This window comes from Pedobacter duraquae (genome assembly GCF_004362245.1).
GTDB classification, from domain to species: domain Bacteria; phylum Bacteroidota; class Bacteroidia; order Sphingobacteriales; family Sphingobacteriaceae; genus Pedobacter; species Pedobacter duraquae.
Genome location: NZ_SNWM01000003.1, coordinates 172,410 through 230,080, shown reverse-complemented (window position 1 = coordinate 230,080; position 57,671 = coordinate 172,410). Strand labels below are relative to the sequence as shown.

Here is a 57,671-nt window from a genome sequence, read left to right as displayed (position 1 = left end):
GAATTGAAAATCCGGGACAACATCGGAGCACGTTCTACTACGTTGTTGCAAAAAGTGTTCGGTTATGCAGATAAGAAAAAATAACAGGTAACATCTTAACAGGTAATAAACTACATTTTAATAAAAATTAGCATTACTTTTATAGAGAATACATATTTATCACAACAAGTATATTGGATTTTAAAGATTTTAATTTCAACCCTGACTTACTAGAAGGGTTATTAGCGATGGGGTTTAGAAATGCTACACCCATACAGGAACAGGCCATTCCTTTAATACTGGCAAAAAAAGATTTGATTGCATGTGCACAGACTGGTACCGGAAAAACCGGTGCATATCTGTTGCCTATTATGAATCGGATCAGCAATACAGCAGAACGTCACAACAACACGCTTATATTAGCACCTACCCGTGAACTTGCCCAGCAAATTGACCTTCAGGTAGAGGCCCTATCCTATTTTACCAATATCAGTTCACTGACGGTTTATGGCGGTGGCGATGGCATTGCCTATGAGCAACAGAAAAGATCTATGCGTGAAGGTGTAGATATGATTATTGCCACTCCAGGAAGATTAATATCTCACCTGTCATCGGGATTGCTTAAACTCGATCAGCTGGAACACCTGGTATTGGATGAGGCCGACCGCATGCTCGACATGGGTTTTTATGATGATATCATGAAGATAATCAGCTTCCTGCCGCATAAAAGACAGACTGTACTTTTCTCAGCAACGATGCCGCCAAAAATCAGAACGTTGGCAGCTAAGCTGCTGCACAACCCTGAGCAGATCAGCATATCTATTTCTCAACCGGCGGAGGGCATTAACCAACAGGCATATTTCATCCAGGATAGCCAAAAGATTAAATTGCTCAGCAAGATTCTTGATCCTGTTGTCTACCCTACAGCGCTAATCTTCGCTTCTACAAAAGATAAAGTTAAAGCATTAGGTAAAGTACTTCGTGGATTGGGATTCAAAGCTGAGGCATTTCACTCAGATCTGGGGCAGAAGGAACGCGAAGCGATCTTACTGGAATTCAAAAATAAACGTGTTCCGGTTCTTATTGGAACAGATGTGTTATCAAGGGGTATTGATGTAGAAGGCATCTCGCTGGTCATCAATTTCGATGTGCCTCACGATCCTGAAGACTATGTACACAGGATTGGAAGAACAGCAAGAGCAGCAACAAAAGGAACCGCCATTACACTGGTTAACGATAAGGATAAACGCAAGTTTGCCAATATCGAGAAACTGATTGATAAGCCAATCCCACGGATGGCCGTTCCCGAAGAACTGGGTGAATCTCCCGAAGGACAGATCATTCAGGACAAACCTAAGAAACCCCATAACGGAAAACCAAAACGCAGAATCTGGAAAAAGAAAGCGGAATAATTCGTTAACTTTACTGTTATGCAAAACTTACCACCTTTGGCTGAACGTATGCGACCACAAAACCTGGACGAGTACGTTGGTCAAAAACACCTGGTAGGTCCGGATGCCGTTTTGCGGAAAGCCATTCTAAGCGGGCAGCTGCCCTCCATGATATTTTGGGGGCCGCCCGGTGTTGGAAAAACCACCCTCGCCTATATTATTTCCCAAACCCTGGATCGGCCATTTTTTAACCTAAGCGCCATTAATTCCGGAGTTAAGGATATCAGGGATGTTATCGAAAGAGCAGCAGCACTTAAAGATAGCCTGATGGGGCTACCTATTCTTTTCATTGACGAGATTCACCGGTTCAGCAAATCGCAACAAGACAGTCTTCTTGGCGCCGTGGAGCGTGGACTCGTTACACTGATCGGGGCAACTACAGAAAATCCCTCTTTCGAAGTAATATCCGCATTATTATCCAGATCGCAGGTATATATATTAAAGTCATTAGATGAAGACGAACTGTCTGGTTTGCTCCAAACGGCGATCACGCAGGACATCGTCTTGAAAGAAAAAAAGATTACGATCAAAGAGCACGAGGCGCTGATCCGGTTATCTGGCGGTGATGCACGCAAATTGCTTAATGTACTTGAAATTGCAGTTACAGGTATTGGCGGTAAAACAATTGTACTTACCAACGAAAACGTACTGGCCCATGCACAGCAAAACCTGGCACTCTATGATAAAGCCGGGGAGCAGCATTATGATATTATCTCCGCTTTTATCAAATCCATCAGAGGCAGCGATCCCAATGCAGCAGTTTACTGGCTGGCCCGGATGATAGAAGGTGGTGAAGATCCACTTTTTATCGCGCGCAGGTTGCTCATCCTTGCCTCTGAAGATATTGGAAATGCAAATCCTAACGCTTTATTACTTGCAAATAATTGTTTTCAGGCAGTTAATGTTATCGGTTATCCTGAAGCCAGAATCATTCTGGCACAAGCCGTTACGTATATGGCTTCCTCCGCTAAAAGCAATGCTTCATACGAAGCCATAAATAAAGCACAACAACTGGTGAAACAATCAGGCAACTTGCCAGTCCCATTACATATTAGAAACGCACCAACTAAACTGATGAAGAATATTGGTTATGGAAAAGACTACCAATATGCGCACAGCTATGAAGGGAACTTCGTTGAACAGGAATTTTTGCCTGATTTGATCAGTGGAACAAAATTATATGACCCAGGGAAAAATCCGGCAGAAGAAAAGCTCAGGGAAAAACTCAAACAGAATTGGAAAAACAAATACAACTATTAATATGCTCCTAACCTTTCTAAACCACCAATGGATCGCTTTCCGCAGATCCAGAGGCAAAAACACGAACATAGCTGTTCAGATAATTATGGGCATCGCAATCCTATATTTACTTGCCTGCGCTATAGCCGCAGGGGTGCTGATGGGGCGTATTATTCCAGGCATCTTTCCTAACAAGGACATTATAGTAGTCTTCAACGGGTTAATTTTGTACTATTTCGCACTGGAATTTATTTCCAGACTCCAGCTACAGGAACTACCAACACTAAGTATTGTGCCTTATCTACACCTCAATATCCCCAAAAAAAAGATCGTAAGTTTTCTAAATATCAGAGCCCTGTTCTCTGCATTCAACATCATCCCGATGTTCATCTTTTTTCCATTCTGCCTAATGAACATTAGCAATACCCTGGGTGTAACGGCAGCGTTGATGTATATGCTGTCCATCGTTTCCCTGTCAGTATTCAATAACTATCTGGCATTATACGTTAAGCGGCTATCTATGGTCAACATCGCTTTCGTAGCTACAGGTCTACTGCTTTTAATTGCCTTGGCTTTGCTAGAATATTTCCAGCTCTTTTCTATTGCGGCAATATCAAATATTATTTTTAGCAAAGTAGCCCTCTGGCCTCCCCTGGCATTAGTTTTTACCCTTCTCGCTGTGTTGATCTTCACCATCAATTCCAGATATCTCAGAAATAATCTATATGCAGAAGAACTCAGTTATGGAGAAGAAAAAAAATCAAGCACTGACTACCCCTTTCTGGATCGTTTCGGTGAAGTCGGAACGCTTGCTGCTGTAGAAATCAAGTTAATTCTTAGAAACAAAAGAAGCAAATCAACTGTATCAAAAGGACTGCTGTTTATATTTTACGGGTTCCTATTTTACAAAACACAGTTTCTAGATAAGAATCAATTCTTCATGATGATTTTTGCCGCGGTTTTTATGACCGGCAATATGGTGATGCTCTATGGACAGTTTATGTTTGGATGGCAGAGTGCTGAGTTTGATGGAATCCTGACCAGCAGAGTAAGTATTAAGAATTTCATTAAAGCAAAGTTCCTGCTGTTTACCATATCATCTACAGTACTGACCTTAGTAGTTAGCCTGTACGGACTGATCAGCTGGAAGATTCTGCTGATCCAGTTTGCAGCCTATTTCTACAGCATTGGAATCGCTACTGTTATGGTTCTCTACATGGCTACAAGGAACTATAAGGCAATAGATTTAAGCAAGGGCTCCAGCTTCAACTTTCAGGGTGTAGGGGGCACTTCCATGATTATGGGCTTACCTGTCTTGTTAACACCTATTGGAGTTTACGCACTCGTTAACTACCTAACCAATCCATACTGGGGGCTGGCTGTATTGGGTGTATTAGGTCTCGCCGGGCTTTTTACCAGGAACTTCTGGGTGGAATTTTTAGTGAAAGAATTTAATAAAAGAAAATATAAAATCGCCGAAGGCTTCAGAGAAAAATAATGATCGTAGAAATAAAAAACCTAAAAAAAGTTTACGCGGGCCGCACCGTAGTAGACATTGCAGATCTGCACTTTAATGCAGGCGAGACCATAGGTCTGGTGGGTAACAACGGTGCTGGTAAAACAACGCTCTTCAGGATGCTACTGGATCTGATCAGACCAGATGGTGGAGAAATCCTTTCGAAATCTTTAAATGTCGCCTCAACTGATCAATGGAAAGCATATACAGCTTCTTATCTCGATGAAGGCTTTCTGATTGATTACCTGACACCCGAAGAATATTTCATCTTTATAGGTAGCCTGCATAACATGAGCATCGCCCATGTTACCGACTACCTCAAACAATATCAGGAATTTTTTAATGGTGAAATTCTGAACAGCGGTAAATATGTCAGGGATTTCTCTAAGGGTAACCAGAACAAAATTGGGATCGCCGCAGCATTGATGCAAAACCCGGAATTGCTCGTTCTTGATGAGCCGTTTGCTAATCTGGACCCCACAACGCAGATTCGATTGAAGGCATTGGTTAAGAAACTCAAAGTAACACATAGCGTAACTACTTTGATTTCCAGTCATGATCTGAACCATGTTACAGATGTCTGTGATCGCATTATACTCATGGAAAAAGGAAAAATCATCAAAGACATCCATACCACGGAAAACACCCTTCAGGAGCTTGAAGCCTATTTTTCGGAATAATACTGTCCAGTAAACAAGTCATATATCAAATCTTAATGGTAGATAACTCTGTCATATTCTTGTTGTACAACAATAAAGCACAAAAAAACCGACTTGGCATCAGGTTTGATTTAGTGAATCTATAATAACAATTGATTTATGATGACTTCAAAATTTAAAATAGCAGCATTTAGCATCGCATTAGCGATCAGTGCAATGGCTTTCCAAGGGTGTGACAGCTTAACAAAAACACAAAAAGGTGCCGGCATAGGTGCTGCTGCAGGCGGTGTAATCGGTGCTATCATAGGTAAGAAAGCTGGTAATACTGCTGTAGGTGCAATTATTGGCGGTGCTGTTGGTGGAACTGCAGGTGGATTCATTGGTAGAAGAATGGATAAACAGGCAGCGGAGATCAAGACCGCAATTCCTAACGCCGAAGTAATACGTGAAGGTGAAGGTATCATTGTAAAATTTGATAGCGGTATTCTTTTTGATTTTGATAGCAACACACTTAAAGATGCTGCAAAAGGGAATATCCAAACATTGGCAAGTTCGTTAAATCAGTATCCTGGAACCGACGTTAAAATTATCGGTCATACTGATAATAAAGGTACAGAGGCATACAATATGAGCTTATCGGAAAGAAGAGCTGCTGCCGTTAAAGCTTATGCTGTGGCGCAAGGTGTTCCTTCTGCAAGACTGGTAACAGTGGGTAAAGGATTTAGTGAGCCTATTGGTGATAACACTACTGATGCAGGCCGTGCGGCTAACCGTCGTGTAGAAATCGTGATTGTAGCGAACGATCAATTAAAAAACCAAGCTAAAACAGAAGGATAATACCTTCGTTATAAATAAGAAGGGCTGTTACTTTTACAAGTAGCAGCCCTTTTTTTGTATCCTGATCTAGGTATCCAGCTCTTCGCCGTAGATGTCCTGAAAGTAATGTATAGCAAGTGATTTCAATAACATCTCCTGCTCCATCATCGCGAAAGAAGGTACAGGTTTGACAAGTTTCCAATGTGGCCATCCATCCTGATCCAGGCCTTCCAGCTCGTAAAAACCCATCTCGCTCATTAATCTACATGTTGCGATGTGCATCAGCTCTTCTTTCTGGCGCTTACTATATTTGCCAGGCCCTTTTCCAAGTTCCTGCACACCAATTAAAAAAAGCATCACCTTTAAATCAGGGATATCGGAATCGAACTCCTTTGCAATTCTTTGTTGCAGGAGCTTCCACTTCGCATTAATCTCTGAAGGTTTCATAGCGCAAATATAAGGTAATATGGTTCTTTTATGGCAATATAGTTTAGGCTTAGAAAATCCATTTTTGTAGTTTTATCAAATGGACAAAATGATCAACACCGGCCTTTTGGCCTACGGCATGTCAGGAAAAGTATTTCATGCTCCTTTTGTATCTGCACACCAAGGCTTTAACCTTGTGGCCGTAGCAGAACGTCATACCAAACAGGCAAGCACAGATTATCCCGGAGTGATCAGCTATGATAGTCCAGAAGCATTGCTGGATGACGAAAACATCAGTCTTGTCGTTATAAATACCCCAAACTACACACATTATGACTATGCAAAAAAAGCATTGTTAAAAGGAAAAGATATCCTTGTAGAGAAACCATTTACGGCAACGGTGGAAGAAGCAGAAGAATTATTTGCCCTTGCCGAAAAGCAAAACAAAACCATTCTTTTTTATCAAAACAGAAGATGGGACAGTGATTTTATTTCCGTTAAGGAAGTTCTTGCCAGCAATAAACTGGGGAAGTTAAATGAAGTAACCATTAGATATGATCGCTACAGGGCGGTAATAGGACCAAAAAGTTTCAAGGAAGAGCCGGTGCCAGCGAGCGGGTTGTTGTTCGACTTAGCTCCCCATTTGTTGGATCAGGTGATCAGTGTCTTTGGAGAGCCATCCAGCTACACTAAAGTTCTAGCAAAAAACCGCAAAAAAACCCAGGTGGACGATTACTTCCAGATCCATCTGCAGTACGAAAACGGGCTCCAGATTTATGTAATCTCTAATATGCTCGTTGCTGGCACGCAACCTGCATTTGTAATCCATGGCGAGACAGGAACGTTCAGCAAGGCCAGAGCCGATGTACAGGAAGAGCAGCTATTAAAAGGAATTCGTCCTGGCATGGACAGCTATGGCGTAGAGGCGCCAGAAAATGCCGGCCTATTGACCGTAGTTCAGGAAGATGGGACGATGAAAAGTGAAAAGATCATAGCGAATCCGGGAAATTACCTTCAGCTATTTGATGCAGTATACAACACCCTCATCCATAATGCCGAATATCCTGTAAGTACAGACCAGGTGCTTACCCAACTCCGTATTATTACAGGTTTATAAACTGCCCAATAGCGCAATAGTAAATTCTTCTGGAACCTCCAGGTGCGGAATATGTCCGCAGTTTGCAAACTCAATTAGTTTCGCACCGGGAATTTTAGACGCAGTCTGTTTACCTAACACCTTGTATTGTCCATGTGCCGACTGCTGCTCTGGTGTTAGTAAACCTTTGCCCACAATTGTTTTATCCTCCAGCCCAATAAACAAAACTGTAGGCACTTTGATATTTGCAAACTCGTAAACAACCGGCTGTTCATAAATCATGGTGAAAGTCATAGCCGCAACCCTGGCGGTGCGCGGAAAGTCTGCACTGTAACCTACTCCAGCAGCTATCCGAACCAGCTCCTCGTAATCAGGCTTCCATTGTACAAAATAGGAACTCTGGTAATACTTACGAACGCTTTCAGCGGTTGCTTTAAGTTCCGTTTGGTATTGCTTCTCTGTATTCGTGTAAGGAACAAATGTACGGTAGTCCTCCAAGCCTATCGGATCTTCCAATAGTAACTTTACTGTGTTTTCAGGATATAACAATGCATAACGTGTTGCCAGCATGCCACCCATAGAATGACCAAGTACCACACTTTGCCTGATCCCGAGGCTATCCAGCAATGCCCTGTTCCAGGCAGCCATCTGATGAAAACTATAATGAATAAACGGTTTTGATGATTTGCCAAATCCAATCTGATCTGGAACTACCACCCTGTATCCACGATCCGTAAGTGCCTTAATAACATTTGTCCAATAGTAACCACCAAAATTTTTACCGTGGAATAGCACTACCGTTCCGCCATTCGGCGACTTCGTTGCAGCAATATCCATGTACGCCATGCGAATATCCTGTCCTTCTGTTTTTATAGGAAAAAACTTAACTGCATATGGATACTTTACATTTTCAAGGGTTATAGACAATGTATCAGCCTTTTGTCCAAGCGCATGCCCTGCGTAAACGAGCAGAGATAACAAAGCAATAGTGTATTTTTTACGCATATCATTAGTTTCTAAAACCAACAAAAGTGAGCTGATAAAGTTCGCGCCTAGCACATTTTTTATACATTTGACCGAAAATATAAACAATGGGTATGTATCAGATTGGCGGGGAAACGCTTTCCCTAAATATCATTTCAAACATCATCAATGACAACCTCAAGCTGGAACTTTCAGGCGTTGTTATTGAGCGGGTAAACAATTGCCGGGCTTATCTGGATGAAAAATTAAAAAGAGAAACCCAACCCATTTACGGAATCAACACCGGTTTTGGCTATCTTCAGCATATCAAAATTGCTGCTAACGAGCTCTCTCAGCTACAGCATAACTTGTTATTATCACATGCCTGCGGAACCGGAGCACATGTACCAACAGATATTGTAAAGATTATGCTGTTCCTCAAAATCCAATCCCTGAGTTACGGTAATTCGGGAATCCGACTGGAAACTTTGAACCGACTGGTGCTCATGTACAATAGCGATGCACTTCCAACGATTTACACCCAGGGCTCCTTAGGTGCCTCAGGTGATCTGGCGCCGCTGGCACATCTCGCCCTTCCACTAATCGGTGAAGGATACTTAAGCTATAACAACGAACTCATTCATGCAAAGGATTGGCTGAATGTCATGAATCTGGAACCTTTGCACCTTCAGCCCAAGGAGGGACTGGCACTAATTAACGGAACCCAGTTTATGGCCGCTTATGGCATGTATATCTTGATCAATGCACACCGCCTTTCGGCGTTTAGCGATACAATAGGTGCTTTATCTGCTGATGCGTTTAACTGCAGGATAGATCCTTTTAAAGCGCTTAGTCACCAGATCAGACCGCATATAGGACAGTTGGCCACTGCAGACAGGATATACAGCTTATTGATTACAAGTGAAATGGCGGGAATGGACAATAAGCAAACACAGGATCCTTATTCATTCAGATGCATGCCACAGGTACATGGCGCCAGCAAAGATGCGCTTGACTACGCAACAAAGGTGTTTGAAGTAGAGATTAATTCCGTCACAGACAATCCTAATATTTTTCCCGAGGAAGATGAGATCATTTCCGCTGGAAACTTCCACGGACAACCGCTGGCGCTGGCGCTTGATTTCTTAAGTATTGCCCTGGCTGAACTGGGATCAATATCTGAAAGAAGAACCTTCCAGCTGATCTCCGGACAACGTGGATTGCCAAATTTTCTAGTTAAGAATGCCGGATTAAATTCAGGCTTGATGATCCCCCAATATACCGCCGCATCAATTGCCAGTGAAAATAAACAATTGGCAACCCCTTCGTCAGTAGACTCTATTGTTTCGAGCAACGGACAGGAAGACCATGTAAGCATGGGTGCTAACGGAGCCACTAAGTGTTTCCGAATTTTGAACAATCTGGAAAGAATTCTTGCTATAGAGTTACTTACCGCTGCTCAGGCTATCGAATTTAGAAGACCCCTAAAAACCTCTGCAGAGCTGGAAGAATTGCTACTCGCCTACCGCAAGGATGTGGCAGCACACGAAGAAGACAGATTGTTATCTGACGATATCCACACCTCAATTCGCTTTCTAAATAACTTCAAAAAAGCCTAGAAACAAAAAATGCCGCAAACTCATCGTCTGCGGCATTTTTATGTTCTATAATTAACGTTTTAAAGTAAAAGGAAGCGTGATGCCAAAGGTCACATTTCTTCCTGCATTATAGATCCCTAACGTCGGATCTTCATCACTTAATCGTCCAGGCTTGAACCTGCTTAAGTGATCATAATATGCTTTATTCAATAGGTTTTTGCCAGCAACATATACAATCAGATCCTGGTTTTTGCCCAATTTCAAGGTCGTCCCAACAGATGCATTTAATAAGGTATAGCCGCTGGTTGCAGACTCAAAGCTGTCTATCTTATCCTGTTTGAAGAAATTATCGATTCCGACAGACACATACGATTTAGATGTTCCGCCGATCTTCGGTTCAAAACGCAATTCGTTCCGCAAAGCCGCAGCGGGAATAAATGGAAGAGATTGCTCCGTTGTGCGGTTAGTGGCTCTGGTATACGAGAAACTATTTTCAAAGTGGATATAACTTACCGGATGTAAAGTTAAAGATGCTTCAAGACCTCGAAGAAATGCATTGTCCTGTACAAAATTGTAAACTGGATATTCCTTTGTGCTGCCGTCCTCAGCTTCAACATCCTTCGTACTTCCATCAGTGTCGTAATAGATGTATTTGTTGATGTAATTAGCAAATCCACCGAGACTGGCACTTAAATATTGATTCTGATAGTCAAAAGAGGCATCAAACTGATAACTCTGTTCTGGTTTTAAATTAGCGTTACCTATTTCATACCTAAATACACCTTCGTGCACACCATTTGAGGCAAGCTCAGCAATATTTGGTGCACGGAAGGCACTTCCGGCATTTGCTTTAAAGCTAAAGGCATCGTTAAACTCATGCGTATAACCCAATGCACCGGTAACGTGCGAAAATTTATTGTCGAACGCATTAAATTCAGAAGCCCCACTGAAGGCTTTTCCAGTCATCTTTCTATAATCAAAACGGGCACCTATGTTAAAGGTGTTTTTCTCCCAGGCTTTTTTGACAAAAACAAAACCGCCAAAAGCCTGGCTGTCATAATCAGGGATTAACTGCTCTTCGCCAGTCGTATTCAGACTATGCATAAACTCGCCAGATAATCCGATTACCGGAGACCAACCGTTTGATTCTTTAAAAGAATATTTAAGATCATAGCTGTAACTATAGCTGTTCAAAAATAAGGCGGGATCCTCTCCCGCAGTTTCCAGTTCGCGACGGAGATTATGCTGATAACCAAGGATAGCTTTCAAGCTTCCATCTCCCAAAAGAATATTACTATTCAGGGCAATTTTATAATGGCGCACATCCTGCTTAGGAAAAGCAAGTGATCTGTCTTTGTTCTGAGCATCAGTAAATGGATTACCATCATCGTCTGCGAGCTGACCTGCATCGTTTCTGACAGGCTCGTAAAAACCAAGATTTGTACGGAAGCTGGATGCGTCCAAATGTGCATAACCCCATTTTTTATTTAAGCCAATCTGTCCTTCAAAATTAGTCTCGTTGAAGCCAGAATTTGGTACATATTCAGTCGGCGTACGATAAGAATAAGCACTTTTATACGATCCACGAACTTTATAGACAAAGCCCTGATCATTACCCTGAAGCATCAACGAGTTTCCTGTTAAGCCATTGTTTGTAGAATAGTTTGTTAAAAACTCTCCGCGTATGGTCCCCTGGGGTGCGGGAAGGGCATCTAAAATATTAATTACCCCACCAAGTGCATCTGATCCATACATTAAGCTGGCAGGCCCTTTTAACACCTCAACACGATCCGCACTGTACTGATCAATCTCGATGCCGTGCTCATCTCCCCACTGTTGCCCTTGCTGTTTTACACCATTATTGACCGTCACAACACGATTGTAACCCAATCCCCGGATAACAGGCTTTGAAATGCCAGCACCGGTGGTGATCTGTGCCACACCAGGTACACGTGATATCGCGTCGATAAGGTTTGTTGACGGACGATATAACAAATCAGACTTGCTTACCGTAGAGATCGTTGTGCTGTTGCTGCGGTTGTCTGAGCTAGATGCAGAACCGGTAATCACAACTTCGTGTGCTTCAATTACACTGGCCTGCAACGTGAAATTATTGTTCACAGGATTGGCAAAATCAATATATTGACTTGCCGATCGGTATCCTACGTAACTGATCAATACAAGGAACCGACCGCGGGCTGGGACATTGTTAAAAGTGAATGCACCCGAAGCATTCGTTACTGCAGATATACGCAGATCTGGGATGGTCACTGTAGCACCCGGTAAACCGGCTTTGCTTTGGGCATCAATTACGGTGCCATTATAAACTCCTGTTTCGGCAGCCTTTGCACCGAAAGAAAATATAGAAATAACGAGTACAACCAAATAAAGGTGTAATGTTTTCATAGTAATAATATGATAAGTATGAGTAATACGACATGGCCTAAGCCATTAAAGAAAAATTAATACCGAAAAGCTAGACAGCTGGGGGGCCTCGCAAAGAGGTGCTGATCAACGCAGTATACGCATCTATCGTTACTACGTGGCTTTTTAGAAAAACAACTTTTGTAAGGCAAAAATGCGTCAACTGAGTTGTATGGGTAAAATTCTTTTCAAAATGAGCTGCACATACCAAACACTGTTCCGCGTGACTGCTTATGTGGAGCTTATGCCCGCATACCGGTTCGTTTTTACAGGTGTATTCTACTTCCTCATGGTGGTGAAATGATGCCCATGGCGTAAGCGCAATGAAAAACACGCCCAACAAAAGGAATGATAAAAATTTATTGATATGTAAGTTCTTTTTTCTCAACTTGACCCAAAAGTAAGTAAATCTAAACGAACACCCCGCATCATTAAGTAACATTGCCTTTATATGACCTCAAAAACCGAGAACTTAGACCTTAGCAAAAGACAAACACCTACAGGAAATATATTAACCTGCAAAGGTTGGGTGCAGGAAGCAGCACTACGGATGTTATTAAATAACCTGGATCCTGATGTAGCCGAAAAGCCGGAGGAACTGATCGTTTATGGGGGAAGGGGTAAAGCAGCAAGAAATAAAGAAGCACTGTTACTCATTGTAAAAGCCTTGAGGAACCTGGAGAATGATGAAACATTATTGATTCAATCGGGTAAACCCGTAGGTATCATGCCCACACACCAAGATGCCCCGCGAGTACTTATCTCCAATTCTCAGCTGGTGCCGAAATGGGCCACGCAGCAACATTTTGACGATCTAGAGGATAAAGGACTGATGATGTATGGGCAGATGACTGCGGGTTCCTGGATTTATATCGGATCACAGGGGATTGTCCAGGGCACCTACGAAACCTACGCCGCGTTAGCTAGAAAACATTTTGATGGTAGTTTAAAGGGGAAACTGAATGTGACAGCTGGCCTTGGTGGTATGGGCGGTGCACAGCCCCTTGCCATCACCATGAATGAAGGCGTTTGCCTTGCTGCAGAAGTAGAGGAGTGGAGAATAAAAAAAAGATTGGAAACTCGTTATATTGATGAAATCGCCTACGACATCGATCAGGCAATCGACAAGGCCGTACAATATGCCGCAGAAAATAAAGCGCTTTCCATAGGCATAGTCTGTAATGCCGTAACCTTACTCAATCGTTTAATTGAACGCGGAATCACACCAGACACCTTAACTGATCAGACATCGGCACATGATCCCCTGATTGGATATTTTCCAGAAGGCCTCAGCGTTGCCGAAGCAGCTGAACTTCGAATAAATGACGCAAAAAAATACAGAGAGCTCTCTTATGCTACAATGGCTAAACACGTTGTTCAAATGCTGGAACTGCAGAAAAGAGGAGCGATTACTTTTGATTATGGAAACAATCTTCGCGGTCGTGCACTCGAAGCTGGCATCACTAATGCCTTTGATTTCCCCGGCTTTGTGCCTGCCTATATCCGCCCACTATTTTGTGAAGGAAAGGGCCCTTTTCGCTGGGCAGCACTTAGCGGTGATCCAGAAGATATATATACTACAGACCAGGTGATCATGGACTTGTTTCCTGAAAACAGCAGTCTGCACCGATGGATTAAAATGGCCAGGGAACGTATCGCGTTTCAGGGGCTACCAGCAAGAATCTGCTGGCTCGGACAGGGCGAAAGGGAGCTGGCAGGCCTTGCTTTCAACAAACTCGTTGCCGAAGGCAGGGTAACTGCTCCTATCGTAATCGGCCGGGATCACCTGGATACAGGATCCGTAGCATCGCCCAACAGAGAAACTGAGGCTATGCTTGACGGTTCGGATGCGGTTGCAGACTGGCCTGTATTAAACGCACTCGTCAACACTGCCGGAGGCGCAAGCTGGGTATCGTTACATCACGGGGGTGGAGTAGGCATCGGATATTCGATACACGCAGGTATGGTGATCGTTGCTGACGGCACCGATGAAGCAGCTGTAAGAATAAAAAGGGTATTACGCAATGACCCGGCTATGGGCGTGATCCGACATGCAGATGCCGGCTATGACATCGCAAACGATACACTTAGAAAACATAGATTAGGACTCGATCAATTAGACAATAAGTAATTATTACTTAATGGTGATCATTAAAAGGCTATTTTCCATGTAGTTTATAAACCTTTACGCCGACTTTTACGTTATTAAATAAAAAAGAATGGCTACAGCTGATCAAATCAAAAAAGGGTATATCGATTACGTCCTCACGCATGGCGAAAAACCGAAATCTGTTTACAGCTTTGTAAAAAAACTGAAGACTACTGAGACTAATTTCTATGAGTTTTATGCTGCTTTTGAAAGTATTGAAAAGAGTATCTGGGTAGAACTTACCGTAGAAACCATCAATACCATACAACAGCAGGAGGTTTGGCAGCAATATTCGTCCAGAGACCGTATGTTATCCTTCTTCTATAGTTTTACAGAGTTGCTGAAACAGCACCGGAGTTTTATCATCTACACATTGAAGGAGCAACGTATGGGGTTATCCACTCCTCAGATCCTGTCAGGCGTAAAACCGATCTTTGAAAACTTCGCTGATGAAATTATCAATGAAGGACTGGAAAGTGGAGAACTTGCCAACAGGAAATTTTTTAGCAAACGCTATAAAGACGCACTTTGGGCACAGTTCCTGTTTATCACCAGGTTCTGGGCAAATGATGACAGTGCCGGTTTTGAGAAAACTGATGAAGCCATAGAAAAAGGCATTCAGGTTACATTCGACCTCTTCCAACGATCACCTATCGACAATCTGTTCGAATACGGCAAGTTCCTTTCGAGAAATGGCGGATTTAAAGAAATGCGATTCTAGCCCGGATGAAAGAACAGAACGGTATTCCAACGACAAAAACACAGCGATCAGCAAAATTTGTGAAGACAGGTTTTCAGATTGGCGGTAATTATATTAAGCACTATTCAAAAAAACTCTTTAATCCGGAGCTGGACAACAGTCAGCTGAACGAAGATAATGCAACCGACATTTACAATTCTTTAAGTGAACTTAAAGGTAGTGCACTTAAGATTGCACAGATGTTGAGTATGGATAAGAACATCCTGCCCAAATCTTATGTAGATAAGTTCACTCAATCGCAGTACAATGCCCCTCCCCTTTCTGGGCCCCTGATTGTAAGGACGTTTACCAAGCTTTTCGGAAAAACACCGGAGCAAATGTATGACAGCTTCAATCTGGTGTCAAAAAATGCAGCCTCTATCGGGCAGGTTCATGAAGCAAACCTGAACGGAAAGAAACTGGCAGTTAAAATTCAATACCCCGGTGTTGCAGACAGCATATCCTCTGATCTAAAACTCGTAAAGCCCTTTGCTTTCCGCCTACTAGGTATGAGCGAGAAAGAATTGAATATTTACGTCAAAGAAGTTGAAGAGCGACTGTTAGAGGAAACGGACTATGAGCTCGAAGTAAGGCGCTCTATTGAGTTCTCTGAAGCTTGCAAAATTCTGGACAACATTATATTCCCGACCTATTATCCAAATCTTTCCAGTAAACGGATCATTACGATGGACTGGATTGAAGGTCTGCACCTGAAAGAGTTTCTAAAAACAAACCCATCGCAGGAACTAAGAAATAAGATAGGCCAGGCACTGTGGGATTTTTATAATTTCCAACAACACGAACTACGCGCTGTACATGCAGATCCACATCCAGGCAACTTTTTAATCACTCCTGATGAAAAACTCGGTGTAATTGACTTCGGATGCATCAAAGAACTTCCGAACGACTTCTATATCCCGTTCTTCTCTTTAATCTCTGCAGATATCACTAAGGACAAAGCAAAAACGATAGCCGCATTCCGTGAGTTGGAAATGATCCACCCAACTGATACCCCCGCCCAAGTCGAATTCTACTACAAGGCCTACAAAGAGATGATCGAACTTTTCGCCAGACCTTATTTAAGTGAGATCTTCGACTTTAGCAAGCCTGAATTTTTTGAAGGCCTATACCATTACGGGGAAAAAATCGCGAAAATGCCTGAATTTAAACAAGCTAGGGGCGTTAAGCATTTTATCTATGTCAACAGAACGAACTTCGGCCTGTATACCATTCTACACGAACTGCAGGCAACTGTCCACACGGGAACATTTAAACCTCAGGTATAATGAAGGTGCTGCTCACAGGCGCGAATGGTTATATCGGCACACGGCTGCTTCCTGTGCTTCTGGAGCAAGGTCACGAAGTGGTATGCATGGTGCGAGATCCCCGCAGATTTGCGTTGGAATCAGATTTTGGCGATCAGGTAACGATTATTACCGGCGACCTGTTAAATCGGGCAACATTGAACGCAATACCTCAGGACATCACTGCAGCCTATTATCTGGTTCACTCGATGTCGTCAAGCAAAGCAGGCTTTTCAGATCTGGAACAGGAATCGGCCAACAATTTTGCCGATGCGGTAAAGAACACCAAATGTGGACAAATCATTTACCTCACAGGAATTGTAAATGATGATAACCTTTCAGACCACCTCAACTCCAGACTTGCTGTAGAAACAACATTAAAAAAAGCACTCATACCGTTAACAGTATTGCGTGCAGCCATTATCATTGGTTCCGGCAGTGCATCTTTTGAAATCATACGTGATCTAGCCGAAAAACTACCTGTAATGGTGGCGCCGAAATGGGTAAATACACGCTGCCAGCCAATTGCTATCAGAGATGTTTTGGCTTACCTCACAGGAGTGCTTTATAATGAATCCGCATTAAATAAAACTTTCGATATCGGTGGACCGGACATCCTAACCTATAAACAAATGATCCTGCAATACGGTAGCTCGAGGGGGCTAAAACGCTGGATCATTACCGTTCCTGTTCTTACACCAAGATTATCATCGTTATGGCTTAACCTAGTTACTTCGGTGCCTTATTCGCTCGCACGAAGCCTTGTGGATAGCATGAAGAACGAAGTGGTTTGTCAGGATGACAAAATTAAAAGTGTAGTACCAAGAGCTTGCTTTAGCTATAAAGAAGCCTTAAGCATGGCCTTTGAAAAGATCGAACAAAATTCAATCGTATCAAGCTGGAAAGATGCCCTGAACAGGGGTTATCTGGATACTTCTTTTATGGACCAGGTTAAGGTACCTGCAAAAGGAACCCTAGAGTATAAGGTAAAAATGAAATTTAACAGAGACGAAGACGAAGTGTTTAATAACATCTGGAGCATCGGTGGTAACACAGGTTGGTATTACCTGGACTGGCTTTGGAGTTTGCGTGGGCTGTTAGACAAAGTATTTGGTGGCGTTGGTGCAAGGCGCGGACGTACAAGTAGCCTAAATCTACAGGCTGGAGATGTGCTTGACTTTTGGCGCGTATTGCTGGCAGATAAAAAGAGCAAACGCCTGTTGTTATATGCTGAGATGAAAATTCCTGGCGAAGCCTGGCTTGAATTTAAAATAGTATCTTTTCATGGCTCATCCTACCTATCTCAGATTGCCACATTCAGGCCTTCGGGATTGTGGGGCAGGATGTATTGGTATGCGATGCTACCTTTCCATCTTGTACTTTTCAATGGAATGGCAAAACGGATCACTGAATACAAGCGTCCGGAACCAAAATAAAACAGAAAAAGGCACAATCGCCACAATTGTACCTTTTTCCTAACCCTTAAACTAACAATAAGACGCTTGAGAAGCAAAAAGGTTTCAAATAAAATTTATTGTTTATTTAATGGCAAAAAAATATAAACATATGTAATCAGTTAATATATTTGTATCAAGAATTACTACCATTGGCAAAACGTTCAACAGCATTCAAAAACATCTTAGTCATTGAAGACAATCATGCTATTTTAGACGTGATTACGCTGATATTGCAAAGTGAAGCTTACAAGGTTAATGGGCTAAGCAAAAGCGCCGATTTCATGAATCACATCGATGCCTTTAAGCCTGACCTGCTTATCCTTGATATCATGCTTCCCGACGCAGACGGTCGTATGTTGCTGCAGCAGCTCCGCCAGAACGAAAGTACCATGCATATCCCTGTACTGATGATCTCAGCAAGATATACCCAGGAAAATATTCAGCATGGAGAATTTAAGCCAAATGGTTTCCTCGCCAAACCGTTCGACATAGATGAATTACTCGACAGAATCGAGGGTATTCTCGCAGGAAAAAACTATTTATAGTTAAGCACCCTTTTTGGATAAGCTCTGCATCAGCTGCTCGTAAAGATCCGTTCCTGATTCTTCTCTTGGCTTTAATTTCTTTACAGGCGTACGCTTTCCTTTTGCTTTTGCCTTTATGATCTTTAATAATTCGCCAGTATACTCATCCTTGAACTGATCTATTTTGAATGGAGATGTGTATTGTTTAATTAGCGCCAGTCCCACGTCCAACTCCTTCTTGCTAATCGTATCTAATGCCGGCGTCTTAATATCTTCTGCAGAACGGACTTCTTCAGCAAACCGAATTTTGGTCACAACAAGTACGTGATCCATTGGATGGATTACACAAAGATTTTCTGAACTCCTCAGCACAAAACGGGCTACTCCAGCTTTGTTCGACTTCTGTAGTGCTTTTAACAATAATGCATATGCCTTTTTCCCTTGTGTTTCTGGCTCCGCATAATAAGATGTCTCATAATAAATCGGATTGATTTCAGAAATATCAACAAAGTTCTCCAACTCAATCATCTTGGTCTTCTCCGGACTTGCATCTTCAAAATCCTGCTGTTCCAGGATTACATACTGTTCGTTCAGCATATACCCTTTCACAATTTTATTGTAAGGAACTTCTTTATGTGTCTGTTCGTTAACCCGCTGAAACTTGATTCGCGAATGATCTTTTCCATCAAGCATGTCAAGATCCAGTCCGCTGTTCTGCACGGCCGAATATAACTTAACCGGAATGTTGACCAGTCCAAAACCTATCGAGCCTTTCCAAATTGATCTCATGATTTATTATTATATCAGAATAACAGTTCGCCGCATACTATTGTTCATACCATTGCTATATTTCCTATCTTTAGCATAGGCAAGGCTAATAAGGTATAAATATGAATGAAAATGAAAAATTAATCAACTATTTCTACTCAAGCTTCCAACGGAAAGATATAGCAGCCATGCAGGCTTGTTATGCCGATGATGCGACTTTTAACGACGCTGTATTCAGTAACCTGACTGCAGACAAGGTAAAGGCCATGTGGGCCATGCTGATTGAGAAAGGTAAGGATATGACGCTTACCTTCGACGGCGTACAGGCAAACTCAACTTCCGGAAGTGCCAGATGGATCGCAACTTATACATTCTCTTTAACGGGCAATAAAGTGGTCAATGTGATCGATGCAAAGTTCACATTCAATAACGGAAAGATCCTGACGCATACAGATTCTTTTAGCTTCTACAGATGGGCGAGCCAGGCTTTGGGCATCACAGGTAAACTCCTGGGCTGGACGCCACTGCTAAAGAATAAAATCCGCAAAACCGCCGCCCGTAATCTGGATATATATATGGCCGCCAAGGCACAAACTTTGTAATTCAATTCTTGTTATATTAAACATCATGAAAAGATCAATAACAATTATCTTAAGCCTGGTAGTAAGCACTGCGTTTGCACAACTCAAACCTGTATCCTACACTGATGGCTCACAAAAGCTCAACGGACTCTCTATTTCCCCGGCTAAAGGAAATATGAAAAAAGCAGGCGTCCTTATTCTCCCTGCCTGGAAAGGTATAGACAAACATGCTAAAGATGCTGCCGAAGATCTTTCAAAACTAGGTTACTATGCTTTCGTAGCAGATATTTATGGGGAAGGTAATTATCCCACCGACAATAAAAGCGCGGGGGAAAAATCCGGATATTACAAAACAAACTTCAAAGAATACCAGAGAAGAATCGACCTCGCTCTGCAGCAATTGATCAAAGCCGGTGCAGATCCTGCAAGAGTTGTTGTGATCGGCTACTGCTTTGGTGGTACAGGTGCTATAGAGGTGGCGAGAGCGGTTTTTCCAGTTAGAGGAGTTGTATCATTTCACGGCGGACTTGGGAAAGATGCTACGCGTGTAACGGATCCAATAAAAACTAAGGTTCTGGTACTGCATGGAGCCGACGACCCTTCCGTTCCACCAGCACAAGTTGCGGCATTTCAACAAGAGATGAGAACGGCTAAGGCTGACTGGCAAATGATTTATTATGCCAATTCAGTACATGCTTTTACAGATCCAGATGCCGGAAATGATAATTCCAAAGGAGCAGCTTATAATGAACTGGCAGCCAAAAGATCATGGGAACACATGAAAATGTTTTTCAATGAAATCCTGGCGAACTAATTTATTCGCCTGTTAAAAATGAAATAATACCATCGGGACTTAGCTTTTGCTGAGTTCCGCTCTGCATATCTTTTAACGTTAATAAACCGCTGTCCATCTCATCGCTACCTATTAGTACGACATATGGAATAGCTTTAGCATCCGCATAACCCATCTGTTTCTTCAGTTTTGCCGACGAAGGATAGAGTTCTGATGCAATATCCGCCTCCCGTAGCTTTTGCAACAGCGGAAGTGCATATCGCGCCGCAGCATCGTCAAAGTTACTGATCAGCACCCGGGTGCCTGCAGCAGTAGTCTCAGGAAACAAATTCAGTTCGTGCATCACGTCGTAAATGCGGTCGGCTCCAAAAGATATTCCTACCCCCGTTAATCCCTTCAAGCCAAACATCCCCGTCAGGTCATCATAACGGCCACCACCACCGATGCTTCCCATGGCAGCTTCATTTGTTTTTACCTCAAAAATACAACCGGTATAGTAATTTAATCCTCTGGCTAATGTGATGTCCAGCTCCAGATCAGGGTGTTTAACGCTACTTGCGGATAACAGCGCCTTTACGTATTCAAAAACCGTTTCGATCTCAGCAATACCTTTTAAACCGGTTTCAGATTGCGCAAGTACCTGCTTCAGGCTACTTAGCTTACTGTCATTGTTTCCTTCAAGCAAAATGACAGGTTTGAGCAATTCAATATCCTGCGCAGTAAAACCGCGTTCTATTAATTCCTTTGTAACACCATCAAAACCGATCTTATCCAGTTTGTCGATCGCAACGGTCATGTCAATAATTAACTCAGGCTTACCGATCACTTCGGCTATGCCCGATAAAATCTTTCTATTGTTGATCTTTATGGTGAAGTCAGTCATGCCCAGATTGCTCAATGCCTCCTGGTAGATCAATACAAATTCAGCTTCATTTAGTAGACTGTCCGAACCTACCACATCCACATCACATTGATAAAACTCTCTATATCTTCCCTTCTGCGGCCTGTCTGCACGCCATACAGGCTGAACTTGAAATCTTTTAAAAGGAAGCGCAATATCATTTTGATGCATAACCACGTATCGCGCAAAGGGGACAGTTAGATCATAGCGTAAAGCTTTCTCACTGATAGAAGAAATCAGCCCATTCGAATCTTTGGCATCTAAATGCGTGGTATTTGCCTTGCTCAGGTAATCTCCAGAATTCAGAATCTTAAAGATAAGTTTGTCACCTTCGTCACCATACTTTCCAGTGAGGGTCGACAGGTTTTCCATTGCAGGGGTTTGAATTTCCGCGTAACCATATTTCCTGAATACCGTTTTAATAGTATCAAAGATATGATTGCGTTTCACCATTTCTGAAGGGGAAAAATCCCGGGTTCCTTTTGCTAAAGACGGTTTGATCGTAGACATGCGGCAAAAGTACAAAAACTAACAAGCATAAAAAAGGTTGCCTGTATGATACAGGCAACCTAATATAACATATACTTTAAAAACTATTAGATCAACAATCTAACCGGCTCTTCAAGCAATGACTTCACAGTTTGCAGGAACGCAGAACCCGTTGCACCATCAACAACACGGTGGTCGCAGCTCAATGTAACTTTCATTACATTTCCTGGAACTACAGCGCCGTTTTTAACAACAGGTACTTGAGAGATACCTCCAACAGCAAGAATACATGCATCAGGTGGATTGATAATCGCAGTAAACTCATCGATACCGAACATACCTAAGTTGGAAATGGTGAAAGTAGATCCTTCCCAGTCCGACGGCTGTAATTTTTTTGCTTTAGCACGTTGTGCGAAATCTTTAACCTCTGCAGAGATGCGTGACAGTGATTTACCATCAGCAAAACGTACAACAGGTACTAAAAGACCATCTTCAACAGCCACAGCAACGCCGATGTTAACGTGCTCATTGTAACGGATCTTATCACCTAACCATGAAGAGTTCACGTTTGGATGTTGTTTTAAAGCAATGGCAACTGCTTTTAATACAAGATCGTTGAAAGAGATTTTAACCGGTGCAATTTCGTTCATTTTGTTACGGGCAGCAATAGCGCCATCCATATCAATGCTCATGGTTAAATAGAAATGCGGTGCAGTAAACAAGCTTTCAGAGAGGCGTTTTGCAATCACTTTACGCATTTGCGTAACAGGCTTCTCGGTAAACTTCTCTTCGCCAACATAAGCCGGTAAAGCAGCTGGTGCTTTTTCTGCCGGAGCAGCCGAAGTTGAAGCCGCAGGAGCTGCAGCAGCAGGCTTAAAGTTCTCTATGTCTTTTTTGATGATCCTTCCGCCATCAGCACTACCTGATACCTGCGAAAGGTCAATTCCTTTTTCTTTAGCAATTTTCTTAGCTAGCGGAGATGCTTTAACACGTCCACCGTCAGCAGCAACAGCTTCTTTTTCTTCAGGAGCACTTTCTGCAGCTTTCTCGGCAACAGGTGCGTCAGACTTTTTATCTGAAACAGCTTTTGCCGGAGCATCGCCCTGACTTAATATACCACTGATGTCTGTTCCTTCCGGGCCAACAATAGCAATAATGCCATTTACTTTAGCCGCCTGGCCTTTCTCAACACCGATATGTAATAAAGTACCTTCAGCATATCCCATAACTTCCATAGTCGCCTTATCGGTTTCTACATCTGCAAGAATATCATCGTCTTTTACTTTATCGCCAACCTTTTTATGCCATTCAGCAATAACACCTTCAGTCATGGTATCACTCAAAAGTGGCATGCGTACTACTGTAACACCCATCTTCTCGATATCCGCATCAGATAATGCAGCACCGCCGGCAGGAGCCTCAGTTTTTGATTCAGCAGCAGGCGCTTCTTCCGTTTTAGCAGCAGGAGCATCCGCAGGCTTCGCAGCACCACCTTCAGCTTCAAGAACCGCTTTATAGTCTTCGCCTTCTTTACCAACAACGGCAATAACAGCATCAACAGGAACAGCTTTACCTTCTTCTACACCAATATATAATACGATGCCATCCCAGTAGGATTCCAGATCCATGGTCGCCTTATCGGTTTCCACTTCAGCCATAACATCACCGCTTTTAATTTTATCGCCAACTTTGACATGCCATTTAGCCATAACCCCTTCGGTCATGGTATCGCTCATCTTGGGCATTTTAACTACTTCAGCCATTCTATAATATCAATTGAAATATTTTGAATTAATCTTGTACGTAAGGATAGTCTGTTTGAACATAAACATCGGTATATAATTCCGAAGCTTCAGGGAAAGGAGATTCTTCAGCAAATTTAACTGACTCATCAACAATCTGCTTCACTTTGTTCTCAATCTCTTCGATCCAGGCCTGATCAGCATATTTCTCTTTCAAAATTACTTCTCTAACCAGTTCAATCGGATCTTTAGCTTTATACTCTTCCAATTCGTCTTTAGTACGGTATTTAGCTGGATCAGACATTGAATGTCCTCTGTAACGGTAAGTACGCATTTCTAAGAAGGTTGGTCCTTCACCGTTTCTTGCACGTTGCGCAGCTTCGTCCATTGCATTATGAACAGCAACCGGATCCATACCATCAACAGGTGCACATGGCATATCAAATCCTAAACCGATTTTGTAGATGTCAGTCATGTTTGTAGTACGCTCTACAGAAGTTCCCATCGCATAACCATTGTTTTCACAAACAAAAATTACCGGCAATTTCCACAACATAGCCATGTTGAATGCCTCGTTCAAAGCACCCTGACGAACGGCACCGTCACCCATATAACAAACGTTCAGGTTTTTTGTACCCTTAAATTTTTCTGCAAAGGCTATACCAGCTCCTAAAGGAATCTGTCCACCAACAATACCATGGCCACCATAAAAGTTATGTTCTTTACTGAACATATGCATAGAACCACCCTTGCCTTTAGAGCATCCGGTTACTTTTCCATACATCTCAGCCATAATTGCATTTGCACTAACACCTTTTGCCAAGGCATGAGCGTGGTCGCGGTAAGCGGTAATCATGGAATCTTCAGGCTGCAGGGCAGAAATTGCACCGGCAACAACAGCTTCCTGACCAATATATAAATGACAAAATCCACGAATTTTTTGTTGTCCGTATAGTTGTCCCGTTTTCTCTTCGAACTTGCGCATCAGCAACATCGACTCAAACCACTTCAGATAGGTATCTTTATTAATTTCTACTGCACTCATTTTTGGGGTGTTGATTTTTTTTTACGAGAGCAAATCTACTTTATTATTGCAACAAATCGAAGAAATGTCTGTAAAATACACACTAAGGTTACACATAAGTGATTATGGATAAAAAAATCAGATGACATTTGGATAACAAAAAGAAATTACATAGTTTTGGTAGTCGAACAATAAGCCAAAATGGTGTACGTTTAAGTGTAAGTGCATTTTACCCAAACTTAATAGGATAACATGATCAAAAAATTTTTGTTTTCTTCTCTAATCGCTTTGTGCAGCATAACATCCCTACATGCGCAAACAAAAACAAAAGATACCAATAACACTGCCGATCCAGACAACTTAGCTTCCCAATATTTATCCCAGGTGATGGGCGTTGCAGTAGATGCAACATCTAACCTGAAGTTGTATAAATTCATCTACGAATGGATAGGTACTCCTTACAGATACGGAGGAAACACAAAAAAAGGAATCGATTGCTCAGCTTTTACCAAAGCTATCTACGATAAAGTATTTAACACAACCATACTCCGTAACTCCAGAGATATTTTTAGCATGGTAAACCCATTGCCTAAAGATGAACTGAAAGAAGGAGATCTGGTATTTTTCAAAATTAAAAGTGCTAAGATTTCACATATCGGTATCTTCCTTGGAAACGGCCGCTTTGCACACGCCTCTAACAGAGGTGTCGTAATCAGTAACCTTAATGATCCATATTATGCACGCTACTTTTATAAAGGCGGAAGAATACTGGATTCAATGAAAGATAATTTAATAGAGGAATAGCCTTTATACCTTAAAAGATCTTAAATCCCCCTGATAACCTGGGGGATTTTTTTATGACCTCATATGATGAAATTACATATCCTGAGTTTTTTTTGTGTTGCCTTGCTCCTTACCTCGTTAAGCTGTATCAATAAAGCGCAACCTGTACTACAAGAGGTTCATAGTGCGCCGGTTCTTTCAGACAGTACACTAAAAGATACGCTCACTATCACCGCTGTAGGAGACATGATGCTTGGCTCTGCATATCCGTCTGCAAGCAACCTCCCTAAAGATGATGCAGTGAACAGTTTTAAAGCTGTTAAGGAATACTTGAAAGGTGATATTGTATTCGGCAATCTGGAGGGTTGCTTTCTTAACTCCGGAAAATCCACAAAATGTAAAGACACCATCGGCAACAGTTGCTTCGCTTTCAGGATGCCAGAGCGTTATGCTGGAATTTACAAAGACGCCGGGTTCAACTTACTAAGCGTCGCCAATAACCACGTAGGCGATTTTGGTATTGCTGGCAGAAAGAAAACAAGTACCATCCTTGATTCATTGGGCATTAACTACGCCGGCCTCAACAGCAAACCCTATAGCCTATTTGAAAAAAATGAGATAACCTATGCTTTTTGTGCTTTCTCCCCAAACGACAATACGTTACAGATTACAGAAATTGATAGCGCCAAAGCATTAGTAGCCCAGCTAAAAGCCAAAGCAAACATCGTTATTGTTTCTTTTCATGGAGGTGGAGAAGGATCAAAGTTTGAACATGTAACCCGAAAAACCGAAGTGTTTTATAAAGAAGACCGGGGAAATGTGTATGCCTTTGCACATGCTGTAATTGATGCCGGAGCAGATGTGGTTCTTGGCCATGGACCACATGTTACCCGGGCTGCAGAATGTTACAAAGGTAAATTTATTGCTTACAGCATGGGCAACTTCTGTACCTACGGAATGTTTAACCTAAGCGGGCCAAACGGTATCGCACCTCTGATCCAGATAAAGATAAACGGAAAAGGCGATTTCCTGATGGCCGATGTTATCTCCGTGCGACAAGACAAAATAAATCACCTAACGGTGGATAAAACACATGCTGCTTTCCAAAAAATGAAAATGCTTACACAAATGGATATTCCGGAAAACAAACTCGTGTTTACCCCCGATCAGCAGATTAAGATCAGCCTTAACTAAGCCTCATCTTTTGTATTGCGCACCAGGCTTATGCCTGTGAAAAAGAATATTGCACCAATTACACCAAATACGATTAACTGACGCGTTGCGGCATCATGCTTAGTGAAGCCATAACCGGCATAGATCAGGCCGATAATACCCAGAATAGTCAGGATAGTTCCGAAAGTACGTTTTACATTCATAGTAGTTTTGTTTAGTGCTGCAGATACAATATCTATGCCGCATTCGGAAAACAAAAAAAGCTGCCCGGAGGCAGCTTTTAACGCATAAATTATATTTTAACTACCACACACCTACACGGTTTGCAGGCGCAACGTACATTTTTGCAGAAGTTGGTATATTGAAAGCCTTGTAAAATGCCTCCATACTATATACTGGTCCATTAACCCTAAACATTTCTGGCGAATGCGGATCTGTTTTCAAACGAACACGTGCAGTCTCGTCTCTCGTTTTAATCCGCCATACTTGCGCAAAGCTTAGAAAGAAACGCTGATCAGGCGTAAATCCATCGATCTTTTCATTGCCTTGCCCTTGTTTGGTTAATTTAAAAGCATCATAAGCAATGGCAAGTCCGCCGATGTCAGCAAGATTCTCTCCCATCGTAAGATCACCATTCACATGCTGCTTATCAAGAAGCACGAAGCTGTTATATAGGTCAGCAACTTTTTTTGCCTTCTCTTTAAATTTAGTTGCATCAGCGGCAACCCACCAATCCTTAAGATTTCCATCTTTATCATACTGCCTTCCCTGATCATCAAAACCATGGGTCATTTCGTGACCGATTACAGCGCCGATAGCACCATAATTTATCGCATCATCAGCATTGTAATCAAAGAAAGGGAATTGTAAAATACCCGCCGGAAAAACGATCTCATTATAAGAAGGGTTATAGTAAGCATTAACGGTAGGCGGAGTCATACCCCACTCTTTACGATCTACAGGCTTACCAAGGTGATCAGCCATTTCTTTATAAGCATGTTTTGAGGCGGATTGCAGATTGGCGTAATACGTATCTTTAGAGATCTCTACGTCATCATACTTTTTCCACTGATCAGGATAACCAATTTTTTTGATAAAAGCTTCCAGTTTTTCTACAGCCTTTTGTTTAGTGCCGGCACTCATCCAGTCCAGTTTCTCAATTCTCGAACGATATACCTTCTGCAGGTTATTTACCAACGACAGCATACGTTCCTTAGATTCCGGTTTAAAATATTGCTCAGCATACAACTGCCCAAGCAGTTCCCCAAGGTTTGCATCTGTTGCATTTACAACAGTCTTCCAACGCTCAGTCGGTGATTGCTGTCCGCTCAGTGTTTTACCGTAAAAAGCAAACCTGGCCTCTCTAAAACCTTTGCTTAAAGCTGCGGACGCCGAATTCAGGGCATCAAACTTTAGCTTCTGTTTCCACACCGTAATTGGCTGTGATTTGATCAATGTACTTAAAGCCTGATAATATTTTGGCTGAGATACTAAGATCGTATCCGTTTTCAAACCCAATTTATTCAATACATCTTTCCAGTCAATATTGGGAGTTTGTTTCTGAAAATCAGCTACCAAAAACTTATTGTAGTTTTTTTGCGGATCCCTCAATTCTACCGGGGTGGAGTGCGAAGCCGCAATAGCGGTCTCTAACTTAAGCACCTGATCAGCGTAAGCGGCCGCACTTACAGTATCAATACCTGCAAGATGGAACAGCGAAGCACCATACTTCAAAAACGCTGTCCGGATTTTTTTGGTCTGATCATCATTATTAAAGTAATAACTTTTCTCAGGTAAGGTAAGTCCAGATTGTGAAAATACTACAGCATTTTTCATGCTGATCTTATCGTCTGGTCCCACGTAAAACCCGAACAGATCACCATCGCCTTCCTTAAAGCCATTGGCGGCAAAATCGATCAGTTCTTTATAATTTGTAATCGCGTCAATTTTCTTTAACAATGGTAAAATAGGCGCTGCTCCTAATTTTTCAATCGTTACTGTATCCATGCCGCTCGTATAAAAATCGGCAACCTTTTGTGCAGCACTTCCTTTTTTCTGCTCTTCCTTAGCACTGGCAATTAAGATCGCCTGAAGGTTTTTTTGGTTGTCATTATAGAGCGTATAGAAAGAGCCCCAGCCTGTTTGAGTCTTGGGAATCTCTGTTTTTTTGAGCCACTGACCGCTGGCATACAGGAAAAAATTGTCGCCGGGACGCACGGTTGTATCCATGCCCGACTTATCGAAAAACACGGTCCGTTGTTCAATGTTGCCCGCATTTTTATGGGAATCCTTATTCTGACAGCCGAAAACGAAGGCTAGAACAGCTAGGGAAACACCAACTTTGGTTTTTGTAAACATAAATCTAGTTTTTATATAAAACTACTAAAAACCCCTAAATTTCCTACCTTCATAAAAAAAAATGCTATGAATTACACTGTTTACATTCTTCTTTTCATCATTGTCGGTGTCCTGCTCAGTTCTTTTGTAACTGTCAAACAGGGAACAATTGCTGTAATTACGATCTTTGGTAAATACAGAAGACAACTCGGTCCGGGTCTTAACTTCAAAATACCCCTGATCGAGAATATCCATTCCAGGATCTCTATTCAGAACCGGTCTGTTGAACTATCTTTTCAAGCAGTAACGCTGGATCAGGCAAACGTATATTTTAAAGCCATGCTGCTCTATTCTGTGCTGGATCATGGCGAAGAGACCATTAAAAACGTAGCCTTTAAATTTGTGGATTCGAACAACTTGATGCAAGCGCTAATTCGCACCATCGAAGGATCCATTAGAGCCTATGTAGCTACCCAAAAGCAGGCAAATGTACTTGCACAACGTAATGAGATCGTGCTACATGTTAAGGAGCAAATTGATAAAGTTCTGGAAAGCTGGGGCTATCATTTGCAGGATCTTCAGTTAAACGACATCACTTTTGATGAAGAAATTATGCGCTCCATGAGTCGTGTAGTTGCATCAAACAACCTGAAAGCGGCAGCAGAAAATGAGGGTCAGGCTTTACTGATCACCAAAACAAAAGGCGCAGAAGCCGATGGAAATGCGATAAAAATTGCTGCAGCAGCAGAACGTGAAGCAGCGCAGTTAAGAGGTCAGGGTATTGCGTTATTCAGGGCTGAGGTTGCACATGGTATGACTAAAGCAGCTCAGGAAATGGAACAAGCTAACCTCGATATCTCAGTAATTCTTTTCACTATGTGGACAGAATCAATTAAGCATTTTGCTGAAAATAGTCAGGGAAATACAATCTTCCTTGATGGATCAACGGAAGGCATGAATAAAACCATGAAAGAGTTGATGGCAGTTCAGATGCAGAATAACACCAGAGATAAGTCTTAACTATAAATTTGCCAATAAGTAAAAGAGCGGCTTACCTGAATTGGTAAGTCGCTCTTTTACTTTATATGAAGTCAGTATTAGGTTTGTGGTTTGATCAACTTGTTTAAGTCGGCCATAACTTTTAAACTCTCTTCCTGGACAAAATCGATATTCTCATCTTTCTTAATCTTATCGCCTTTTTTTACCGGCGGCAACCCTCTTGATTCACGTAACATGTTTGTACGTGCTAAAGATTTCGCTTCCAGGCTATCCCGTTCAGCTTTCAACTTTTGCTCGCTTAAAGGAACAGAATTTTCGTCATCACGTTTCTTCATATCTGCAATATCCTCATTCAGGACTTTATAGTCTAAAGAGTTTGCCATACGTGCATCATGCAATTTAACAAGTTCTGAGCGCACACCAGTAAGATCCCTGACAGCAACGAAGTTAGATTTTGGAATTACGTCCCAAGGTAAAGCAGATGGCTCAGTATCCTCGCCTATTTTATCCAGTGGATAAACAGAAGGAAACAAGATATCCGGCACCACACCTTTATGCTGAGTACTGCTACCGTTAACTCTGTAAAACTTAGCCATAGTTAGGTTAAAAAGGCCCAATTGTGGCAAGCCATCTTTAGATAAAGCCACCGAACCGCCTTTTACTTTAGCATCCTTGCTGATCAATACAGCAAGTCTTTGCAATAATGAAGGATTCACAAGATTATTCAGATCGATTGAGTTCTGTACAGTACCCTTACCGTAGGTTTGGGTTCCCATAATTACACCACGACCGTAATCCTGGATAGCTCCCGCAAAGATCTCAGATGCCGATGCACTCAAGCGATCTACAAGAACACCAAAAGGACCTGTCCATGCAGCGCCCGCATTTGTGTCTTCATTTACTTCAATCTTTCCGTCTAATCCTTTAATCTGAACCACCGGACCTTTATCAATAAATAATCCAGTCAGGTTGATCGCCTCAACAAGAGAACCACCACCATTGGCACGTAGATCCATTACAATGGCATCTACTTTATCAATATTTTTCAAAGTATCGATCAGCAACTTAACGTCGCGTGTTGTGCTTTTGTAGTTTGGATCACCTGCGTTAGCAGCCTTGAAATCCGCATAAAATGCAGGAACGCTGATAATACCTACCTTAAACGGTTTGCCATCAGATTGAATCGTGCTAACTTTTTTCTTTGCAGACTGACCTTCAAGAATCACTTTATCCCTGGTTAAGGTAATGATCACAGGTTTAGAAGACATCTCTTTACCAACCGGGATAATCTTTAAACGTACTACAGTTCCTTTCGGACCCTTGATTTTCGCTACTGAATTATCAATTCTCCAACCTATGATATCTTCAAAATCTCCTGTAGCCTGTGCAACACCAACAATCCTGTCGCCAGCACTGAGCAACTTGCTTTTGAAAGCCGGTCCACCCGGAATAATCTCATCTATCTTCAATACCTCATTCTCAAGTTTCAATCGCGCACCGATACCTTCCAGAGATCTGGCCATATCTTCGCTAAACTGCGCAGCGTTAGTTGGATTAAAATAATTCGTATGCGGATCTATAGTCTCAGTAAAAGCATCCATGATACTCTGGAACACATCCTGATTGTTGATTTTAGCAATTTGCGATTTCAAATTCTGGTAACGCTTAGTCAACGTTTCTACATTTTTTGCAGTACTGGTTCCAGCAATTTCCAGGTTTACCATTTCATATTTGATGCGTTTTCCCCAGATATCATTTAATCCGGCAGTTGTGGCAACCCATGGCATCTTCTCTCTATCATACACATAGGTATCATTCGGCCCGTAAGTTCCAGGTGTTTTAATTTTCTGCAGTGAATAATTGATCCACTCATTGTATCTCTTTAAATAGACATTGAAAATGTAAAAAGGGGCACTCAGGTCTCCCTGACGAAAATCATCATCCAGCGTAGTTCTAAATTTATCGAAATCCTTAATATCAGAACTCAGGAAATACGTCTTCGACGGATCCAGGTTCTTGATGAACTTATCCAATACCAACGAGGAAATGGAATCATTTATCGTTATTTTCTTATAATTGTAATGTTCTATCAGAGCCACGATCTCCTTGCATACCAGGCCTTGTTGCTCATCCGGCTTGATATTGGTAATTCCTTGAACCACTTCCTGTGATTTGGGTGCAGCACTGCAGGCTAGTACAGCAGCTGTGAAGGTCACCAATAATACTCTTCTCAACATCTCTTTAAATAATTTAAAATCCATTTGTATTAATCAACAACCAATATGATACCAATTTTCCAAAAAAACAAAAAAGAGACCGTAATAATACTGTCTCTTTTCTGTAATTTTTAAAAGGCTTAGTTTTTCTACTTCGCTTTAGTGTTTTGTTTATCGGCAATTTGCACTCTGGCATCCTTGATCTGAGCACTGAACTGGTTAGTCTTCTTAGCCTTAGCCAGCAGTTCTGCACGATTCAGATCCTTGTGTGCAAGCGCATATTCCCGTTTCTTGATCTTCACCTGAGCGATGCCCAGGATAGACTCTATGTACGCGTCATTATTACCAGATTGCTTGGCCAAAATACCCTGCTGAGTGTAAAACCAAAGGGATTGGGTCAGTTTATTGTCTGCAAGATAAATCCTGCCCAACTGTTTGTAGGATGCAATTTGTCCACTTAAACTTCCTATTCTTGAATAGTTCTTCAAAGCCACGTTCAATATCACCTGCTCCGCTTCCACATAGTGGGCAAGCAGCATGTGTATATTTCCCATTCTCAGTAAGGCCTGTCCATATTTACTAAACTTTCTTGAGCTGTTGAACTCAAAAGCAGCTTTGCCAAATAATGTCAAAGCGTCATATAAATCACCCTTCTTCTCATTCCGGTCTGCTTCAGAGAAAAAATCATCCCCATCCTGCACATCCGTTACTGCAATAGCGATAGCAGAATTTCCGCCCCCTAAATCCTGACCGGCAAAAGTACTGTTCTGTGCAAATGCTCCAGAAACAATTAAGGTTAACAGTAGCGAAAAGTAAAGTTTATACATTTTACAAATATAGTAGTTTTTTTTTAGTTAAACACCTGTAAGTTACCATCAAAAGATGCCCAAACCATATGCGGATGTGAATCCTGATGATACACTTCTCCAGTATGGGTTAAAGCGATAATTCCAGCGAAACCGTCAATCTCTTTAAGCTCATTGAAAGATTTCTCCGTTGCCGCCTCCAGCGTAAAGCCATCGGCCACACGTGTTGCAATTTTTACGGAGAGCCCTGCACTAACGATATCTTCCCCAACACCTGTACATGAAATTCCGGCATAGCGGTTCGCAAAGTTTCCCGCAACTGTAGCCGAGTCGCTCACCCGGCATGGGATTTCAAAGCCTTTACCTCCTGTAGATGTTGCAGCAGCAAGATTTCCCTGCCCATCAAGAGCTACACAGCCTACCGTTCCTTTATTTTCGTGTTGGTTAAGCTTAGCTTCATATTCCGACTGACGTTGTTCCGTAATCGGACTGTAATAACCGAAGCCCTGATCTCTGGCGAAATGTTGTGCTCCAGAACCACTCAACACCTTATCCTCATAGTCCAGCAATTTTGCCGCAACAAGTATTGGATTTTTAACGTCTTCTATATTAATAACGCCCGAAAAATGCTGACTGCTTCCATCCATTACCGAAGCGCTAAGCCGAACTTTACCATCACTCTGAATTTGCGAACCCAGTCCGGCATTATATAGGATGTCATCTTCGAGTAACGAGACCACGTAGACTACAGTTTCTAAAGCAGTGTGTGTTTGTAAATAGTTATAACCTTCGCGTACAATTGCAGAAAGGGAATCTTGTTTGGCTTTTTTCGTTTCCTGACTTGTGCTGGACTCGCTAAAAAAACCACCATGTATAATTATTTTCATATTAATCTATTGGTATTACCTTGGGGTGATGAATAGTTAATTGATGCTCCTGAAGATTATAGACATCTCCATCGCACATCACATGTACAATCATATTATTAATCGATACCGGCTGTCCCATTTCTACATCTGTAAGATTAGTATCTACCATCTTCCTGCCGTCAACAAGAATAACCATACCCGAACCAATGGCTTCCATTTTATTTCCTTCGGAAATATACAGCCCCGTATCTTCACCCAGACCGATGCCCAGGATACCGGGATTACTGGCGGCCGCATATAATAACCTGCCTATCCTTCCGCGTTGTACAAAATGTGTATCTACAATAACGCCGTCGATAAAACCTAGCCCGCCTGTAATCTTTACTTCACCTTTCAACAGCGCATCTTTACTGCTCCCCTGATAAATCATGTTTTTAGAGCTCGCTGCAGCACCGGCAGAAGTACCTGCGATAACGATCTTCTCGTGCTCATACTTATACAGCAATGTTTCATGGATAGCTGTACCACCAAAAATTGACGACAAACGAAGTTGATCACCGCCAGTAAAAATAATGACATCAGCAGCCTTTACCCGTTCTACATAAGCTTCATCATTAGCTTGTTCCCTGCTTCCGATATTAAGCACGCCCACATTATGTACATCAAGTTGCGCATAGGCCTTGATATACTCTTCCCCAACTTTTTCAGGAATTAACGATGCCGTAGTGATGATTTCAAATCTGGAGTCAGTGTTATGTACAGATTCTGTAGTGATTCTTTTCAGGATGCCTCGCTCAAAAAAGTTCATATTTTGAGGCAGGCCAAATTGAGTTTCCGTGAAACTTCCGGTATTTATTGCGCCACCAATAATTATTAATTTACCTTTTGGAGCCATGTAGTATTTAGATTATCCAATAATTCCAAATATATGCGCAATAAGCTAATAAATCGGCCTTTTTTATCAATTATATATTTTAATTGCGCCGAAACAGTTAAAATTGATATTGTTTAATTAGATTTAAACGTGAAATAATGTTTTCGTTATTGATCACACGCAATAGTGTAAAACGCTATTGCCATTTGCCTTATAGCTGGCAGCGCAACATACATTTACCTCGCAAAAACAATTTAGAATGAAGATATTAGGGATACAAGTGCTTAGAGGGCCAAATATTTGGTCAATAAACAGGAAAAAATTAATACAGATGCGCCTTGATCTGGAAGAGATGGAACAACTTCCCACCAATCTCATAGATGGCTTCCGCGAACGCATTGAGCTGCTCCTCCCTAGCCTGCAATCTCACCGCTGCTCAAAAGGACATCCCGGAGGTTTCCTCGAGAGAATCGAAGAAGGCACATGGATGGGTCATGTAATCGAACACATTGCCCTGGAAATTCAAACACTTGCCGGTATGGATACTGGTTTTGGCCGCACGCGCCAGACAAAAACCGACGGCATTTATAATGTTGTTTTCAGTTATCTGGAAGAAAAGGCCGGTGTATATGCTGCCGAAGCATCTGTTAAAATAGCCCAGGCACTCATCAGCAACCAGACATACGACCTTGAGTTTGACATCCAGCATCTGCGTGAATTGCGTGAGCAGGAACGCCTTGGTCCAAGTACGGGCTCTATTGTAGATGAGGCTATTGCGCGCGACATACCTTGGATCAGGTTAAATAAAAGTTCATTGGTACAACTCGGTTATGGTAAAAACCAGGTTCGTTTTCGCGCTACTATGACCGAACGCACTAACAGCATTGCCGTAGATATTGCCTGCAATAAGGACGAGACTAAGCGTTTACTGATCGATTCAGCAATCCCGGTAGCTAAAGGGGTAACCATTTCGGACGTAAACGACCTGGAATCCGCGATAAAAAGTGTAGGCTTTCCGCTGGTATTCAAACCTCTGGATGGAAATCATGGTAAAGGGGCAACCATCAACGTAAAAACTGCCGAAGCAGCTGCAGCAGCGTTTGACTACGCTAAACAATATTCTCGCAAAATTATCATCGAGCGCTTCATTACCGGATACGATTTCCGGATCCTGGTAATTGACAACAAGATGGTTGCCGCAGCATTGCGCGTACCTGCACACATCACCGGTAATGGTCAACTTACAGTGCAGCAACTTATCGACAAGGAAAATGAAGATCCACGAAGAGGATACGGTCATGAAAACGTATTAACAGAAATCACTGTCGATCGCGACACAATGGATCTGCTCGAGAAAAAAGAGTACACCCTGGAAACCATCGTGCCAAACGGAGAAGTGGTATATCTAAAATCTACCGCTAACCTCAGTACAGGCGGAACGTCTATTGATGTTACAGACCTGGTGCATCCGCAAAATGTATTTATCAGCGAACGGATCTCAAGAGTGATTGGCCTTGATATATGCGGTATAGACATTATGGCACCGAACCTAACACATCCACTATCAGAAAACGGTGGCGTAGTGCTGGAAGTTAACGCTGCTCCGGGATTCAGGATGCACCTTGCGCCAAGCGAGGGCTTACCAAGAAACGTAGCCGCTCCGGTAATTGATATGTTGTACCCTCCAGGTAAATCAGCAAGGATTCCAATTATTGCAGTAACGGGCACCAACGGTAAAACAACAACAACAAGGCTGATTGCACATATCGTAAAAAGCAACGGAACGCGGGTTGGTTATACCACTTCAGATGGTATCTACGTGCAGAATACCATGTTGATGCAAGGTGATACAACAGGCCCCGTGAGTACGGAATTTATATTGAGAGATCCTACCGTAGAATTTGCTGTCCTGGAAACTGCCCGCGGTGGCATCCTTCGTGCAGGCCTAGGATTTAACCGTTGTGATATTGGTGTGGTAACCAATATCCAGGAAGACCATTTGGGTATTGCTGACATCCATAATCTCGACGATCTTACCCGTGTTAAAGCGGTAATCATAGGCGCAGTAAAAAGAGATGGCTGGGCCGTCCTAAACGCAGATAACAAATATTGCATCCGGATTGCCTCAACTGCAGATTGCAAAGTCGCATACTTCAGTATGGACGAAAACAATCCTGTAATTGTTGAGCATTGCAAAAAAGGCGGTACTGCAGCAATTTATGAAAACGGTTACATCACCATTAAAAAAGGAGATTGGAAAATCAGGGTAGATAAAGTAACCCATATTCCACTGACTTTTGGTGGTAGTGTCGACTTCATGATCCAAAACGTACTCGCCGCTACGCTTGCTACCTTCCTTTACGGTTATAAAACAGAAGATATCCGCATGTCACTCGAAACATTTATTCCTTCTGCTGCACAAACACCAGGCAGGATGAATATTTTTAAGTTTAAAGAGTTCAAAGTACTGGTAGATTTCGCCCATAATCCAGATGGTTTCAATGGCATCAAGGCTTATCTTAAAACTGTTGAAGCAACGGAGCACGTTGGTGTAATCTCTGGTACTGGCGATAGGAGAGATGAAGATATCAAAGAAACAGCAAGAATTGCTGCACAGATGTTTGATAGAATTATCATCTGTCAGGAGAAATACCTTCGCGGTCGTACGCAACAGGAACTGATAGATCTGTTGCTAGCAGGTATCCACGAAGTGAAGCCAAATATGGAAATCATCATCAACAACAACGGTGAAGATTGCCTGCGTTATATTATGGCTACGGTTAAACCTGATTCGTTCATCACAATTCTGAGCAATACAATAGACAATGCCATAGGAAAGGTATCCGAATATCTGGATAAGGAATTTGGCGTATAAAAAAGAAGCCTGCAACACTTAGATGTTGCAGGCTTTAACATTTACTGCCTTATCTAATAAACACCAAACTTTTCATTATTTCTATAATCAGAGATTTTGCTTTTTCCTTTTCTCCGAGCACATAATCTACATCACCAAAGAATAGGTTTGGCGGATCGCTGTTATAGCAACTTAATTTGAAATGACCACTATTACGGTTTCTATAATGGACTAATAAAAATTTGTTTCCATTAAACAGCAAATATTCAGTAGTTCTATCGGGGTCGTAGTCCGACGGAGGAGATTTGTAATCAAATAAACGTTTCGTACTTGCGAGAATGTCATCTTTTCTTTCGCCTGATTTATTAAAAAGGCGAATTACTGTGTTATCTACTTTGAACGAATTCCTAAACATGGATTCAATAACAAAATGATATTCCTTTATGGTTTTTTCACGAAATGCTAAATCTTCATATATCAAATAATTATTAGGAAGAGTAACGACCACGTTTGTGTCAACGATAATCTTCTGTTGTGCAAAGGCGATTATGCTGGACATAATTAGGCAAAAAGAAATCAGATAATTTTTCATTGATTATACTTTTTTAATATGAACAATTTAGCTGTCTATAACCGGGAATACCATTTGATATTCTTCCAATCAAGAGGGCAAAATTCAAGCTTCCTCCAGGGCGCTGAATACAAATTCAGCACTCCATTATGCGTATATACTGGTCCATTATGGCTGCTTAGTACGAAATGGATTGGCTACCATCTGCGTTACATTTGCAGAGTACCACAATTGCAATAACTTAATTTCTTCAGACTTCAACTCTGACAATTTTAATTCACTTTCTTTTTTTCATGATCCGATAATAACGAACAAGGAAAGAAAAAGTAGAATAACCGGACCTTTTTGAGAGTGCATTTTTAATTCATTATTAGTTACTAATGTTCAATAGTATAAATTGAAAACAAATAAAATAAAAAAATTACGTGAAACGCAGTTATTGTTGTGCGAAATTGGAACACTTAACAAATTTAACATTAAGGCATAAAAAAGCCCGGTAAGCAAAAACTTACCGGGCTCTATATCTGCCTAAATTAGTTAGGCTTGTGCATCTCTTAAAGCTTTGATCTCATCATGAGAAGCTCTAAGTTGTGCTTTTTGTTCTGTGATTAATTCACGTAAGTTTGCAGAAAGATCATCTTCTTCCAAAGCAGATTTGTATGCTTTTTGAGCTGCATCTTCGCCGGCTTCGCAGTTGTTTAAAACAGTTTTACGATCGTGGCCTGTAAAAACAGCTTTAACGTCCATCCATGCGCGGTAGATCTTACCTGAATTTGTAGTACCCTCAGCTACATCCTGACCTAAAACTTCCACTTCGGTTGCCAAAGCCAATTTCAACTTATGACTTTCGCCGATCATTTTCACAAACAGCGCTTTTAAATCACCGTCTTCTGCTTTTAATTCTTCAATAGCTTTTGTATACCCTTCAATTCTGTCATTATTGATTTGAACAAGGTCGTTTAATGTTTCTGTGTTTACTGTTGATGTTGACATTTTTTATAGATTTTGATGTACTTGAACAACAGGGAGCTCTAAAAAATGTTTTATATTTTCTATACCTCTTTAAAATCAACGACTAAACTCGGCAATCAACTGCTTACTTCTGACCTCTATTTCCAATAGTACAGGCTCAAAAAGGGCATTGTCAAAATAAGGGTCCCTTACCTCTTGTTCCTCATTCAGAAACAACTTTACCTTACGCCGTTGCTCATCATTTTTTGCAAGTTTCAAAACATCTCGAAGATTGTTCTTATCCATAACCAGGATATGGTCAAAGGCATCAAACATCCGGGCACTAAATTGTTGCGCACGCTGAGCTGAAATATCATAACCATAGTTTGCCGCCATGGCAATGCCCCGTCTATCTGGTGGATGGCCAACATGCCAGTCGCCAGTACCCGCCGAAGCCACTTCCCAGTCCAAACCTGCAGCATTTACCTGAACGCGGAATATACCTTCCGCCAATGGCGAACGACAAATATTGCCCAGACAAACCATTAACACCTTCATATATTATTTGTAAATAGCGTTAATTAAAGCAGCCAAACGCACACCGCCCTTAGCAAGCTGTGTGTATAATGCATCAGCATAATCAAAATTATACCTGTAGCTCAATTTATCATCAGCCTTAGTGGTTGCATAAATCTTGTTACAGAGCATGTAAGACTCATAAACATCCTGCTTTAAAGATGCCGCACGCCACTCAGTCAATTGTGCCGCTGTCGGATGATTTACCGCTGCCGCAAACTCAGTGTAACTCAGTTGTTGATAGTCTACCAGCTGCTCGTCCCAAACACGGTGCAGATTGGACTTCTGGCCAAACCAGGTCACCGTAACTTTATTACCACCAAGATCATCTTTACGCGCCGTGTGCATCGGCTGATGCAAATCGCCCATCAGATGCACCAACAAACGCATAGCCATCTTCTTTTCAGCAGCAGTGCTTTTCGAGCTTTTCAGCGTAGCCACCATTTCAGGAATCTTATTGTAGATATTAGCTGTTTTCTCCGTCTCCAGGAAATTGAATACACCTTTCTGATCCAGGCCTTCTGGCAAATTCACATAATGCCATGAGCTCAGGTAATTAAACGCTGTGTCTGACTTGATAAAATCAGGCCAGTTAGCACTCATAGCTAATGTTTCGCTCCCAAGCACAGACTGCACACCTTTACGCGCTTTGGCAGTAAGGTAATAGTCAGCAACCTGACCAACAACTCTGTGGCCAATAATGCCCCAGGCCGATGCCTGAAGCGGTACATAGAACAATCCTATAGCAAGCAGGCTGATCTTTATTTTTTTAAGCATATTCATCTTATAATGATTTAGGCGTACAAATAATTTTTTCTTTTAACACCAGCGCACATTCACGCTGATCATTGGTTGACTCCAGCAACAACTTTTCCGCTGTTTTAGAACGCACATAGAAGGTTTTCAGATACCTGCCGATCTGATAACAACCAGACACTTTCTGTTTATAATTCGCCTTGGTATATGTGCCCTCCAAAAACAAGCTATCATGTCTCACTTCGTACACGCCTTTGGCATATTCCTTCCAAACCCCTTTATTGAAACAGGAATCTGCATAGTAATTTACTTTTGAATGCGTAACAAGCTCCACATAAAACGAGTCGCAGGTAAACTTAAACTTATGCTGGGTATAGTTCAGCAACTGTGCTGAATTGGCAACACTGTCTTCATTCCAGAGTCCCTGCATAAACACTTCACCCTTGCCCTGTACGTTGGGCAAAGGTTTGCAGGCCGCAGCAATACCGATCAGGAATAACAGACAGGCAACATACTTAAACCTAAAAAGTCTTTTTATCATTCCTATTTCAGGCTACCAACCATATCTTCTGGTTTCACCCATTCATTAAACTGTGCGCTGGTTAATAAACCAAGCTCAACTGCCGCATCACGCAATGTCTTGTTTTCTTTATGCGCCTTTTTAGCAATCTTAGCTGCGTTTTCATAACCTAAGTGCGGGTTCAATGCGGTAACCAACATCAATGAGTTCTCGAGGTGTTTTTTGATCTCCGGCAGATTTGGCAAAATACCTACTGCACAGTTATCAGTAAATGATACGCAGGCGTCACCGATCAAACGACCAGATTGCAATACGTTTGCTGCAATTACAGGCTTGAATACATTCAGTTCAAAATGACCATTGCTACCACCAATACCCACAGTAACATCATTTCCCATTACCTGTGCACAAACCATCGTTAAAGCTTCTGGCTGAGTAGGGTTTACTTTTCCTGGCATAATAGATGATCCCGGTTCATTATCAGGAATGATGATCTCGCCGATACCTGAACGTGGGCCAGAGCTCAACATCCTGATATCATTGGCAACTTTCATCAATGAAACCGCAACACGTCTGTAAGCTCCAGATAATTCTACCATGGCATCATGTGCCGCAAGTGCTTCAAATTTATTAGGCGCCGTTACAAAAGGCAAACCTGTTAGCTCAGCAATTTTAGCTGCAACAAGTACGTCATATCCTTTCGGAGTATTCAATCCGGTACCTACTGCCGTTCCACCGAGCGCAAGCTCAGCGATCATTACCAGGGCATTCTTTACCGCACGAATCCCATTATCGATCATCTGCACATATCCGGAAAACTCCTGACCTAATGTGAGCGGCGTTGCATCCATAAAATGCGTACGTCCTGTTTTTACGATTTCGCTAAACTCTTTTGCTTTTGCATCCAACGTGTCTCTCAACTTCTGTAGTCCAGGTAAGGTAACTTCGTTAGCTTGCTTATAAGCTGCAATGTGCATTGCCGTTGGATACGTGTCGTTAGACGATTGTGACTTATTTACATCATCGTTCGGATGTAATACTTTTTTCTCATCTTCCAGCGCTCCGCCATTCATCACGTGCGCACGGTAAGCAATCACCTCGTTCGCATTCATGTTACTTTGCGTGCCCGAACCTGTTTGCCAGATTACCAATGGAAACTGCTCGTCCAACTGTCCGGCAATAATTTCATCACAGGCCTTTGCAATCAGCTCCGCTTTATCTTGTGTCAATACACCAAGTTCAGCATTAGCCAAAGCTGCTGCTTTTTTCAAATACCCAAAGGCATGTATAATTTCTTTAGGCATCGATGCCTCAGGTCCAATCTTAAAGTTATTACGTGAACGCTCAGTTTGTGCACCCCAATATTTATCTGCAGGCACCTGCACTTCACCCATGGTATCATGTTCAGTTCTAAAGCTCATAGTTCTTATATGTTTGCAACAAATTTAAGGTATAATCTTCATAGAAAAAGCTGTTCCTTATCATAATGTTTAAAACTCTTTTACGTTTAAAGGAGTAATATTTCTTAATTTTCGGGCTTTTATAGACAGAACACACCTATCCATGATATATCGTAACTTTTTTGTGGTGGCTTCCATGGTCACCTTTCTTTTTGCTGCCTGTACCAATGCCAATAACAAAAAAATCGCCGACCCAAAAGTAAGAACCGTAAATGATGATAAGGCCGATAGCCTTATGCTCGTGTATAATCCCGAAAAAGGAGATAAATTCATTGCCAACTTTGTAGATAACTTACATAAAAAATTTGGATTTAATGGCAATATGCTGGTCGCAAAAGACGGCAAAATCATTTATCAAAAAGCAATCGGCTGGGCGGATTACCTGCACCGCGACAGCCTGAAAATCGATTCAGAGTTTGAGCTCGCCTCAGTAACAAAAACATTTACAGGCGTTGCTATTATGCAGCTCATCGAACAAAAGAAATTATCTCTGGATGACAACGTTAAAAAGTTCTTTCCTGATTTCCCTTATGACGGTATTACCGTAAGGCTACTCCTGTCACACCGCAGTGGTATGATGAACTACGTATACTTTACTGACGGCATCTGGAAAGAAAAGAAAAAGCCAATGAGCAATATGGACGTGATGCGACTTATTGCAGAATATAAACCTGCCAGATATGCTGCACCAGATACCCGCTTCCACTACAATAACTCCAACTTCATGGTACTTGGTGCGATCATTGAGAAAATAACCGGCAAGCCGTATTCAGATTACATGATGACCAATGTTTTCAAACCTGCCGGGATGAAACATACTCACGTATATTCTACCACTGTATATCCTAAAATCCCTGTTGATGTGGTGGGTCACGACCGTACCTGGAGATATTCTGTAGTACAGAACTTCCTTGATGGCCCTGTGGGTGACAAGGGAATCTACAGTACAATACATGACCTTGTACTCTATGATAATGCATTAAGAAAAGGTCGCCTTTTAAAACAAGCTAGCCTGGACTCTGCATATGTTGGCAGAAACAAAGCCATTAATGGGCACTTCAACTACGGATACGGATGGAGGATCTTTGATGGCGAAAACGGCCGTAAAGTTGTTTACCACACCGGATGGTGGCATGGATTCAGACACATCTATGTACGTGATCTGGATAAAAATATCGTTGTGGTTTTTCTCGGCAACTTAACCAATGGAAGCCTTGTGCATCTGGACGATTTATTTAAATACCTGAAGATGCCGGTTATCCGCAAGGGTGCCTACTCAGGCAACGGATCCTTACCTGGAAGCGATGAAGATTAAGAGATTTTATCAAAGCTGATTCCCTGGTTTTTTCTCCTGAGAAAGGCACTTAACAAGCTATTTCTTGGCAACTCAAGCATGGGGTCTTCTTCGAAGATATCCTTAACCATGTTGCGTGCTTCCTGTAGGATTACCTGATCTTTAACCAGGTCTGCGAGCTTTAAGTCTAGCACACCACTTTGCTGTGTACCGGCAAGATCACCCGGCCCCCGCAATTGCAGGTCAATCTCAGAGATCTCAAAACCATTAGTAGTTTTTACCATGGTATCCAGCCTAAGCTTACCTTCTTTACTCAACTTCTGACCAGACATCAGGATACAGAAAGACTGTTCTGCACCCCGCCCTACTCGCCCACGTAATTGATGTAATTGTGATAACCCGAAACGCTCCGCATTCTCGATAACCATCACAGATGCATTGGGCACATTCACCCCAACTTCAATCACCGTTGTTGCAACCATAATCTGACTTTCGCCCTTTATGAACCGCTGCATCTCGAATTGCTTGTCTACATTCGGCATCTGTCCATGCACAATGCTGATCTGAAAATCGGGCAAAGGAAACTGGTAACGCATTTGTTCAATCCCTGCTTCCAAATGTAACAGATCCAGTTTCTCACTCTCCTTGATCAGCGGGTAAACAATATAAACCTGGCGGCCTTTACTGATCTCTTCTTTCATAAAACCAAACATCCGCATACGCTGCCCCTCAAAAAGATGTTTTGTAACAATCGGCTTCCGACCAACGGGCAGCTCGTCAATCATCGATACATCCAGGTCGCCATAAACGGTCATTGCCAGAGTTCTTGGAATGGGGGTTGCCGTCATTACAAGGATATGTGGGGGAATTGTGTTTTTACGCCACAACTTGGCCCTTTGTTCTACACCAAAGCGGTGCTGCTCGTCAATAACTACCAGACCCAGGTTTTTGAATTTCACCTTATCTTCAATTAGCGCATGGGTACCTACGAGAATATCAATGCTGCCATCTTCTAAGCCAGCATGTAGGGCTTCACGTTTCTTTTTCGGTGTGCTGCCGGTTAGTATATCAACCTTTACCAATTGATCACCCAACAACTCCACCAGCGAAGCATAATGTTGTCGCGCCAGGATTTCTGTTGGCGCCATCATACAAGCCTGGTATCCGTTGTCGTTTGACAAAAGCATACTCATCAGTGCGACAACGGTCTTGCCACTCCCAACATCCCCCTGTACCAACCGGTTCATCTGGATGCCTCTTTGAGTATCCATCCGTATTTCCTTGATCACACGCTTCTGTGCATTCGTTAATGCGAAGGGAAGGATATCTTTATAAAAAGTATTTACACGCGCTCCTACAGAGTTAAACAGCACTCCTTTGAACTTTAATGTACGCACTTGTTTACTGTTCAGCAACATCAGCTGAATAAAGAACAACTCCTCAAATTTCAACCGCCGCTCCGCATGTTGAAGCGCTGATGGATTGTCGGGAAAATGAATGTTTAACAGTGCTTCGCGCCTGCCCGCCAGCCTGTATTTCTCAAGGATATATGCTGGTAAAGTTTCGGGAACCTCACGCAGGTGTGTCTCAATCAGCAACCGCTGCAGCTTCTGAATTCCTTTACTATCTAAGAACCTTTTTTTAAGCTTCTCAGTCGAATTATAAATCGGTTGCAATGTTAGGTTTCCTGTTACCGTTGCCGGTCGCGGATAATTCTCCAGATCAGGATGGGAAATACTAAAAGTATTGTTAAAAAGCGTTGGCTTACCGAAGGCGATGTAAACTTTCCCGCGTTGTACGTTGTCGTCTACCCACTTCAGGCTCTGAAACCAGACTAGTTCGATAGTGCCGGTTTCATCGGTAAACTTAGCTACAATCCGCTTCTTATGCTTCTCGCCGATTGTTTCCTTGCCGGTAATCCGACCTACCAACTGCACCAGCGGCAGGTCGGGATTTAGTTCATTAATCTTATAGAACCGTGTCCTGTCAATGTACCGGAACGGATAGAACGTCAGCATATCTCCGTAGGTACTGATACCTAATTCTTTCTTAAGCAGATCGGCCCTACTCGCGCCAACACCTTTAAGAAATTCTATCGGAGCATCTAACGTTGCTGTATACAAAATATATTATGGGATATTACGCTTTATAAGCAGTACCAGAAATTTCTACATTTACCCCTTTTGGCAGCCCCTTAACAGCCACAGTTTCTCTGGCAGGGAAATCAGCAGTAAAATAGGAGCCATAAATCTCATTCACCTCAGCAAAAAGAGACATATCAGAAAGGAAGATCGTAACTTTTAACAAATGCTCAAAGCCGTAGCCTGCTTCAAGTAACACCGCATTAAGATTGCGCATCACCTGGTGTGTCTCTTCCTGTAATGATGTTTGATTGAGCTCGCCAGTGGCCGGGTTAATCGCTACCTGACCGGAAAGGAACAAGAAACCATTTGCTGCTACAGCCTGACTGTATGGACCGATTGGCGCCGGTGCATTTGGGGTATTGATGATTTTTTTCATGTTAAGTATAAATTGATAAGCTTCCAGATGATACCTCCCAAAAAGATAAGAATAGCCAGGGCATTGATAAAATGCATAATCCTGATATTGATATTATCAGGACGCTGAGGATCTTTCTTTCTGAAAAAGTACATGAACAAATATAGAGATAATTATGCTTTACCCCGGACGAGAGCTTCGGTTACTGAAAAAAAGGCACAAAAAAAACGGGCTCCGTTAAGGAACCCGCTTTTCTATACTGTTAAAGTTAGACTAGTTTCTAGCTGACTCAACACGACGGTTTTGGATACGACCTTCTTCAGTATCGTTAGAAGCAATTGGATTAGCTTCACCATAACCTTTAGTTGATACCGCGCTAGCGCCAACTCCAGAGTTAACTAAATAAGTTTTAACTGAATTTGCTCTGTCTTTAGACAATTTCATATTGTATGCAGCAGTACCTTCGCTTGAAGCGTAACCTTTAAGGGCTACTTTACCACCGTTTTCACGCAATGTTGAAGACAATTTGTCTAAGATTGGATAAGACTCAGTTTTTAATACTGAACTGTTGAATTCGAATTGGATAGGCTCCCATCCAGTTACAGTGCTTACTGGAGTTGTTGCAGTAGCTGCTTCCATTTTAGGAAGTGGACATCCTGAACCATCAACTGCAGTACCTGCTGGAGTACCTTGACATTTGTCAAACAAATCAGCAACACCATCACCGTCTGAATCACGTTTCAAATCTTCAACAGATTTTTCTACGTTAGAAACACGGTTTTTCAATGCTTCAACTTCTTGACGTAATGAAGGATCTTTCAATTCATCATACATTAAAGCTAAAGGATTAACCCACTCTAAATCTGGTTTAGATTTCGATCCAAGAGAGAACTCAAGACCAGCATATCCGTAAGAGAATTTATCTTTAGATTGTGGTTTTGCATAAACTCCGTCAAATTTATCGCCATCGATGAATTGCATAGTATAACCTAAGTTAAAAGCAACACGGTCAGAAACTTTAAATTTAACACCAGCACCAACTGGGATATATGCTTCTTTAACATAAGTTTTATCTCTGTTTGGTCCAGAAACATCTTTCCAATCAGATACTGAACCATCAGTAGCTGTAGTTTTTGGTGCATAAGCAATTAAACCATAACCTGCAGTAACGAAGAAGTTAACTGAGTTCTCACGACGTAAGAAATCTACAGTAGCAACGTTAACAACACCTCTAATGTCAGCAGCATAACCGATTTCAGTTTCGAAAGATCTAACTCCGAATTGAGTTCCGTTAGCAGCATCTTTGTTAGTTCCAGAAACTTTTCCACGGAAAATGTTACCTTCTAAGCCAAATGCATGACCTAATTGTTTTTTCAAAGATACACCGTAACCTAAGTTAACGTCTTGATTAGTGAAATCGTTAGTACCACCGATCACAAGGAAAGGAGACATAACACCTGCATTCACACCAATTGACCAGGTTCTGTACTGGCCTCTCCCGCCAAATACCTTGGCTGAAGATGTAGTCATAGTAGAATCTTGTGCATTAGCGAGAGTTGTAGCTCCCATTAGTGCGACAAAAGAAACTGCCAGACCCTTTTTTAAAGTAGAATAATTCATAATTTTCTTTTTTAAGGTTAAACAAATTTTAATTGTGTAATTTTTTTGTGTAGCAAAATTAAACAAATTTTTAAATTCTCAAAGAGGTATACAAACTCCGTTCCAAACTTGCACACTTCAACTTTTATGTGCCAATATAGCCTAGAAAAGGCCATTTTTGACTAAAAAAAATGAATAACATGAACAGGTAACCAAATTTGATTTGATTAATAATCGTTATTTCCACTTCGAAACGGCGTTTATTAGCCTGATTTCACAACTGGTATACAGCACAAGACACTACAAGTCCTCTTTTTAAGACAGAGTTATTAACAATTACTTCCAATTGTCAATAAACCTATAAATGTTGAAGTCCGCTGACTCTGCCGCCTCCGATATTTCGTGATGCAACCGCCTTTTGTCAAGATGGGCAGTCAGCTTATGCTGTATCAACCTGAATGCCTTGTCAGCCAGGAGATAGACCCGCCGCTTACCATCTGCATCCATGCCTTTCAACATCCAGTTATACACTGCATCCATGCCCTCGTACTTATCTGCAACAGTCTTAAACACCGGAACCTGCTGGTGCTGCTGGAAAACCAGCTTCTTTAAGTTATTGGCAAACTGAGCAGCCCCGTCCCGATCGGCTTTGTTGACAATAAATGCCTGGGCTATTTCCATCAGTCCCGACTTGATGCTTTGTATCTCATCGCCAGATTCTGGAACCAGAACAACGGCAGTTTTATCAGCAAGTCCGGCAATCTCCAGCTCAGACTGTCCTACGCCAACGGTCTCAACCAGAATCAGATCAAAGCCAGCCGCCCTCAGCAGATCTACCATCTCAATAGTCTTTACAGAAATGCCGCCTAAGGCTCCACGAGTAGCCACAGAACGGATAAAAACACCTGGTTTGTTAAATTGCTGCGCCATTCTGATCCGGTCACCCAATAAGGAACCAAAGTTGAAAGGTGACGTTGGATCCACTGCCAGAATGGCAACCCGCTTCCCCTCTGCCACCGCCAGGTTGGTAATGGCATTCACCAGCGTACTTTTTCCAGCTCCGGGAGGTCCCGTTACTCCAATCACAGGAATTTTATGATCCGGGTCAATGGCACGAAGCAACTCCGCAGAATATCGAAGGTCGTTCTCTACCAGCGTCAGTCCTCGTGCAAGGATTCTAAAGTCTCCGGCAGTAATTCCCTGAAGAAGTGCTTCAACGTTTTCCATCAATAAACATATCTTTGCTACAAAGAAATATAAATATATTTCAATTTTAACCCACTTAGCCAGATTACATGAAAATTGCAGGCTTTTCTTTTATCAGGAATGCTATTACCAATGATTACCCCATTGTAGAGGCCATCAACTCTATTTTGCCCATTTGTGATGAATTTGTAATCGCTGTAGGTAAGTCTGACGATGATACACTGGCGCTCATCAGAAACATCGGATCTTCAAAAATCAAGATTATCGAAACGGTTTGGGAAGATCAGCTGAGGGAAGGGGGAACTGTATTCGCTAAAGAGACTGACAAAGCTTTTCAGGCCATATCTGCAGATACAGACTGGGCTTTCTATATCCAGGGAGATGAATGTATCCACGAAAACGACCTGCCGCTGATCAAACAGGAAATGTCAACTACATTGCACAATGCTGCGATAGAAGGGCTCTTGCTTAAATATAACCATTTTTATGGCTCCTATGATTACCTGGCAGAATCCAGAAAATGGTACCGCAGGGAAATCAGGATCGTTAAACGAAAACTGAACATCAGTTCTTATAAAGATGCCCAGGGTTTTAGAATTGATGGCAGAAAGATTCATGTAAAATTGATCAACGCCTACGTAAATCACTACGGTTGGGTAAAACCGCCGAAAGGTTTGGTTGAAAAAGGACAAAACTTCACTACCTTTTATAACAAGGATTTTGTGAAAACCGAAGTTCCTGCAGATGTTACCTTTGATTATGGCAATGCCGACCAGCTTAAACATTTTAAAGGCACGCATCCTCAAGTAATGCAAAAAAGAATCGCCAAATTAAACTGGACTTTTGACAAGGACTTAACCAAAGCGAAAAGCACACATACATTTAGACAACAACTGTTGCAGAAAATTTTTGAATACACCGGAATCAGGATCGGAGAACACAAAAACTATATCCTCAAGGCAACATACAAATAAACATATGGAAGTTATACTAGACTGCGAACGGATGAAATATCCCTATACCGGCTTATTTGAATATTGCCAGCAACTCGGACTGGCCTTGCTCGAAACGAAAGGTAATACTGACCAGATCGACATTTACCTCCAAAAAAAAGACCAGCACTATTTTCCTGCGGACATCAAATTTCTAACACAGAAAAGCCTGCATAAGTTTGTATTCCCCAGTCTGCCCAAACAGGCGGATATCTGGCATGCAACACACCAAACATCCTGGTACATGCCGCCTTCAGGCAGAAAAATCAAACGTGTGCTCACCATTCATGATCTGAATTTCCTGTATGAGGATAAATCTGAAGCCAAAAGAGCAGCCTGGTTAAAAAAACACCAACGCAACATCGACCTTGCCGATCACCTTGTAGCAATTTCCGAATTTACGAAGAACGATGTATTGAAACATCTTAACGTGAACAAGCCGATCACTGTCATTTACAATGGCTGCAAAGTTGCCATCTTCCCAGACTACGAGAAGCCAACTTACCATCCTAAACAGCCTTTTCTATTTAGCATAGGTACTGTAAATGCAAAGAAGAATTTCCATGTCCTACCCTGCCTGATCAAAGATCAGCATCTGGAACTCATCATTGCCGGCAAAGCAGATGGTGATTACAGCAAAAATATCATGGATGAAGCAAGAAAATATGGCGTTGCTGATCAGGTAAAAATCCTTGGTGCCGTAAGCAATGAAGACAAGTACTGGTATTACAAAAATTGCCGTGCTTTTGTATTTCCATCAATAGCAGAAGGTTTCGGAATCCCTGTAATTGAAGCGATGACTTTCGGCAAACCTGTATTTCTATCAACGGCGACCTGCTTGCCCGAAATAGGCGGCAAACATGCCTGGTATTTCAATAGCTTTACAGCTGAAGCCATGCGTCAGGTATTTGCTGCCGGCATGGCCGAATACGAAGCTACAAACCCCACCGCGGCGATCATCGCCCACGCCAAAAAATTCAATTGGATAAATACCGCCCGGGAATACTGGAAAGTATATCAAAGTTTGGTCTAACAATATTGCTTTAAGCTGCTTTTAGTCCAGATTCACGGAATTCTGTAAGCATAAGCTGATAAATGATCACAAACCAGACAATGGCACAAGGCAATGCCTTCAACGAGTATATCCTGATAAAATAACGGACGTCTCTGGGAATTATATCTGTCGGCGAAAGACTGGTTACCAAAAAAGCAAAAACCAGCAGGGTAATTACCCATCCACGCTTGGGGGTTGGCTGACTTACAAACCAGATCGCAACACCAGCAAAGGCTATAATATAAGTTGGTGATTCTGATCCGCTGCTAAAAATCACTGTGAAGATCAAGGTAGAGGCCAGCATTAACAAGCGAAAACCTGGTGCTTTATATTGATTTGTCCGGATATAAGGTAAAGCGAACAAAGTCAGGCCGGCAAGGAGCATCGGACCATTTGAAATCCCCGCATCTCCGCTAACTCGTCTGATGATCCCCATCAGCGAGATGTCCTGAAAGGAATCGAGCGTAGTATTACTTGCGTTTTTGGAAACCAACGACTCATACCAGTCGGCATAACACTGAACGATATAAGACGGAGAAGAGAAAAGCATCGGAAGGGCAAATAATACAGCAAAAGCGGCCAGTCCGACAAGTATAAAACGGCCTTTCTTTTCGGTAAAGAAAAAGAAGGCTAATCCAACGATGCCGTATAACTTCACCAAAGTACCCAGCGCAATAAAAAAAGCAGATTTAACATGTTCATTCCGCAGGGTGTACGAAAATATCAGCAGCAACATGCCCGCTAATGCTACATTGAACTGATAACTAAACAGCGAAGTTAACGCCTCATGCGCACAAATCCAGGCAATAACCACCCGTTTATTGTAACTGATTGGCAAACTAAAAACACCCCACAAAAGAACCAGCACATTGGCTATGTTCCATATACAAACACCAATAGCATCTGGCATCATGGCAAAAGGGGCGATAAGAATCGAAAACGTCGGCCCGTAATGATTGCAATCAAAATATGGATTCATAGGAGAATTCACAAATAATGGCTGCAGATTCACAACATGAACGTACACATACTTAAAAATCAGGTAATTATTATAGGAATGATGCAAGTATTGCTTCAGAGCCGCAACAAGGGCGAGTACAATATAAACCCCAATTACAACCTTACCCTTAGAAAAAAAGTTTTTGATCCCCTGTAATTTACTGCTTTCCAATTTGCCCATGATTTGGTGCAAAATAACGGTTTTTTTTGATTATAACTTCAGTCTTTTGCCCGCTCCGCTTAACGCTTAACTTAATAAAATTCTAAATATGTAGCTTTACAGATTAATACCCTTGCAGACTATGATTTCAGTTGTTATCGTTACATACAATGCCGTCGCCACACTTCAACAGTGCCTGGATAGCATTTATTCCCAGTCGAATCCCGACATCCGGATTCTGCTCATAGATGGGGAAAGTACTGATGGCACGCAAGAAATCATGCTTAAAAATAAAGCAAAACTCGCCTATGCAATAAGTGAACCTGATGCAGGAATCTATGACGCCATGAACAAAGCACTCGAACAGCTTAACACGCCATGGGTTTATTTTTTAGGGGCTGATGATACTTTATTGCCCGACTTTTCGACTTTCCTGCAGGTACTTGCGCAGCCTGATCTTATTTATTATGCCAATGTATTGTATAAAGGAGCCAAGCATTCAGGTGAAGTTAAACCTTACAGACAAGCCAAATCGGGTATTTTTCACCAATCAATTATTTATCCGTCAGCTGTATTCAAAAACTATAAGTATAACACCCGCTACCCGATCGCCGCAGATTATGCATTAAACATGCAACTTTATCACAATCCGAAATATACCTTTAAACATTATGATTATACGATTGCAAGGTATAACGACACAGGCATTTCAGCAGTTCGCAAGGATGCCAATTTCGAAGCAGACAAAAGTCAACTGATCCGTCATAATTTTGGACTCGCAATCTGGTTAAGGTATAAGTTCCGAATGGTTAAGTCTCAACTCTCAAAAAAGAATCAAGAATTTCTATGACAGATCCCGGAACCCTTTACGCTCACAAAATCAATACCATGAAAAAAAACTGCGCTGTAGTTATCCCTGTTTATAAAACCGAGTTATCAGAACTGGAAGCCATAGCTGTAGAACAGTGCAAAAGAATACTTTCTGCTGATTTTGATGTAATTGTTATCAAACCAGAAAACTTAGACCTGGAAAAAATACCCCTTTTAAGTTTTGCGACATCCAGTATATCCTTTGCAGACAGCTATTTTCAAAATGTCCAGCAATATAACAACCTGATGCTCTCTGCAGATTTTTACGGAAAATTCCTGGATTATGAATATATGCTCATCTATCAACTGGATGCCTTCGTATTTCAGAATACCCTTGCCTTTTGGTGTAAACAGAATTTCGATTATATCGGTGCGCCCTGGATCAGAGAAAAACCTTTTCCTACTTATTTTAAAACTTTAAAGGAGGCTATCCGAAGTTCCTGGCATAGAAGATTTAACCCAATTGGTAAAGACGGCGTACCTGATGCCGGTCGACAACTTAATTGGATGGTCGGAAACGGCGGCCTCTCTCTACGCAAAGTCGATATTTTCTATCAGGCTTGTCTGCGCGAAGTAAAACTCATCAGCCAATACATTGATCAGACCCATCCCCACTATAATGAAGATATCTTTTGGTGCATAGAAATGAACCGCAGGAAGAAAAAGATCAAGGTTCCAAATTACAAACAGGCGGTTTACTTTTCCATTGAAAAAGCCCCCGATCGTGCTTTTATGCTTACCCACAATACCCTTCCTTTTGGCTGCCATGCATGGGATAAAAATATTGAATTCTGGAAGCCCTACTTCAAACAGCAAGGCTACATTCTTTAACTCGGCTACAGCAATCGGAATGTCCATTACCGGTAAGTCTGAAAATGTGTAACTTTGCCAGCTAAGTTATTTTAATGAAAACCTATTTCAGATTACTGTCCTTTGCAAAACCTATAGAAAAGTTTGCAATTCCTTATGTTATTGCAACTGTTCTTGCCGTTGGATTCGGAGCGTTAAACCTTACTTTGCTGTCGCCACTCTTCGAAACACTGATGCAATATCAAAAGCAGGCCCCCAACGGCGCCGCTGCTGCAGCGAAAAGTGTATTTGATATCACAGGAAAGTTCAGAGAATTTGTATCTCAGTCTTTTGCCACTAACGGCCCCGAAAAAACGCTCACCTATATCTGTATCATCATCGTGATCTCTGTGTTTTTATCTAATATATTCAGATACTTTTCACAGCGTTTTATGGAAGACCTCCGTGTACATACCTTATTGAATATGCGAAAAACTGTATTTAATAATGTGATGAATATGCATGTAGGATTTTTCAACACAGAGCGAAAAGGAGATATTATTTCCAAAGTATCGGCAGATGTGCAAACCGTCCAATTTACGGTAACCAATACACTTCAGGTCATATTTAAAGAACCCTTAACATTGATTTTCTATATTTTTATTCTTTTCTCCATATCCCTGAAGCTAACCCTCTTCTCCCTAATGGTGATCCCGGTATCGGGGTTTATCATCAGTAAAATCGTAAAAAGGTTAAAGCAACAAGCCAAAGAATCCCATGAATCTTTTGCTAAAATGATCGGATTTCTGGACGAAGCGCTGAGCGGGATTAAAATTATTAAAGCATTTAACGCAACAGAGCGTATCAAAAATAAGTTCAACGAAGAGAACGTACGCTATTCCAACATCAACCGGAAAATGATCAGAAGGCAGCAGTTGGGTTCACCTGTTTCTGAATTCCTGGGTATCATGATGGTATCTTCCATTGTCTGGTATGGCGGATCATTAATCCTGAGTCAGCAACCCGGAGCACTTACCGCCGGACAGTTTATAACTTATATTGCTGTCTTTTCACAGGTGATGCGCCCGGCAAAAGCGATCACAGAGGCTTTCAGTGGCATCCATTCTGGCATCGCAGCCGGAGAGCGGGTACTTGAACTGATTGACACCAAGCCGGCATTGAGTGACGCCCCTGCTGCAGTTATGTTGAAACATTTTGACCAGTCACTCACCTTTGAACATGTTTCTTTCAGTTACGACTCCAAGTTGGTATTGGACGACATCAACCTGACCATAAAAAAAGGAGAAACCGTTGCCCTCGTGGGCCCGTCTGGTGGTGGTAAAAGTACCATTATGGATCTTATCCCGCGTTTCCATGATCCCAAATCAGGAAGCCTGAAAATAGACGGTATCGATTACAGAGACCTGATGACAGAAAGCATCCGCTCAGAAATGGGTACTGTAAATCAGGATTCCTTTTTATTTAATGATACCATCTTTAATAATATCGCTTTCGCGAAGCCTGAGGCAACCAAGGCTGAAGTAGAGGCAGCAGCAAAGATCGCCAATGCCCATGAGTTTATATTAAATCAGGAAAACGGATACGAAACATTTGTTGGCGACAGAGGTAACAGGCTCTCCGGCGGACAGCGTCAACGGATCTGTATCGCCCGTGCGGTATTGGCAAACCCGCCAATCATGCTACTCGATGAAGCAACCTCCGCTCTGGACACAGAATCAGAAAAACTGGTGCAGGAAGCACTCAATAATCTGATGAAAAACAGAACGTCCATCGTTATTGCGCACCGCCTTAGTACCATCCAGCATGCGGATAAAATTGTGGTAATTGATCAGGGTAAGATCAGGGAAACAGGAACACACCAGGAACTGCTGATACAAAACGGACTGTATAAACGTTTAATAGATATGCAGACCTTTCAGGATTAATATGACCTCCGCTGAACCGCTCATTTCTATTGCCCTTTGTACATTTAATGGTGCACTACATTTGAAAAAACAAATGGAGAGCCTCATTAATCAAAGTTATCGACCACTGGAAATTATTGTTGTGGACGATCGGTCAACGGACGACACCCTCAGTATCCTGCAGGAGTATGCCAAAACGCATAACTTCATTCATGTATTTGAGAACCAAATCAATTTAGGTTTTGTCAAGAACTTTGAAAAAGCGCTGACACTATGCACCGGGCAATATATTGCCATGAGCGATCAGGACGACATTTGGATGGAAGATAAGCTGGAAATTATGAGCAGACACATCGGAAATTATGACCTTGTTTACCATGATTCTGCATTTATCGATGAATATGACCAACTTATTGGCAACAGAAAAATGAGCGATCATTACCATGTCTATGATGGCGAAAGCAACCTTCCTTTCCTGATGGCAAACTGTATCGCCGGACATGCGATGCTCATTAAAAAAGACCTGCTCCAATTTGCTTTGCCTTTTAACAAGGCCTTTTACCACGATTGGTGGATTGCCTTTGTGGCCCTTACCGTAGGTAAGATTAAAGTACTTCCCGATGTACTCGTAAGATACAGACAACACGCAGATGGAATTACCGATTCGCTCGACAGGCAATCGAACAAGGTTGTTAATCCGAAAACCGAACTTTACGATTTGCGCTGGATTGCGCATTGCTTAACGTTCGACAACAAGAAAAACCCCGAAGAAATCACATACATATATAAAAACTTAAAAGCACATCAGGATGGAAAACGCGGATTCGGACTGTTCTTCTTCATGCTGAAGTACTATAACATCCTTTTTTATCTCACCGCTAAAGATAAGTCTCAGCTAAGCAGATTAAACAGGATCAGGAAATTTGCTTTTAAACAATAAAAACTATTATGAAAATCAGCTTTGTTTTACTTACCTGGAACCGGTATAAATTCCTTGAGAAATGCTTAGAGGCACTGATCCCCGCTATAGCACACCCTGAACATGCAGAAATTATTGTTATGGATAATGGGTCGACAGATAATACGCCAAATGTATTGGCCAGATATGCCAGCCAAAAAAATCTGAAAGTTGTTACCAGAAAGAAAAACTACGGACTGAATGCTTATAAAAAGTTGTTTGGAATGGCCAAGGGAGAATATGTGGTTATCGTAGATGATGATGTGCTCAGCTTCCCGAAAGGACTTGACGATATCTTTGTTGATTATATGAATGCCTTCCCCGATTATGGATTTATTGCGCTGAATGTGATTCAGGATAAATTTACAAAAGGCGCCAAACCTCCTCAGGAAAATTACACCGATGATGTTAGAGGAGATAAAATCATTGAAAAAGGCCCAACCGGAGGTTGGTGTGCTTGTTTCCGGAAAAAGCAATATAACAAAGTAAGACTCCGCTTTATCTTCACCAACCTGGATATGAAACAGAGTGAAGATGGACTCTTATCCCACCTCATGCTGCGCAGGTTGAAACTCAAATCAGGCTTAATCAAAAATGAGCTTTGTTTGCATGCCTGTGGTCCGCATTATGCAAAAGTATATGGACATATGGAACGGGAATTAGAAAAATACGAAAAATCAGGCCTGCAACATATTGTTGAGGAATATAAAAATTACACCGAAGAATAAGACTCCCCTCAGTTAATAAATTCCCCAATGATTAATATAGTTCAATCTGCAAAGATCTACGTCCTTTGCCCTGCTGAAATTGCAACAGGAGGCCCAGAAGCGCTGCATCAACTCACCCACCACCTCATAAAGCAGGGGTTTGATGCCTATATGTATTACGTCCCCAATGATGTACCCAATCCCGTGAATCCACAATACGAGATATATAAGGCTCC

General features: G+C 41.9%; 53 protein-coding genes (2 of these 53 cut by a window edge). 28 read left to right on the top strand and 25 right to left on the bottom strand.

The window, feature by feature from the left end; genetic code table 11:
* From CLV32_RS12470 to CLV32_RS12445, 6 genes are all read left to right on the top strand, one after another.
* A protein-coding gene (locus CLV32_RS12470; protein WP_133556001.1) for a DUF4197 domain-containing protein crosses the window boundary here: on the top strand, nucleotides 1–84 show its end. Its footprint begins 654 nt before the window's first position; the window shows 84 of its 738 coding nt (coding positions 655–738); the start codon falls outside the window, past its left edge; its stop codon occupies nucleotides 82–84.
* A gap of 89 nt (nucleotides 85–173) precedes the next feature.
* Nucleotides 174–1,391, top strand: a complete 1,218-nt coding sequence (locus CLV32_RS12465) for a DEAD/DEAH box helicase (protein ID WP_133555999.1) — start codon at nucleotides 174–176, stop codon at nucleotides 1,389–1,391.
* 18 nt (nucleotides 1,392–1,409) lie between these two features.
* Nucleotides 1,410–2,690: a replication-associated recombination protein A gene (locus tag CLV32_RS12460; protein WP_133555997.1), complete on the top strand. Its 1,281-nt coding sequence runs from the start codon at nucleotides 1,410–1,412 to the stop codon at nucleotides 2,688–2,690.
* On the top strand, nucleotides 2,611–4,167 hold the full coding sequence (locus tag CLV32_RS12455; protein WP_243732301.1) for a DUF5687 family protein: 1,557 nt from the start codon (nucleotides 2,611–2,613) through the stop codon (nucleotides 4,165–4,167). Before CLV32_RS12460 ends, CLV32_RS12455 begins: the two co-directional genes overlap by 80 nt.
* Nucleotides 4,167–4,865 (top strand): ABC transporter ATP-binding protein, encoded by a 699-nt coding sequence (locus CLV32_RS12450; protein WP_133555993.1) that lies wholly within the window; start codon nucleotides 4,167–4,169, stop codon nucleotides 4,863–4,865. Before CLV32_RS12455 ends, CLV32_RS12450 begins: the two co-directional genes overlap by 1 nt.
* Before the next feature lie 138 nt (nucleotides 4,866–5,003).
* On the top strand, nucleotides 5,004–5,681 hold the full coding sequence (locus tag CLV32_RS12445) for an OmpA family protein (protein WP_133555991.1): 678 nt from the start codon (nucleotides 5,004–5,006) through the stop codon (nucleotides 5,679–5,681).
* A gap of 66 nt (nucleotides 5,682–5,747) precedes the next feature.
* Here CLV32_RS12445 and CLV32_RS12440 read toward each other — a convergent pair whose 3' ends face one another.
* The gene (locus CLV32_RS12440) at nucleotides 5,748–6,107 is read right to left on the bottom strand and encodes a hypothetical protein (protein WP_133555989.1); all 360 of its coding nucleotides are present in this window, start codon (nucleotides 6,105–6,107) and stop codon (nucleotides 5,748–5,750) included.
* A gap of 88 nt (nucleotides 6,108–6,195) precedes the next feature.
* Here CLV32_RS12440 and CLV32_RS12435 point away from each other — a divergent pair, with 88 nt between their 5' ends.
* Nucleotides 6,196–7,203 (top strand): Gfo/Idh/MocA family oxidoreductase, encoded by a 1,008-nt coding sequence (locus CLV32_RS12435; RefSeq protein ID WP_317130252.1) that lies wholly within the window; start codon nucleotides 6,196–6,198, stop codon nucleotides 7,201–7,203.
* Here the strand turns inward: CLV32_RS12435 and CLV32_RS12430 are convergent.
* On the bottom strand, nucleotides 7,198–8,187 hold the full coding sequence (locus CLV32_RS12430; RefSeq protein WP_133555986.1) for an alpha/beta fold hydrolase: 990 nt from the start codon (nucleotides 8,185–8,187) through the stop codon (nucleotides 7,198–7,200). The two genes, CLV32_RS12435 and CLV32_RS12430, sit on opposite strands and share 6 nt — an antisense overlap.
* A gap of 86 nt (nucleotides 8,188–8,273) precedes the next feature.
* On the opposite strand from CLV32_RS12430, the gene hutH reads away from it, so the two are divergent.
* A complete protein-coding gene (gene hutH / locus CLV32_RS12425) occupies nucleotides 8,274–9,764 on the top strand; it encodes a histidine ammonia-lyase (protein WP_133555984.1) in 1,491 nt (496 codons plus the stop codon).
* A 51-nt stretch (nucleotides 9,765–9,815) separates the two neighbouring features.
* Here hutH and CLV32_RS12420 read toward each other — a convergent pair whose 3' ends face one another.
* On the bottom strand, nucleotides 9,816–12,149 hold the full coding sequence (locus CLV32_RS12420; protein WP_133555981.1) for a TonB-dependent receptor: 2,334 nt from the start codon (nucleotides 12,147–12,149) through the stop codon (nucleotides 9,816–9,818).
* A 469-nt stretch (nucleotides 12,150–12,618) separates the two neighbouring features.
* On the opposite strand from CLV32_RS12420, the gene hutU reads away from it, so the two are divergent.
* The 5 genes from hutU (at nucleotide 12,619) to CLV32_RS12395 (ending at nucleotide 18,361) form a co-directional block, all read left to right on the top strand.
* Nucleotides 12,619–14,298 (top strand): urocanate hydratase, encoded by a 1,680-nt coding sequence (gene hutU, locus CLV32_RS12415; RefSeq protein WP_133555979.1) that lies wholly within the window; start codon nucleotides 12,619–12,621, stop codon nucleotides 14,296–14,298.
* 88 nt (nucleotides 14,299–14,386) lie between these two features.
* A complete protein-coding gene (locus CLV32_RS12410; RefSeq protein ID WP_133555977.1) occupies nucleotides 14,387–15,037 on the top strand; it encodes a TetR family transcriptional regulator C-terminal domain-containing protein in 651 nt (216 codons plus the stop codon).
* Between the two features lie 5 nt (nucleotides 15,038–15,042).
* Nucleotides 15,043–16,341: an ABC1 kinase family protein gene (locus CLV32_RS12405; protein WP_133555975.1), complete on the top strand. Its 1,299-nt coding sequence runs from the start codon at nucleotides 15,043–15,045 to the stop codon at nucleotides 16,339–16,341.
* Nucleotides 16,341–17,795, top strand: coding sequence for an SDR family oxidoreductase (locus CLV32_RS12400; protein ID WP_133555973.1), 1,455 nt, complete (start codon nucleotides 16,341–16,343; stop codon nucleotides 17,793–17,795). The genes CLV32_RS12405 and CLV32_RS12400 overlap by 1 nt, the downstream gene beginning before the upstream one ends.
* Nucleotides 17,796–17,965: 170 nt before the next feature.
* Nucleotides 17,966–18,361: a response regulator transcription factor gene (locus CLV32_RS12395; protein ID WP_133555971.1), complete on the top strand. Its 396-nt coding sequence runs from the start codon at nucleotides 17,966–17,968 to the stop codon at nucleotides 18,359–18,361.
* Here CLV32_RS12395 and ku read toward each other — a convergent pair whose 3' ends face one another.
* Nucleotides 18,362–19,129 carry a non-homologous end joining protein Ku gene (gene ku, locus CLV32_RS12390; protein WP_133555969.1) on the bottom strand — a complete coding sequence of 256 codons (768 nt, stop codon included), beginning with the start codon at nucleotides 19,127–19,129 and terminating at the stop codon, nucleotides 18,362–18,364.
* Nucleotides 19,130–19,230: 101 nt separating this feature from the next.
* Between ku and CLV32_RS12385 the strand changes: the two genes are divergently transcribed.
* Both CLV32_RS12385 and CLV32_RS12380 read left to right on the top strand, forming a co-directional pair.
* Nucleotides 19,231–19,710: a nuclear transport factor 2 family protein gene (locus CLV32_RS12385; protein WP_133555967.1), complete on the top strand. Its 480-nt coding sequence runs from the start codon at nucleotides 19,231–19,233 to the stop codon at nucleotides 19,708–19,710.
* Nucleotides 19,711–19,735: 25 nt separating this feature from the next.
* Nucleotides 19,736–20,503 carry a dienelactone hydrolase family protein gene (locus tag CLV32_RS12380; protein WP_133555965.1) on the top strand — a complete coding sequence of 256 codons (768 nt, stop codon included), beginning with the start codon at nucleotides 19,736–19,738 and terminating at the stop codon, nucleotides 20,501–20,503.
* Nucleotide 20,504: 1 nt separating this feature from the next.
* On the opposite strand, the gene hisS is transcribed toward CLV32_RS12380, so the two are convergent.
* From hisS to pdhA, 3 genes are all read right to left on the bottom strand, one after another.
* Nucleotides 20,505–21,893 (bottom strand): histidine--tRNA ligase, encoded by a 1,389-nt coding sequence (gene hisS, locus CLV32_RS12375; protein ID WP_133555963.1) that lies wholly within the window; start codon nucleotides 21,891–21,893, stop codon nucleotides 20,505–20,507.
* 86 nt (nucleotides 21,894–21,979) lie between these two features.
* Entirely contained in the window at nucleotides 21,980–23,635 is a 1,656-nt protein-coding gene (locus tag CLV32_RS12370; RefSeq protein WP_133555961.1) for a pyruvate dehydrogenase complex dihydrolipoamide acetyltransferase, read from the bottom strand.
* Nucleotides 23,636–23,663: 28 nt separating this feature from the next.
* Nucleotides 23,664–24,659 (bottom strand): pyruvate dehydrogenase (acetyl-transferring) E1 component subunit alpha, encoded by a 996-nt coding sequence (pdhA, locus tag CLV32_RS12365; RefSeq protein WP_133555959.1) that lies wholly within the window; start codon nucleotides 24,657–24,659, stop codon nucleotides 23,664–23,666.
* Nucleotides 24,660–24,890: 231 nt separating this feature from the next.
* Between pdhA and CLV32_RS12360 the strand changes: the two genes are divergently transcribed.
* Both CLV32_RS12360 and CLV32_RS12355 read left to right on the top strand, forming a co-directional pair.
* Nucleotides 24,891–25,442 (top strand): C40 family peptidase, encoded by a 552-nt coding sequence (locus tag CLV32_RS12360; protein ID WP_133555958.1) that lies wholly within the window; start codon nucleotides 24,891–24,893, stop codon nucleotides 25,440–25,442.
* Nucleotides 25,443–25,505: 63 nt separating this feature from the next.
* On the top strand, nucleotides 25,506–26,615 hold the full coding sequence (locus CLV32_RS12355) for a CapA family protein (RefSeq protein WP_243732300.1): 1,110 nt from the start codon (nucleotides 25,506–25,508) through the stop codon (nucleotides 26,613–26,615).
* On the opposite strand, the gene CLV32_RS12350 is transcribed toward CLV32_RS12355, so the two are convergent.
* Both CLV32_RS12350 and CLV32_RS12345 read right to left on the bottom strand, forming a co-directional pair.
* Nucleotides 26,612–26,797: a hypothetical protein gene (locus CLV32_RS12350; RefSeq protein ID WP_133555956.1), complete on the bottom strand. Its 186-nt coding sequence runs from the start codon at nucleotides 26,795–26,797 to the stop codon at nucleotides 26,612–26,614. The genes CLV32_RS12355 and CLV32_RS12350 overlap by 4 nt on opposite strands.
* Before the next feature lie 100 nt (nucleotides 26,798–26,897).
* Nucleotides 26,898–28,952, bottom strand: coding sequence for a M13 family metallopeptidase (locus CLV32_RS12345; RefSeq protein ID WP_133555955.1), 2,055 nt, complete (start codon nucleotides 28,950–28,952; stop codon nucleotides 26,898–26,900).
* 66 nt (nucleotides 28,953–29,018) lie between these two features.
* Between CLV32_RS12345 and CLV32_RS12340 the strand changes: the two genes are divergently transcribed.
* Nucleotides 29,019–29,951, top strand: coding sequence for an SPFH domain-containing protein (locus CLV32_RS12340; RefSeq protein WP_133555954.1), 933 nt, complete (start codon nucleotides 29,019–29,021; stop codon nucleotides 29,949–29,951).
* 77 nt (nucleotides 29,952–30,028) lie between these two features.
* Here the strand turns inward: CLV32_RS12340 and CLV32_RS12335 are convergent, their stop codons facing one another.
* From CLV32_RS12335 to CLV32_RS12320, 4 genes are all read right to left on the bottom strand, one after another.
* Nucleotides 30,029–32,191 carry a carboxy terminal-processing peptidase gene (locus CLV32_RS12335; RefSeq protein ID WP_133555952.1) on the bottom strand — a complete coding sequence of 721 codons (2,163 nt, stop codon included), beginning with the start codon at nucleotides 32,189–32,191 and terminating at the stop codon, nucleotides 30,029–30,031.
* A gap of 104 nt (nucleotides 32,192–32,295) precedes the next feature.
* A complete protein-coding gene (locus CLV32_RS12330) occupies nucleotides 32,296–32,973 on the bottom strand; it encodes a hypothetical protein (RefSeq protein WP_133555950.1) in 678 nt (225 codons plus the stop codon).
* Between the two features lie 23 nt (nucleotides 32,974–32,996).
* Nucleotides 32,997–33,839 carry an isoaspartyl peptidase/L-asparaginase gene (locus CLV32_RS12325; RefSeq protein ID WP_133555948.1) on the bottom strand — a complete coding sequence of 281 codons (843 nt, stop codon included), beginning with the start codon at nucleotides 33,837–33,839 and terminating at the stop codon, nucleotides 32,997–32,999.
* Nucleotide 33,840: 1 nt separating this feature from the next.
* The gene (locus CLV32_RS12320) at nucleotides 33,841–34,716 is read right to left on the bottom strand and encodes a cyanophycinase (RefSeq protein WP_133555947.1); all 876 of its coding nucleotides are present in this window, start codon (nucleotides 34,714–34,716) and stop codon (nucleotides 33,841–33,843) included.
* Nucleotides 34,717–34,954: 238 nt separating this feature from the next.
* On the opposite strand from CLV32_RS12320, the gene cphA reads away from it, so the two are divergent.
* Complete coding sequence (gene cphA, locus CLV32_RS12315; RefSeq protein WP_133555945.1) at nucleotides 34,955–37,570, top strand: cyanophycin synthetase; 2,616 nt, start codon at nucleotides 34,955–34,957, stop codon at nucleotides 37,568–37,570.
* Between the two features lie 49 nt (nucleotides 37,571–37,619).
* Here the strand turns inward: cphA and CLV32_RS12310 are convergent, their stop codons facing one another.
* From CLV32_RS12310 to fumC, 6 genes are all read right to left on the bottom strand, one after another.
* Nucleotides 37,620–38,141 carry a hypothetical protein gene (locus CLV32_RS12310; RefSeq protein ID WP_133555943.1) on the bottom strand — a complete coding sequence of 174 codons (522 nt, stop codon included), beginning with the start codon at nucleotides 38,139–38,141 and terminating at the stop codon, nucleotides 37,620–37,622.
* A 516-nt stretch (nucleotides 38,142–38,657) separates the two neighbouring features.
* A complete protein-coding gene (locus CLV32_RS12305; protein ID WP_133555941.1) occupies nucleotides 38,658–39,113 on the bottom strand; it encodes a PA2169 family four-helix-bundle protein in 456 nt (151 codons plus the stop codon).
* A 75-nt stretch (nucleotides 39,114–39,188) separates the two neighbouring features.
* A complete protein-coding gene (locus tag CLV32_RS12300; RefSeq protein WP_133555939.1) occupies nucleotides 39,189–39,629 on the bottom strand; it encodes a low molecular weight protein-tyrosine-phosphatase in 441 nt (146 codons plus the stop codon).
* A 3-nt stretch (nucleotides 39,630–39,632) separates the two neighbouring features.
* The gene (locus CLV32_RS12295) at nucleotides 39,633–40,430 is read right to left on the bottom strand and encodes a S1/P1 nuclease (RefSeq protein WP_133555937.1); all 798 of its coding nucleotides are present in this window, start codon (nucleotides 40,428–40,430) and stop codon (nucleotides 39,633–39,635) included.
* A 1-nt stretch (nucleotide 40,431) separates the two neighbouring features.
* Entirely contained in the window at nucleotides 40,432–40,944 is a 513-nt protein-coding gene (locus tag CLV32_RS12290) for a fumarate hydratase (RefSeq protein WP_133555935.1), read from the bottom strand.
* Between the two features lie 2 nt (nucleotides 40,945–40,946).
* A complete protein-coding gene (fumC, locus tag CLV32_RS12285) occupies nucleotides 40,947–42,344 on the bottom strand; it encodes a class II fumarate hydratase (protein WP_133555933.1) in 1,398 nt (465 codons plus the stop codon).
* 142 nt (nucleotides 42,345–42,486) lie between these two features.
* Between fumC and CLV32_RS12280 the strand changes: the two genes are divergently transcribed.
* Nucleotides 42,487–43,698: a serine hydrolase domain-containing protein gene (locus CLV32_RS12280; protein WP_133555931.1), complete on the top strand. Its 1,212-nt coding sequence runs from the start codon at nucleotides 42,487–42,489 to the stop codon at nucleotides 43,696–43,698.
* On the opposite strand, the gene recG is transcribed toward CLV32_RS12280, so the two are convergent.
* From recG to meaB, 5 genes are all read right to left on the bottom strand, one after another.
* Nucleotides 43,695–45,800 (bottom strand): ATP-dependent DNA helicase RecG, encoded by a 2,106-nt coding sequence (gene recG, locus CLV32_RS12275; protein ID WP_133555930.1) that lies wholly within the window; start codon nucleotides 45,798–45,800, stop codon nucleotides 43,695–43,697. The two genes, CLV32_RS12280 and recG, sit on opposite strands and share 4 nt — an antisense overlap.
* 16 nt (nucleotides 45,801–45,816) lie before the next feature.
* The gene (locus CLV32_RS12270; RefSeq protein ID WP_133555928.1) at nucleotides 45,817–46,197 is read right to left on the bottom strand and encodes a RidA family protein; all 381 of its coding nucleotides are present in this window, start codon (nucleotides 46,195–46,197) and stop codon (nucleotides 45,817–45,819) included.
* Entirely contained in the window at nucleotides 46,194–46,331 is a 138-nt protein-coding gene (locus CLV32_RS23435; RefSeq protein WP_317130250.1) for a DUF6728 family protein, read from the bottom strand. The genes CLV32_RS12270 and CLV32_RS23435 overlap by 4 nt, the downstream gene beginning before the upstream one ends.
* A gap of 118 nt (nucleotides 46,332–46,449) precedes the next feature.
* The gene (locus CLV32_RS12265) at nucleotides 46,450–47,796 is read right to left on the bottom strand and encodes an OmpA family protein (RefSeq protein WP_133557118.1); all 1,347 of its coding nucleotides are present in this window, start codon (nucleotides 47,794–47,796) and stop codon (nucleotides 46,450–46,452) included.
* A 315-nt stretch (nucleotides 47,797–48,111) separates the two neighbouring features.
* Entirely contained in the window at nucleotides 48,112–49,002 is an 891-nt protein-coding gene (gene meaB, locus CLV32_RS12260; protein WP_133555927.1) for a methylmalonyl Co-A mutase-associated GTPase MeaB, read from the bottom strand.
* A gap of 68 nt (nucleotides 49,003–49,070) precedes the next feature.
* On the opposite strand from meaB, the gene CLV32_RS12255 reads away from it, so the two are divergent.
* Together CLV32_RS12255 and CLV32_RS12250 are read left to right on the top strand one after the other, a co-directional pair.
* A complete protein-coding gene (locus tag CLV32_RS12255) occupies nucleotides 49,071–49,955 on the top strand; it encodes a glycosyltransferase family protein (protein ID WP_133555925.1) in 885 nt (294 codons plus the stop codon).
* A 4-nt stretch (nucleotides 49,956–49,959) separates the two neighbouring features.
* Nucleotides 49,960–51,006, top strand: a complete 1,047-nt coding sequence (locus CLV32_RS12250; RefSeq protein ID WP_133555923.1) for a glycosyltransferase family 4 protein — start codon at nucleotides 49,960–49,962, stop codon at nucleotides 51,004–51,006.
* A 10-nt stretch (nucleotides 51,007–51,016) separates the two neighbouring features.
* On the opposite strand, the gene CLV32_RS12245 is transcribed toward CLV32_RS12250, so the two are convergent.
* The gene (locus CLV32_RS12245) at nucleotides 51,017–52,207 is read right to left on the bottom strand and encodes a glycosyltransferase family 87 protein (RefSeq protein WP_133555921.1); all 1,191 of its coding nucleotides are present in this window, start codon (nucleotides 52,205–52,207) and stop codon (nucleotides 51,017–51,019) included.
* Nucleotides 52,208–52,328: 121 nt separating this feature from the next.
* Between CLV32_RS12245 and CLV32_RS12240 the strand changes: the two genes are divergently transcribed.
* From CLV32_RS12240 to CLV32_RS12215, 6 genes are all read left to right on the top strand, one after another.
* Nucleotides 52,329–53,036: a glycosyltransferase gene (locus CLV32_RS12240; RefSeq protein WP_133555919.1), complete on the top strand. Its 708-nt coding sequence runs from the start codon at nucleotides 52,329–52,331 to the stop codon at nucleotides 53,034–53,036.
* 38 nt (nucleotides 53,037–53,074) lie between these two features.
* The gene (locus CLV32_RS12235; protein WP_133555917.1) at nucleotides 53,075–53,887 is read left to right on the top strand and encodes a DUF5672 family protein; all 813 of its coding nucleotides are present in this window, start codon (nucleotides 53,075–53,077) and stop codon (nucleotides 53,885–53,887) included.
* Nucleotides 53,888–53,961: 74 nt separating this feature from the next.
* The gene (locus CLV32_RS12230) at nucleotides 53,962–55,791 is read left to right on the top strand and encodes an ABC transporter ATP-binding protein (RefSeq protein WP_133555915.1); all 1,830 of its coding nucleotides are present in this window, start codon (nucleotides 53,962–53,964) and stop codon (nucleotides 55,789–55,791) included.
* 1 nt (nucleotide 55,792) lies between these two features.
* Nucleotides 55,793–56,710 (top strand): glycosyltransferase family 2 protein, encoded by a 918-nt coding sequence (locus CLV32_RS12225; protein WP_133555913.1) that lies wholly within the window; start codon nucleotides 55,793–55,795, stop codon nucleotides 56,708–56,710.
* An 8-nt stretch (nucleotides 56,711–56,718) separates the two neighbouring features.
* Entirely contained in the window at nucleotides 56,719–57,456 is a 738-nt protein-coding gene (locus tag CLV32_RS12220) for a glycosyltransferase family 2 protein (RefSeq protein ID WP_133555911.1), read from the top strand.
* Nucleotides 57,457–57,483: 27 nt separating this feature from the next.
* Nucleotides 57,484–57,671 carry the 5' end (the start) of a hypothetical protein gene (locus CLV32_RS12215; RefSeq protein ID WP_133555909.1) on the top strand. It continues 826 nt past the right edge of the window, so the window shows 188 of its 1,014 coding nt (coding positions 1–188); the start codon lies at nucleotides 57,484–57,486; its stop codon lies off the right edge, out of view.

What these genes read in the sequence shown, in the direction of transcription:
- CLV32_RS12235 (WP_133555917.1), top strand. Translation starts at nt 53,075, where the DNA reads ATGAAAAAAAACTGCGCTGTAGTTATCCCTGTTTATAAAACCGAGTTA.
- CLV32_RS12355 (WP_243732300.1), top strand. Translation starts at nt 25,506, where the DNA reads ATGATGAAATTACATATCCTGAGTTTTTTTTGTGTTGCCTTGCTCCTT.
- CLV32_RS12330 (WP_133555950.1), bottom strand. Translation starts at nt 32,973, where the DNA reads ATGTATAAACTTTACTTTTCGCTACTGTTAACCTTAATTGTTTCTGGA.
- CLV32_RS12295 (WP_133555937.1), bottom strand. Translation starts at nt 40,430, where the DNA reads ATGAATATGCTTAAAAAAATAAAGATCAGCCTGCTTGCTATAGGATTG.
- CLV32_RS12320 (WP_133555947.1), bottom strand. Translation starts at nt 34,716, where the DNA reads ATGGCTCCAAAAGGTAAATTAATAATTATTGGTGGCGCAATAAATACC.
- cphA (WP_133555945.1), top strand. Translation starts at nt 34,955, where the DNA reads ATGAAGATATTAGGGATACAAGTGCTTAGAGGGCCAAATATTTGGTCA.
- CLV32_RS12310 (WP_133555943.1), bottom strand. Translation starts at nt 38,141, where the DNA reads ATGAAAAATTATCTGATTTCTTTTTGCCTAATTATGTCCAGCATAATC.
- hutU (WP_133555979.1), top strand. Translation starts at nt 12,619, where the DNA reads ATGACCTCAAAAACCGAGAACTTAGACCTTAGCAAAAGACAAACACCT.
- CLV32_RS12305 (WP_133555941.1), bottom strand. Translation starts at nt 39,113, where the DNA reads ATGTCAACATCAACAGTAAACACAGAAACATTAAACGACCTTGTTCAA.
- CLV32_RS12405 (WP_133555975.1), top strand. Translation starts at nt 15,043, where the DNA reads ATGAAAGAACAGAACGGTATTCCAACGACAAAAACACAGCGATCAGCA.
- CLV32_RS12440 (WP_133555989.1), bottom strand. Translation starts at nt 6,107, where the DNA reads ATGAAACCTTCAGAGATTAATGCGAAGTGGAAGCTCCTGCAACAAAGA.
- CLV32_RS12325 (WP_133555948.1), bottom strand. Translation starts at nt 33,839, where the DNA reads ATGAAAATAATTATACATGGTGGTTTTTTTAGCGAGTCCAGCACAAGT.
- CLV32_RS12350 (WP_133555956.1), bottom strand. Translation starts at nt 26,797, where the DNA reads ATGAATGTAAAACGTACTTTCGGAACTATCCTGACTATTCTGGGTATT.
- CLV32_RS12430 (WP_133555986.1), bottom strand. Translation starts at nt 8,187, where the DNA reads ATGCGTAAAAAATACACTATTGCTTTGTTATCTCTGCTCGTTTACGCA.
- CLV32_RS12460 (WP_133555997.1), top strand. Translation starts at nt 1,410, where the DNA reads ATGCAAAACTTACCACCTTTGGCTGAACGTATGCGACCACAAAACCTG.
- CLV32_RS12335 (WP_133555952.1), bottom strand. Translation starts at nt 32,191, where the DNA reads ATGGATTTTAAATTATTTAAAGAGATGTTGAGAAGAGTATTATTGGTG.
- CLV32_RS12250 (WP_133555923.1), top strand. Translation starts at nt 49,960, where the DNA reads ATGGAAGTTATACTAGACTGCGAACGGATGAAATATCCCTATACCGGC.
- CLV32_RS12450 (WP_133555993.1), top strand. Translation starts at nt 4,167, where the DNA reads ATGATCGTAGAAATAAAAAACCTAAAAAAAGTTTACGCGGGCCGCACC.
- ku (WP_133555969.1), bottom strand. Translation starts at nt 19,129, where the DNA reads ATGAGATCAATTTGGAAAGGCTCGATAGGTTTTGGACTGGTCAACATT.
- CLV32_RS23435 (WP_317130250.1), bottom strand. Translation starts at nt 46,331, where the DNA reads ATGTACTTTTTCAGAAAGAAAGATCCTCAGCGTCCTGATAATATCAAT.
- CLV32_RS12225 (WP_133555913.1), top strand. Translation starts at nt 55,793, where the DNA reads ATGACCTCCGCTGAACCGCTCATTTCTATTGCCCTTTGTACATTTAAT.
- CLV32_RS12270 (WP_133555928.1), bottom strand. Translation starts at nt 46,197, where the DNA reads ATGAAAAAAATCATCAATACCCCAAATGCACCGGCGCCAATCGGTCCA.
- CLV32_RS12435 (WP_317130252.1), top strand. Translation starts at nt 6,196, where the DNA reads ATGATCAACACCGGCCTTTTGGCCTACGGCATGTCAGGAAAAGTATTT.
- CLV32_RS12345 (WP_133555955.1), bottom strand. Translation starts at nt 28,952, where the DNA reads ATGTTTACAAAAACCAAAGTTGGTGTTTCCCTAGCTGTTCTAGCCTTC.
- CLV32_RS12220 (WP_133555911.1), top strand. Translation starts at nt 56,719, where the DNA reads ATGAAAATCAGCTTTGTTTTACTTACCTGGAACCGGTATAAATTCCTT.
- CLV32_RS12230 (WP_133555915.1), top strand. Translation starts at nt 53,962, where the DNA reads ATGAAAACCTATTTCAGATTACTGTCCTTTGCAAAACCTATAGAAAAG.
- CLV32_RS12385 (WP_133555967.1), top strand. Translation starts at nt 19,231, where the DNA reads ATGAATGAAAATGAAAAATTAATCAACTATTTCTACTCAAGCTTCCAA.
- hutH (WP_133555984.1), top strand. Translation starts at nt 8,274, where the DNA reads ATGGGTATGTATCAGATTGGCGGGGAAACGCTTTCCCTAAATATCATT.
- CLV32_RS12300 (WP_133555939.1), bottom strand. Translation starts at nt 39,629, where the DNA reads ATGAAGGTGTTAATGGTTTGTCTGGGCAATATTTGTCGTTCGCCATTG.
- CLV32_RS12445 (WP_133555991.1), top strand. Translation starts at nt 5,004, where the DNA reads ATGATGACTTCAAAATTTAAAATAGCAGCATTTAGCATCGCATTAGCG.
- CLV32_RS12255 (WP_133555925.1), top strand. Translation starts at nt 49,071, where the DNA reads ATGAAAATTGCAGGCTTTTCTTTTATCAGGAATGCTATTACCAATGAT.
- CLV32_RS12380 (WP_133555965.1), top strand. Translation starts at nt 19,736, where the DNA reads ATGAAAAGATCAATAACAATTATCTTAAGCCTGGTAGTAAGCACTGCG.
- CLV32_RS12245 (WP_133555921.1), bottom strand. Translation starts at nt 52,207, where the DNA reads ATGGGCAAATTGGAAAGCAGTAAATTACAGGGGATCAAAAACTTTTTT.
- hisS (WP_133555963.1), bottom strand. Translation starts at nt 21,893, where the DNA reads ATGTCTACGATCAAACCGTCTTTAGCAAAAGGAACCCGGGATTTTTCC.
- CLV32_RS12265 (WP_133557118.1), bottom strand. Translation starts at nt 47,796, where the DNA reads ATGAATTATTCTACTTTAAAAAAGGGTCTGGCAGTTTCTTTTGTCGCA.
- CLV32_RS12400 (WP_133555973.1), top strand. Translation starts at nt 16,341, where the DNA reads ATGAAGGTGCTGCTCACAGGCGCGAATGGTTATATCGGCACACGGCTG.
- CLV32_RS12420 (WP_133555981.1), bottom strand. Translation starts at nt 12,149, where the DNA reads ATGAAAACATTACACCTTTATTTGGTTGTACTCGTTATTTCTATATTT.
- CLV32_RS12280 (WP_133555931.1), top strand. Translation starts at nt 42,487, where the DNA reads ATGATATATCGTAACTTTTTTGTGGTGGCTTCCATGGTCACCTTTCTT.
- fumC (WP_133555933.1), bottom strand. Translation starts at nt 42,344, where the DNA reads ATGAGCTTTAGAACTGAACATGATACCATGGGTGAAGTGCAGGTGCCT.
- CLV32_RS12410 (WP_133555977.1), top strand. Translation starts at nt 14,387, where the DNA reads ATGGCTACAGCTGATCAAATCAAAAAAGGGTATATCGATTACGTCCTC.
- CLV32_RS12240 (WP_133555919.1), top strand. Translation starts at nt 52,329, where the DNA reads ATGATTTCAGTTGTTATCGTTACATACAATGCCGTCGCCACACTTCAA.
- CLV32_RS12290 (WP_133555935.1), bottom strand. Translation starts at nt 40,944, where the DNA reads ATGATAAAAAGACTTTTTAGGTTTAAGTATGTTGCCTGTCTGTTATTC.
- CLV32_RS12340 (WP_133555954.1), top strand. Translation starts at nt 29,019, where the DNA reads ATGAATTACACTGTTTACATTCTTCTTTTCATCATTGTCGGTGTCCTG.
- CLV32_RS12455 (WP_243732301.1), top strand. Translation starts at nt 2,611, where the DNA reads ATGACCCAGGGAAAAATCCGGCAGAAGAAAAGCTCAGGGAAAAACTCA.
- meaB (WP_133555927.1), bottom strand. Translation starts at nt 49,002, where the DNA reads ATGGAAAACGTTGAAGCACTTCTTCAGGGAATTACTGCCGGAGACTTT.
- CLV32_RS12360 (WP_133555958.1), top strand. Translation starts at nt 24,891, where the DNA reads ATGATCAAAAAATTTTTGTTTTCTTCTCTAATCGCTTTGTGCAGCATA.
- CLV32_RS12370 (WP_133555961.1), bottom strand. Translation starts at nt 23,635, where the DNA reads ATGGCTGAAGTAGTTAAAATGCCCAAGATGAGCGATACCATGACCGAA.
- pdhA (WP_133555959.1), bottom strand. Translation starts at nt 24,659, where the DNA reads ATGAGTGCAGTAGAAATTAATAAAGATACCTATCTGAAGTGGTTTGAG.